The sequence below is a fragment of the Streptomyces sp. NPDC056738 genome, assembly GCF_042790435.1.
GTDB lineage: Bacteria > Actinomycetota > Actinomycetes > Streptomycetales > Streptomycetaceae > Streptomyces.
On the sequence record NZ_JBHTZF010000013.1, the window covers coordinates 279,306 to 325,500 of the forward strand.

The 46,195-nt window shown below is 72.6% G+C and carries 39 protein-coding genes (1 of these 39 running past the window's edge); 24 read left to right on the plus strand and 15 right to left on the minus strand.

Annotation, left to right across the window (positions count from 1 at the left end):
• From ACFRIC_RS31415 to ACFRIC_RS31435, 5 genes are all read left to right on the plus strand, one after another.
• Positions 1-409: the 3' portion of an acetyl/propionyl/methylcrotonyl-CoA carboxylase subunit alpha gene (locus tag ACFRIC_RS31415; protein ID WP_382792772.1), read on the plus strand. 1,472 nt of this gene lie to the left of the window's left edge; the window shows 409 of its 1,881 coding nt (coding positions 1,473-1,881); its start codon lies off the left edge, out of view; its stop codon occupies positions 407-409.
• Between the two features lie 106 nt (positions 410-515).
• Positions 516-1,676 carry an acyl-CoA dehydrogenase family protein gene (locus tag ACFRIC_RS31420; protein ID WP_382792775.1) on the plus strand — a complete coding sequence of 387 codons (1,161 nt, stop codon included), beginning with the start codon at positions 516-518 and terminating at the stop codon, positions 1,674-1,676.
• A gap of 17 nt (positions 1,677-1,693) precedes the next feature.
• Positions 1,694-3,259: a 4-coumarate--CoA ligase family protein gene (locus ACFRIC_RS31425; protein WP_382792777.1), complete on the plus strand. Its 1,566-nt coding sequence runs from the start codon at positions 1,694-1,696 to the stop codon at positions 3,257-3,259.
• On the plus strand, positions 3,256-3,990 hold the full coding sequence (locus tag ACFRIC_RS31430; protein ID WP_382792780.1) for an enoyl-CoA hydratase family protein: 735 nt from the start codon (positions 3,256-3,258) through the stop codon (positions 3,988-3,990). Before ACFRIC_RS31425 ends, ACFRIC_RS31430 begins: the two co-directional genes overlap by 4 nt.
• Complete coding sequence (locus ACFRIC_RS31435) at positions 3,978-4,595, plus strand: TetR/AcrR family transcriptional regulator (RefSeq protein WP_382792782.1); 618 nt, start codon at positions 3,978-3,980, stop codon at positions 4,593-4,595. Before ACFRIC_RS31430 ends, ACFRIC_RS31435 begins: the two co-directional genes overlap by 13 nt.
• 43 nt (positions 4,596-4,638) lie before the next feature.
• On the opposite strand, the gene pdxH is transcribed toward ACFRIC_RS31435, so the two are convergent.
• Complete coding sequence (gene pdxH, locus ACFRIC_RS31440) at positions 4,639-5,277, minus strand: pyridoxamine 5'-phosphate oxidase (protein ID WP_382792893.1); 639 nt, start codon at positions 5,275-5,277, stop codon at positions 4,639-4,641.
• Positions 5,278-5,729: 452 nt separating this feature from the next.
• Between pdxH and ACFRIC_RS31445 the strand changes: the two genes are divergently transcribed.
• A complete protein-coding gene (locus ACFRIC_RS31445) occupies positions 5,730-6,830 on the plus strand; it encodes a citrate synthase 2 (RefSeq protein ID WP_382792784.1) in 1,101 nt (366 codons plus the stop codon).
• 42 nt (positions 6,831-6,872) lie between these two features.
• Here ACFRIC_RS31445 and ACFRIC_RS31450 read toward each other — a convergent pair whose 3' ends face one another.
• Positions 6,873-7,937, minus strand: a complete 1,065-nt coding sequence (locus ACFRIC_RS31450; RefSeq protein ID WP_382792787.1) for an isopenicillin N synthase family dioxygenase — start codon at positions 7,935-7,937, stop codon at positions 6,873-6,875.
• Positions 7,938-8,684: 747 nt separating this feature from the next.
• On the opposite strand from ACFRIC_RS31450, the gene ACFRIC_RS31455 reads away from it, so the two are divergent.
• Complete coding sequence (locus ACFRIC_RS31455; RefSeq protein WP_382792790.1) at positions 8,685-10,067, plus strand: PAS domain-containing protein; 1,383 nt, start codon at positions 8,685-8,687, stop codon at positions 10,065-10,067.
• A 30-nt stretch (positions 10,068-10,097) separates the two neighbouring features.
• On the opposite strand, the gene ACFRIC_RS31460 is transcribed toward ACFRIC_RS31455, so the two are convergent.
• Positions 10,098-10,853: an SIS domain-containing protein gene (locus tag ACFRIC_RS31460; RefSeq protein ID WP_382792792.1), complete on the minus strand. Its 756-nt coding sequence runs from the start codon at positions 10,851-10,853 to the stop codon at positions 10,098-10,100.
• Between the two features lie 357 nt (positions 10,854-11,210).
• Between ACFRIC_RS31460 and ACFRIC_RS31465 the strand changes: the two genes are divergently transcribed.
• Positions 11,211-11,903: a metal-dependent transcriptional regulator gene (locus ACFRIC_RS31465; RefSeq protein WP_382792795.1), complete on the plus strand. Its 693-nt coding sequence runs from the start codon at positions 11,211-11,213 to the stop codon at positions 11,901-11,903.
• Between the two features lie 682 nt (positions 11,904-12,585).
• Positions 12,586-13,452 (plus strand): alpha/beta fold hydrolase, encoded by an 867-nt coding sequence (locus tag ACFRIC_RS31470; RefSeq protein WP_382792798.1) that lies wholly within the window; start codon positions 12,586-12,588, stop codon positions 13,450-13,452.
• A 185-nt stretch (positions 13,453-13,637) separates the two neighbouring features.
• Here ACFRIC_RS31470 and ACFRIC_RS31475 read toward each other — a convergent pair whose 3' ends face one another.
• The 3 genes from ACFRIC_RS31475 to ACFRIC_RS31485 form a co-directional block, all read right to left on the minus strand.
• Positions 13,638-15,251 carry a transporter gene (locus ACFRIC_RS31475; protein ID WP_382792800.1) on the minus strand — a complete coding sequence of 538 codons (1,614 nt, stop codon included), beginning with the start codon at positions 15,249-15,251 and terminating at the stop codon, positions 13,638-13,640.
• Positions 15,248-16,045 carry an ABC transporter ATP-binding protein gene (locus tag ACFRIC_RS31480; protein ID WP_382792803.1) on the minus strand — a complete coding sequence of 266 codons (798 nt, stop codon included), beginning with the start codon at positions 16,043-16,045 and terminating at the stop codon, positions 15,248-15,250. Before ACFRIC_RS31480 ends, ACFRIC_RS31475 begins: the two co-directional genes overlap by 4 nt.
• Positions 16,046-16,130: 85 nt before the next feature.
• Positions 16,131-16,784: a bifunctional DNA primase/polymerase gene (locus tag ACFRIC_RS31485; RefSeq protein WP_382792897.1), complete on the minus strand. Its 654-nt coding sequence runs from the start codon at positions 16,782-16,784 to the stop codon at positions 16,131-16,133.
• Positions 16,785-17,089: 305 nt separating this feature from the next.
• Here ACFRIC_RS31485 and ACFRIC_RS31490 point away from each other — a divergent pair, with 305 nt between their 5' ends.
• Together ACFRIC_RS31490 and ACFRIC_RS31495 are read left to right on the plus strand one after the other, a co-directional pair.
• Positions 17,090-18,475, plus strand: a complete 1,386-nt coding sequence (locus tag ACFRIC_RS31490) for a transcriptional regulator (protein ID WP_382792806.1) — start codon at positions 17,090-17,092, stop codon at positions 18,473-18,475.
• A 287-nt stretch (positions 18,476-18,762) separates the two neighbouring features.
• The gene (locus ACFRIC_RS31495; RefSeq protein ID WP_382792809.1) at positions 18,763-20,412 is read left to right on the plus strand and encodes a hypothetical protein; all 1,650 of its coding nucleotides are present in this window, start codon (positions 18,763-18,765) and stop codon (positions 20,410-20,412) included.
• Between the two features lie 137 nt (positions 20,413-20,549).
• On the opposite strand, the gene ACFRIC_RS31500 is transcribed toward ACFRIC_RS31495, so the two are convergent.
• Positions 20,550-21,848 (minus strand): ABC transporter substrate-binding protein, encoded by a 1,299-nt coding sequence (locus ACFRIC_RS31500; protein ID WP_382792812.1) that lies wholly within the window; start codon positions 21,846-21,848, stop codon positions 20,550-20,552.
• A 117-nt stretch (positions 21,849-21,965) separates the two neighbouring features.
• Between ACFRIC_RS31500 and ACFRIC_RS31505 the strand changes: the two genes are divergently transcribed.
• Positions 21,966-22,466, plus strand: coding sequence for a hypothetical protein (locus ACFRIC_RS31505; protein ID WP_382792815.1), 501 nt, complete (start codon positions 21,966-21,968; stop codon positions 22,464-22,466).
• A 102-nt stretch (positions 22,467-22,568) separates the two neighbouring features.
• Positions 22,569-23,453, plus strand: a complete 885-nt coding sequence (gene purU, locus ACFRIC_RS31510; protein WP_382792818.1) for a formyltetrahydrofolate deformylase — start codon at positions 22,569-22,571, stop codon at positions 23,451-23,453.
• A gap of 71 nt (positions 23,454-23,524) precedes the next feature.
• Here the strand turns inward: purU and ACFRIC_RS31515 are convergent, their stop codons facing one another.
• The gene (locus tag ACFRIC_RS31515) at positions 23,525-24,811 is read right to left on the minus strand and encodes a zf-HC2 domain-containing protein (protein ID WP_382792899.1); all 1,287 of its coding nucleotides are present in this window, start codon (positions 24,809-24,811) and stop codon (positions 23,525-23,527) included.
• A 131-nt stretch (positions 24,812-24,942) separates the two neighbouring features.
• The gene (locus tag ACFRIC_RS31520; protein ID WP_382792821.1) at positions 24,943-25,524 is read right to left on the minus strand and encodes a sigma-70 family RNA polymerase sigma factor; all 582 of its coding nucleotides are present in this window, start codon (positions 25,522-25,524) and stop codon (positions 24,943-24,945) included.
• A 400-nt stretch (positions 25,525-25,924) separates the two neighbouring features.
• On the opposite strand from ACFRIC_RS31520, the gene ACFRIC_RS31525 reads away from it, so the two are divergent.
• Together ACFRIC_RS31525 and ACFRIC_RS31530 are read left to right on the plus strand one after the other, a co-directional pair.
• Entirely contained in the window at positions 25,925-26,314 is a 390-nt protein-coding gene (locus ACFRIC_RS31525; RefSeq protein ID WP_382792824.1) for an STAS domain-containing protein, read from the plus strand.
• Positions 26,315-26,542: 228 nt separating this feature from the next.
• A complete protein-coding gene (locus ACFRIC_RS31530; protein ID WP_382792827.1) occupies positions 26,543-27,055 on the plus strand; it encodes an EF-hand domain-containing protein in 513 nt (170 codons plus the stop codon).
• A 507-nt stretch (positions 27,056-27,562) separates the two neighbouring features.
• Here ACFRIC_RS31530 and ACFRIC_RS31535 read toward each other — a convergent pair.
• Positions 27,563-29,095 carry a class I adenylate-forming enzyme family protein gene (locus ACFRIC_RS31535; protein ID WP_382792830.1) on the minus strand — a complete coding sequence of 511 codons (1,533 nt, stop codon included), beginning with the start codon at positions 29,093-29,095 and terminating at the stop codon, positions 27,563-27,565.
• Between the two features lie 165 nt (positions 29,096-29,260).
• Here ACFRIC_RS31535 and ACFRIC_RS31540 point away from each other — a divergent pair, with 165 nt between their 5' ends.
• From ACFRIC_RS31540 to ACFRIC_RS31555, 4 genes are all read left to right on the plus strand, one after another.
• A complete protein-coding gene (locus ACFRIC_RS31540; RefSeq protein WP_382792833.1) occupies positions 29,261-30,448 on the plus strand; it encodes an amidohydrolase family protein in 1,188 nt (395 codons plus the stop codon).
• Entirely contained in the window at positions 30,448-31,602 is a 1,155-nt protein-coding gene (locus ACFRIC_RS31545; protein WP_382792835.1) for an acyl-CoA dehydrogenase, read from the plus strand. The genes ACFRIC_RS31540 and ACFRIC_RS31545 overlap by 1 nt, the downstream gene beginning before the upstream one ends.
• A 2-nt stretch (positions 31,603-31,604) precedes the next feature.
• Positions 31,605-32,537: an acyl-CoA dehydrogenase family protein gene (locus tag ACFRIC_RS31550; RefSeq protein ID WP_382792838.1), complete on the plus strand. Its 933-nt coding sequence runs from the start codon at positions 31,605-31,607 to the stop codon at positions 32,535-32,537.
• Between the two features lie 494 nt (positions 32,538-33,031).
• A complete protein-coding gene (locus ACFRIC_RS31555; RefSeq protein WP_382792841.1) occupies positions 33,032-33,478 on the plus strand; it encodes an ATP-binding protein in 447 nt (148 codons plus the stop codon).
• Positions 33,479-33,939: 461 nt separating this feature from the next.
• Here the strand turns inward: ACFRIC_RS31555 and ACFRIC_RS31560 are convergent, their stop codons facing one another.
• Positions 33,940-34,875, minus strand: a complete 936-nt coding sequence (locus ACFRIC_RS31560; RefSeq protein ID WP_382792844.1) for a cyclase family protein — start codon at positions 34,873-34,875, stop codon at positions 33,940-33,942.
• Positions 34,876-34,971: 96 nt separating this feature from the next.
• Here ACFRIC_RS31560 and ACFRIC_RS31565 point away from each other — a divergent pair, with 96 nt between their 5' ends.
• From ACFRIC_RS31565 to ACFRIC_RS31575, 3 genes are all read left to right on the plus strand, one after another.
• Positions 34,972-35,883, plus strand: a complete 912-nt coding sequence (locus tag ACFRIC_RS31565; protein ID WP_382792846.1) for an SDR family NAD(P)-dependent oxidoreductase — start codon at positions 34,972-34,974, stop codon at positions 35,881-35,883.
• Positions 35,884-35,927: 44 nt separating this feature from the next.
• On the plus strand, positions 35,928-37,100 hold the full coding sequence (locus ACFRIC_RS31570) for an acyl-CoA dehydrogenase family protein (RefSeq protein WP_382792849.1): 1,173 nt from the start codon (positions 35,928-35,930) through the stop codon (positions 37,098-37,100).
• 64 nt (positions 37,101-37,164) lie between these two features.
• Positions 37,165-38,214, plus strand: a complete 1,050-nt coding sequence (locus tag ACFRIC_RS31575) for a Zn-dependent alcohol dehydrogenase (RefSeq protein ID WP_382792852.1) — start codon at positions 37,165-37,167, stop codon at positions 38,212-38,214.
• Positions 38,215-38,376: 162 nt separating this feature from the next.
• Here ACFRIC_RS31575 and ACFRIC_RS31580 read toward each other — a convergent pair whose 3' ends face one another.
• Positions 38,377-39,378 (minus strand): GlxA family transcriptional regulator, encoded by a 1,002-nt coding sequence (locus ACFRIC_RS31580; protein WP_382792855.1) that lies wholly within the window; start codon positions 39,376-39,378, stop codon positions 38,377-38,379.
• 71 nt (positions 39,379-39,449) lie between these two features.
• On the opposite strand from ACFRIC_RS31580, the gene ACFRIC_RS31585 reads away from it, so the two are divergent.
• Positions 39,450-40,793, plus strand: coding sequence for an MFS transporter (locus ACFRIC_RS31585; RefSeq protein ID WP_382792858.1), 1,344 nt, complete (start codon positions 39,450-39,452; stop codon positions 40,791-40,793).
• Positions 40,794-40,841: 48 nt separating this feature from the next.
• Here the strand turns inward: ACFRIC_RS31585 and ACFRIC_RS31590 are convergent, their stop codons facing one another.
• On the minus strand, positions 40,842-41,456 hold the full coding sequence (locus tag ACFRIC_RS31590; protein ID WP_382792861.1) for a flavin reductase family protein: 615 nt from the start codon (positions 41,454-41,456) through the stop codon (positions 40,842-40,844).
• Positions 41,457-41,587: 131 nt separating this feature from the next.
• On the opposite strand from ACFRIC_RS31590, the gene ACFRIC_RS31595 reads away from it, so the two are divergent.
• A complete protein-coding gene (locus ACFRIC_RS31595; RefSeq protein ID WP_382792863.1) occupies positions 41,588-42,547 on the plus strand; it encodes a hypothetical protein in 960 nt (319 codons plus the stop codon).
• Between the two features lie 293 nt (positions 42,548-42,840).
• On the opposite strand, the gene ACFRIC_RS31600 is transcribed toward ACFRIC_RS31595, so the two are convergent.
• Together ACFRIC_RS31600 and ACFRIC_RS31605 are read right to left on the minus strand one after the other, a co-directional pair.
• Entirely contained in the window at positions 42,841-43,692 is an 852-nt protein-coding gene (locus ACFRIC_RS31600; RefSeq protein ID WP_382792865.1) for an enoyl-CoA hydratase/isomerase family protein, read from the minus strand.
• A gap of 37 nt (positions 43,693-43,729) precedes the next feature.
• Positions 43,730-45,955 carry an acetate--CoA ligase family protein gene (locus tag ACFRIC_RS31605; RefSeq protein WP_382792868.1) on the minus strand — a complete coding sequence of 742 codons (2,226 nt, stop codon included), beginning with the start codon at positions 45,953-45,955 and terminating at the stop codon, positions 43,730-43,732.
• Positions 45,956-46,195: the final 240 nt, after the last annotated feature.

A 46,195-nucleotide genomic window follows, 5' to 3' on the forward strand; every position in this document is an offset into this window, starting at 1 on the left:
GCACGCCGACGCCGGCCGGGTCGTCCTCGAAGTGGCGGGAGTACGGCGGACGTTCGAGGTGACGCGGTACGCGGACGGCCGGGTCTTCGTGAACGCGACCGCGCTGACCGAGCTCCCCCGTTTCCCCGATCCGGCCGCGGACCGGGCTCCGGGCTCGCTGCTCGCGCCGATGCCCGGCACCGTGGTCCGGGTGGCCGAGGGGCTCGCCGAGGGCGCCGCGGTGCGGGCCGGGGAGCCGCTGCTGTGGCTGGAGGCGATGAAGATGGAGCACCGGATCTCGGCGCCGACGGCGGGCACGCTCACCGCTCTGCACGCCGTCGTCGGGCAGCAGGTGGAGGTGGGCGCGCTGCTGGCCGTCGTACGCGAGGACGCGACGCCCGGGGAGACGCCACCGGCCGACGCCGGGTGAGACGGCGCCCCGCATCTCCCGGATCTCCCGAACCTTCCGCATCTCCCGAACCTTCCGCACCCCTCGTACTCCCGCACGTTCCGTATCTCCGTACCGAGGAGCCCTCATGAGCCCTGTCACAGAGACCGACGAACACAAGGCGCTCCGTTCCGCGGTCGCCGCTCTCGGCAAGCGCTACGGCCGCGAGTACCTCACCAAGGCCGTCGCTGAAGGCGGTCACCCCGACGAGCTGTGGGCCGAGGCGGGCAAGCTCGGCTACCTCGGGGTGAACCTGCCGGAGGAGTACGGGGGCGGAGGCGGCGGCATCGCGGAACTGTCCATCGTCCTGGAGGAGCTGGGTGCGGCCGGCTGTCCGCTGCTGATGCTCGTCGTCTCGCCCGCCATCTGCGGCACGGTCATCGCCCGTTTCGGCACCGAGGAGCAGAAGCGCACCTGGCTGCCGGGCCTGTCCGACGGCTCCCGCACGATGGCGTTCGGCATCACCGAGCCCGACGCCGGCTCCAACTCGCACCGCATCACCACCACGGCCCGCCGCGACGGCACCGACTGGGTCCTGACCGGCCGCAAGGTCTTCATCTCCGGCGTCGACATCGCCGACGCGACGCTCATCGTGGGCCGCACGGAGGACGCGCGCACCGGCAGCCTCAAGCCTTGCCTGTTCATCGTCCCGCGCGACGCCGAGGGCTTCGGGCGGCGGCAGATCGACATGGAACTGGCCAGCGCGGAGAAGCAGTTCGAGCTCACCCTGGACGAGGTGCGGCTGCCGGCCGACGCCCTGGTCGGCGACGAGGACGCGGGACTGCTGCAACTGTTCGCCGGTCTCAACCCGGAGCGGGTGATGACGGCCGCGTTCGCGATCGGCATGGGCCGCTTCGCGCTCGCCAGGGCCGTGGAGTACGCGCGGGACCGCACCGTCTGGAAGGCGCCCATCGGCGCGCACCAGGCCATCGCCCACCCGCTCGCGCAGGCCCACATCGAGCTCGAACTGGCCCGGCTGATGATGCAGAAGGCCGCGTACCTGTACGACATCGGCGACGACATCGGGGCCGGGGAGGCCGCCAACATGGCCAAGTACGCGGCCGGGGAGGCCTGTGTGCGGGCCGTCGACCAGGCGGTCCACACCCTCGGCGGCAACGGCCTCACCCGGGAGTTCGGGCTCGCCTCCCTCATCACGGCGGCGCGCGTGTCTCGTATCGCGCCGGTGAGCCGGGAGATGATTCTGAACTACGTCTCCCACCAGACCCTGGGCCTGCCCAAGTCGTACTGAGCGCTCTAGGAGGAACCGTGTTCCGCAGCGAGTACGCAGATGTTCCGGCCGTCGAGGAACCCATTCACGACGCCGTCCTGGGACACGCCGCCGAGCGCGGCGAGACGCCCGCCCTCGTCGACGGCGTCGACGGCACCACGCTCACCTACGCGCAGGTCGACCAGTTCCACCGGCGGCTGGCCGCCGCGTTCGCCGAGGCGGGGCTGCGCAAGGGCGACGTGCTCGCCCTGCACAGTCCCAACACCATCGCCTTCCCCGTGGTCTTCTACGGGGCCACGCGCGCGGGGGCGTCGGTCACCACCGTGCACCCGCTCGCCACGGCGGAGGAGTTCGCCAAGCAGCTCCAGGACTCCTCGGCCCGCTGGATCGTGACCGTCTCGCCGCTGCTGGAGACGGCCCGCAGGGCCGCCGAACTCGCGGGCGGCGTACGGGAGATCTTCGTCTGCGACCAGGCCGAGGGCCACCGGTCCATGGTCGACCTGCTGGGCGGCACCGCGCCCGAACCGCGGGTGGACATCGACCCCGTCGAGGACGTGGCGGCGCTCCCGTACTCCTCGGGCACCACGGGCGTCCCCAAGGGCGTGATGCTCACCCACCGCTCCATAGCCACCAACCTCGCCCAGCTCGAACCGGCCATGCCGATGGGCCCGGGCGAACGCATCCTGGCCGTACTGCCGTTCTTCCACATCTACGGACTGACCGCCCTGATGAACGCGCCCCTGCGGCAGGGCGCCACCGTGGTCGTGCTGCCCCGCTTCGACCTCGACACCTTCCTCGGCGCCATCCAGGAGCACCGCATCACCGGCCTGTACGTGGCACCGCCGATCGTCCTGGCGCTCGCCAAGCACCCGGCCGTCGCGGAGTACGACCTGTCCTCCCTGGAGTACATCGTCTCGGCGGCCGCGCCCCTGGACGCCGCCCTCGCGGCCGCCTGTTCGGCCAGGCTCGGGCTGCCGCCGGTGGGCCAGGCCTACGGCATGACCGAACTGTCGCCCGGCACGCACGTCGTCCCGCTGGGCGCCGAGAACCCGCCCCCGGGCACGGTCGGCAAACTCGTCGCCGGCACCGAGATGCGCATCGTCTCCCTCGACGACCCGGACAAGGACGTCGCCGTCGGAGAACGCGGCGAGATCGTCGTCCGGGGGCCCCAGGTCATGAAGGGCTATCTGGGCCGGCCCGACGCGACGGCCGCGATGATCGACCCGGACGGCTGGCTGCACACCGGGGACGTCGGTCATGTCGACGAGGACGGCTGGCTGTTCGTCGTGGACCGCGTCAAGGAGCTCATCAAGTACAAGGGCTTCCAGGTGGCCCCCGCCGAGCTGGAGGCACTGCTGCTCACCCACCCCGGCATCGCCGACGCCGCCGTCATCGGGTCCTACAACGAGGACAACAACGAGGTCCCGCACGCCTTCGTGGTGCGCCAGCCCTCGGCCGCCGACCTCTCCGCGAACGAGGTCATGCTGTACGTCGCCGAGCGCGTCGCCCCGTACAAGCGGGTCCGCGTCGTCAGCTTCATCGACGCCGTCCCGAGGGCGGTCTCCGGGAAGATCCTGCGCCGCGAACTGCGAGGCCTGTCATGACCGTCGTCCGCACGGAACACGAGCGCGGCGTCACCACGCTCACCCTGGACTCGCCCGCCACCCGCAACGCGCTCTCGGCCGTCCTCGTGGGCGAGCTCGCCGACGCGCTCACCCGCTGCGGCAAGGACGGCGACGTACGCGCCGTCGTCCTGACCCACACCGGGAACACCTTCTGCGCGGGCGCCGACCTGCGCGACCCGCCGCCCCCGGAGGCCTTCGTCGGCCTGCTGCGGCAGATCGTCGAGCTGCGCAGACCCGTCGTGGCCCGGGTGGCAGGACACGTCCGGGCGGGCGGCCTCGGCCTGCTCGGGGCCTGTGACATCGCGGTGGCGGGCGAGGCGTCGACCTTCGCCTTCACCGAGGTACGGATCGGGGTCGCCCCCGCCGTCATCTCACTGCCGCTGCTGCCCCGCGCCGACCCGCGCGCCCTCGCCCGCTACTACCTCACCGGCGAACGCCTCGACGCCCCCGAGGCCGTCCGCACCGGGCTCCTCACGGCGGCCGGGGACGACGTGGACGCCGTCCTCGCGCCCGTGCTCGACGGGCTGCGCCGGTCGGCCCCCGACGCCCTCGCCGAGACGAAGGCACTGCTCACGGCTAAGGTGCTGGAGACCTTCGACCGGGACGCGGCGGACCTGACCGCGCTCTCGGCCCGGCTGTTCTCCTCCGCGCAGGCCCGCGAGGGTATGACGGCCTTCCTCGAACGACGGGATCCCGCATGGGTGGTGTGAGCGCGACGGAACACGCGGCACGTACTCCGCACGTCCCCAAACAGGACCGCAGCCGGGCCACCCGGCAGCGGCTCCTGGCCGCCGCCGTGGCCTGCCTCGCCGAACACGGCTGGGCGGGCTCCACGGTCTCCGTCGTCGCCGAGCGCGCCGGGGTGTCCCGGGGCGCCGCCCAGCACCACTTCCCCACCCGCGAGGACCTCTTCACGGCAGCCGTCGAGTACGTCGCCGAGGAACGCTCCAGCGCCCTGCGGGACCTGTTCCCCGACGGTCCCGCCGACCGGCGTGCCGTCGTCGAGGCCCTCGTGGGCCTCTACACCGGGCCGCTGTTCCGTGCCGCCCTCCACCTCTGGGTCGCGGCCTCGAACGAGGACCAGCTCCGGGCGCGGGTGACCGAGCTCGAAGGGCGCGTCGGCCGGGAGAGCCACCGCATCGCGGTGGACCTGCTGGGCGCGGACGAGTCCCGGCCCGGGGTGCGCGAGACGGTGCAGGGGCTGCTGGACATGGCGCGCGGTCTCGGCCTGGCGAACCTGCTCACCGACGACACCGCCCGCAGGGAGCGGGTCGTGGCGCAGTGGGGGACGATCGTGGAGGAGACCCTCGGCTGACCGGCCCCGGCCCCTGGTCAGGATCGGCGGCCCCGGTCCCGGGTCAGGGGCTGAGCCGCTCGACCCGCCAGCCGCCGTCGGGCCGGGCCACGTAGCGGAGCCGGTCGTGGAGACGGTTCTCGCGGCCCTGCCAGAACTCGACCGTCTGCGGGGCGATCCGGAAACCGCCCCAGTGCGGCGGCACGGGCACCTGCTCGCCCTCCGGGTAGCGGGCGTCCAGCTCCGCGTACGTGGCGTCCAGCTCGCTGCGCCCGGCGATGACCGTGGACTGGGCGCTCGCCCAGGCGCCGAGCTGGGAGCCGTGCGGGCGGGTGCGGAAGTACGCGGCGGTCTCCTCCCGGCCCGTGCGCCGGGCCGTCCCGGTGACGATGACCTGCCGGGCCAGCGGATGCCACGGGAAGAGCAGCGAGATGTACGGGTTGCGGGACAGCTCGCGGGCCTTGCGCGAGTCGTAGTTCGTGTAGAAGACGAAGCCCTGGTCGTCGTACCCCTTGAGCAGCACCGTGCGTGAGCTGGGCCGGCCCTCGGCGTCCGCCGTGGAGACGACCATCGCGTTCGGCTCGTGCACGAAACCGTGCACCGCCGCCTGGGCCGCCTGCTCGAACCAGCGGGAGAACTGCTCCATGGGGTGCGCGGCGAGATCGCTCTCGTCGAGTCCCTCGGCGCGGTAGTGCGCCCGCATGGAGGCCGGGTCGGCGGCGATCTCCTCGTGCGCGGCCTCGGCGGCCTCGGCCGCGGCCTGGATGAGGGGCTCGTTCGTGGATTCGTCCGGGACACGATCGTTCACGCGGTCATCCTGCCGCATCGGGGCCCCTCGCGGGCCGGGTGCGAGGGCGGGTGGGCTTCGTCACGCAGTGGCACTCAGTGCCGCGTTCTCTCCCTGAAGATGGCACTCGGGGATATCGTGCTGATGCCGTTCCGGTTGGAGGACCAGTCGTACGGGGCATCACCGGGGTGACCGCTTTCGGACCGCGAGCCGGCGGAGACCGACCGAAGAGCATTCGGGAGTCTTCGCGGACGACCGTGGAACCGGCCGGCGCAGCACCTCCCCGTCGACCGTCGCCCCCACAGGGGCGCAGGGTCACCACAACCCCGACAACACCATCCGTCGCACACATCACGAGGAGCCGCCTGATGTCCGACTTCGTACCCGGACTCGAAGGAGTCGTCGCGTTCGAGACGGAGATCGCCGAACCCGATAAGGAGGGCGGCGCTCTTCGCTACCGGGGCGTCGACATCGAGGACCTCGTCGGCCACGTCTCCTTCGGCAACGTCTGGGGACTCCTCGTCGACGGCGCCTTCAACCCCGGTCTGCCGCCCGCCGAGCCGTTCCCGATCCCCGTCCACTCCGGTGACATCCGTGTCGACGTGCAGTCCGCGCTCGCGATGCTCGCACCCGTCTGGGGCCTCAAACCCCTCCTCGACATCGACGCCGAGCAGGCCCGCGAGGACCTCGCCCGCGCCGCCGTCATGGCCCTGTCGTACGTCGCCCAGTCCGCCCGCGGACAGGGCCTGCCCATGGTCCCGCAGAACGAGATCGACAAGGCCCACTCCATCGTCGAGCGGTTCATGATCCGCTGGCGCGGAGAGCCGGACCCCAAGCACGTCGCCGCCGTCGACGCCTACTGGACCTCGGCCGCCGAGCACGGCATGAACGCCTCCACCTTCACCGCCCGCGTGATCGCCTCGACCGGCGCGGACGTCGCCGCGGCGCTCTCCGGCGCGGTGGGAGCCATGTCGGGCCCGCTGCACGGCGGCGCCCCCTCCCGCGTCCTCGGCATGATCGAGGAGATCGAGCGCACCGGGGACGCCGACGCCTACGTCCGGCAGGCCCTCGACAACGGCGAGCGCCTCATGGGCTTCGGCCACCGCGTCTACCGCGCCGAGGACCCCCGCGCGCGGGTGCTGCGCCGCACCGCGCGCGAGCTGGGCGCCCCCCGCTTCGAGGTCGCCGAGGCCCTGGAGAAGGCCGCGCTCGCCGAGCTCCACGCCCGCCGCCCGGACCGTGTCCTCGCGACGAACGTCGAGTTCTGGGCGGCCATCGTCCTGGACTTCGCCGAGGTCCCGGCGCACATGTTCACGTCCATGTTCACCTGCGCCCGTACCGCGGGCTGGTCGGCCCACATCCTGGAGCAGAAGCGCACCGGCCGCCTGGTGCGCCCCTCCGCCCGCTACGTGGGACCCGGCACCCGCGGTGTCCAGGAGATCGAGGGGTTCGAGGACATCGCGCACTGACCCGGCGCGGGGCGCACCGGCCCCGCACCGGGACGACCGCCGTCACGCGGGAGCGAGCAGCTCCGCGTGGTGGCGGGCGGCGACGAGCGGGTGCGCCCGCAGCTTGCCCTTGAGCTCGTTGAAGCCGTACTCGGCGAAGAGCGGATTCGACGGGTCGTCGGTGACGCCGGGCGCGCCGGAGGCGTGCGGGAACGGCAGCGGCTCGATCCGGGCGTCCAGGCGCGGGTTGTAGAAGAACGGCACCGAGAACCGCTCGGTGGCCCCGGCCGGGCTCACCACCCGGTGGTTGGTGGCTACGAGATAGCCGTTCGTCGCGACCTCCAGGAGCTCGCCCAGGTTGACCACGAAGGCGCCCGGCAGCGGCGGCACGTCGTGGAAACGGCCGTCGTCGCGCTGCACCTGGAGCCCGCCGATCCGGTCCTGGAGCAGCAGCGTCAGGAATCCGTAGTCCTTGTGCGCGCCCACGCCCTGATCGGCGCCGTCGCCGGCGCTCCCGGGGTAGCGCACCAGCTTCAGGTGCGGGTGGGCCCGCTCGCCGAAGATCGGGTCGTAGAAGCCGGCGGGGGCCCCGATGGAGGTCAGCAGCTCGCGCAGCAGCCGGGCCGCGACCGCGCTCAGCCGCTCCATCCAGGCCAGCGCGGCCGTCCGCAGCTCCGGCAGCGCGGCCGGCCACTGGTTCGGACCCTGGAGCCACCAGTACGCGGGTTCGCCGGGCAGCGGCGCCCGCGCGGGCCGTTCGGCGCCTATGTCGAGCTGGTCCCGCCAGTCCCGGCTGCCGCCGGTGCGCTCGTCGCCCGTGCGCGTGTACCCGCGGAAATGCGGTGAGAAGACGTTGTCGAGGGCCAGCCGGTCGGCCTCGGGGAGCGCGAAGAACCGGTGCATGGCCCGCAGCAGCGCGCCGGTCTCGGCCTCGGTCACGCCGTGCCCGACGAGCTGGAAGAAGCCGACGTCGTGGGCGGCGCTGTGGAGCTGCGCGTGCAGCAGCGCCCGTGCCTGGGGGCCGCGGTCGGCCGCCGAGAGGTCGATGATCGGAAGCTGCTGGTACGGGGCGTGGGAGCGCCCGTTCGGGGCAGCGGTGGAAAACGTGGAAGACGTGTTCGTCGTCATGAGGTGCGTCCGCGGGGTCTACGGGTGCCCGGGGCGGCCGCCGGGGGTGGGGCGGGGGCCACGGGTGCCGGGGAGGGAAGAAGCCGTGCGAAGGGGGCCGGTCAGGCGGAGCGCCGACAGCCCATGCTCGTGACGCGCACGAAATCCACGTGGCGGCGTCGGACGAGCATCGGAAGCATGGCCACAGCGTACTGCTCTCCCCGCGAACCACCTGTGACCCGGGTCACTCGACGATCGATGATCGCTCGGAGGTCCGGACCGCGGAGGTCCGCGATCACTCGGAGGTCCGCGATCGCCCGGAGGCGGGCGCGCGGGCCGGGAGACGCGGACGACCCGTGAGCTCGGGTCCCTCCGCCTCGCGGCGACGGGGCCGGCCGGACGTACCGGCGAGCTCACGGGTCGGGTGACTGCGTTGGATTGGGCCGGCTGCATGCGTGTCGCATGCCGGTCCGGCGCCGAACCGAGTCCGACAGCGGGCCGCTAGCCCGCAGTCACCTCGTATGTCCGGGTTTCCGTCATGAGCCGAACCACCTCCTCTCCTACGTGTGGAGAACTCTAGGAACCCGTCCCGGAAGGCTCAAGCGATTTATTCGCGGTCCTCGCACGGTTCGCGGCACAGAGGGATTTCCCTCTTCTTCGGGCATCTTCGAGGAACGAGGTGTGGGCTGGGTCACGTTCGAGTTGAATGGTGACGAGTGAGCGAACTGTCGCGCCGTACACAACGGACGCAGCCTGCAGGGGGTCCAGGTGAGTGCTTCCCGGCGTAGTGGGACCACCGACGAGCTGGGGCCGGACGAGCCCGAGCGGGACGGCTCCGACCTGCTGGCCGCGCTGCTGGACGGCATGGACGCCGCCCTGTGCGCCTTCGACGCCGACGGGGTCCTCACCCACTGGAACCGCGAGGCCGAGCGCATCCTCGGGTGGACGGCGGCCGAAGCGGTGGGGCGGCGCGGATTCGCCGGCTGGGCCGTGCGGACCGCCGACGCCGAGGAGGTCGAGGGCCGGCTGATGTCCGCCATGGAGGCGCCCGGCCGCCAGGTGCACGAGTTCGCGCTCCTGACCAAGGACGGCGGCAGGGTCCTGGTCCGCACCCAGTCCGCCGCCGTCCGCGGCCCGGAGGGCAAGCCCGCCGGGCTGTACTGCGCCTTCAGCGAGGTGCACACCCAGATCGACCTCGAACGGTCGATCGCCCTGAGCGAGGCGCTCTTCGAGGACGCCGGCTGGGGCGTGGTGCTGGTCGACGCCGACCTGCGGCCCGCCGTGGTCAACGCGTACGCCGCCCACGCCCTCGGCGCCGGCCGCACCTCCGCCCTCGGCCGGCCCCTGGGCGACCTCCTCTCCCAGGGCGTCGAGGAGCTGGAGAGCGCCCTCACCCACGTCCTGTCCGAAGGCGCGCCACCGGCCCCCGCGGAGATGTGGGTGGGCCTGCGCACGCCGGAGGGCGAGAAGCGGCGGTGCTGGCGCAGCGGCTTCGTGCGGCTCGCCTCGCCGCTCGCGGAGGAGCCCGTACCGCTCGGTGTCGGCTGGCTCTTCCAGGACGTGACCGAGGCCAAGCAGACCGAGCAGGAGGCGGCGCTGCTGCGCTTCCGCGCCAACCAGTTGCACCGGGCCGCGCGGGCTGCGGCCGAGTGCGAGAACCCGGGCGAGGCCGCCGCCGTCCACCTCGACTTCGCCCTCGCGGGCTTCGCCGACCACGCGCTGGTCGACCGCGTCGCCCCGGGCGGTCCGGCGAACGGGGAAGGGCCCGTCCGGCTCGTACGGACCGTCGCCACGCCCGCCGGATCGCCCGGACCGAGCCACATCACCGGCAAGGCCGGACTGCCCCTGCGCTACGGGGAGGGGCACCCCGCGCTCCAGTGCGTGGACCGCGCCGGTTCGGTCCGGGCCGACGCGGCCGCCGCCGACCCCGAGCAGGCGCGCGAATGGGCGCTGGCCCGGCAGTGGCCGCGCGACTCCGTGCACGCCCTGTGCGCAGTGCTGCGCAGCCGCGGCCGGACGCTCGGGGTCGTGACGTTCCTGCGGAGCGCGGGCCGCAGCCGGTTCGAGCGCTCGGACGCGATGTACGCGGAGGACGTGGCCGTACGGATCGCGATGGCCCTGGACCTGGAAGAGCTGACGGACAGGCCCTAGGGCGGGTTCGCGCCTGGGCGGGTCCGCACCCTAGCGGCGGTAGAAGATCCGGTCCCCGTACTCCGTCATGACGCGGCCGTTCCACTCGTGGCCGCCGTCGACGTTGCCCGAGCGGAGCAGGGGCGGTTCGATGCCGCGGTCCGCGAGGGCGCCGGCCGCGGTCGCCATCACCGCCTGGAGGAGGGCCGAGGTGACGACGGTCGAGGCGGGTGCGAAGGGTGCCTCGATGGAGTCCAGGGTGAGTTCCGCGTCGCCGACCGGGATCCGCGAGTCGAGGACGACGTCGCAGTGGTCCTTGAGGTAGGTCCCCGACACGTGCCGTGACGTCGTCTCGGTGGCGTAGGCGACGGAGGTGACGCCGATGACCTTCACGCCCAGGGCGCGGGCGTTCATCGCCATCTCCACGGGGAGCGCGTTGCGGCCGGAGAGCGAGATGATCACCAACAGGTCGCCGGAGCGCAGCGGGCTGGAGTCCAGGACCGCGCTCGCCAGGCCGTCGACCCGCTCCAGGGCGGAGCCCAGGGTCGCGGGCATGACGTCGACGCCCACCACCCCCGGTACGGCGAGCAGGTTCATCAGGGCCAGGCCGCCCGCGCGGTAGACGATGTCCTGCGCGGCGAGCGAGGAGTGACCGGCGCCGAAGGCGAAGAGCCGGCCGCCGTCCACGACGGTGTCCGCGATCAGGTTCCCGGCCGCCCCGATCTCCCCGGCGTCCTCGTCCCGCACCTGCCGCAGCAGGCCGATCGCGGCGTCGAAGAACTGCCCGGCCAGCTTGCTGTCGCTCATCGGCGAAGCCCCTTTGAAGTCTCGTCGGCTTGGAGATCTCGTCGGCGCCGGGTCGGCGCAGGGCGGGCGGACGGCCGAACCGGTCGCCCGGCGTGGCCGCACATCCTCGTGTCGCGGATCACGTTGCGGTCTGGACCACTGCCCTGTCAATACGGCTTCCGGGGCGCCCGAGGGCACGGCGACGCGGGCCCCGGCGGCCGGACGGGACCTGATTCACGGGGATTCCGAGGCGATCGTCGCCAAGCGGTTCGGACGGCGAGGCACGGTTGTCAGTGCTATGCGTCAGAATTGAGTCCAGGGCCAGCGCACACGCCGGTGGACCATCGAGTCTCCGGCAGAGCTAATCGAGGGGCACGAATGTCCGGACTGATCGACACCACGGAGATGTATCTCCGCACCATCCTCGAGCTGGAGGAGGAAGGCGTTGTCCCCATGCGCGCCCGGATCGCGGAGCGGCTCGACCAGAGCGGCCCGACGGTGAGCCAGACGGTGGCGCGCATGGAGCGCGACGGTCTGGTGGCGGTGGCGAGCGACCGGCATCTGGAGCTCACGGACGAGGGGCGGCGGCTGGCCACCCGCGTCATGCGCAAGCACCGTCTCGCCGAGTGCCTGCTCGTCGACGTGATCGGCCTGGAGTGGGAGCAGGTGCACGCGGAGGCCTGTCGCTGGGAGCACGTGATGAGCGAGGCGGTGGAGCGGCGCGTGCTCGAACTGCTGCGCCACCCGACCGAGTCGCCGTACGGCAACCCGATCCCGGGCCTGGAGGAGCTGGGCGAGAAGGACGGGGCCGACCCGTTCCTGGACGAGGGCATGGTGGCGCTGTCCGAGCTCGACCCGGGTGTGGACGGCAAGACCGTGGTCGTCCGGCGGATCGGGGAGCCGATCCAGACGGACGCCCAGCTCATGTACACGCTGCGGCGGGCGGGCGTGCAGCCCGGTTCCGTGGTCAGCGTGACCGAGTCGGCCGGCGGGGTCCTCGTCGGCAGCGGCGGTGAGGCCGCGGAGCTGGAGGCGGACATCGCCTCGCATGTGTTCGTCGCCAAGCGCTGACGCATCTTCCGGTACCCGCGAGGGGCAGCTCCCGGGCGCCGACCGAGAGGCCGGCAGTCGCTGACCTTGAGGTCGGCGTCCGGGAGCACGCCGGACACCGTGGGGCACCCCCGTCCCCACCACCCCGGACGCGTCAACTGCTGTGGCGGGAGGGGCAGTTGTGATGTCTCCGCGACCATCTCGAAACCAAGATTCAGTGTGCCGAATCGCAGCGCCGAGACCGTTTGCGTGCAAGGCTGTCGCGTGAGGCATATGACTTGAGGGCTCTTGACCGTGTCCGGGAGCGATCGTGCACGGTCGGGGAGGGGGCGTGAGGATGTGCCGCAGATGCGGAGAGGGCCCCGGCGCCTTCCGGCGCCGGGGCCTGTCCTCCCCTGTGCTGACCCGGAGCCCCGAGCTCCCAGGGTCATTCCCTTCGGACCGTTTTCCCCGAGCGGTCCGCCTCCCGCAGAAGATCTCCCCCGGGCGACGGCGGTCAATCCTGGTGGGCGGTCACTCGAACGAGGGGTGTTGCGGCCGGAGAGGCCATTTTCGAATCCCCATTCGATAACGTGACGATGTGGCGGCGTGCGTGAGGGCATCGCCCGCACACCGGGAACAGCGGCAGAAAGCGGTACGAGTGGACCGGCCGGGAAGAGCGGGAGTGAGCGGGTCCGAGCGAGCCAGGGGGGTGCCTTTACCGATGGTGCGGCGCATCGACGTGACAGGGGCCGGCGGTGTGCGCCTGGCCGCATGGGAGTACGCCGACCCTCCCAAGAGCGACCAGCCGAAGGCGTCCGAGGCGCCCGGCGTGCTGTTACTGCACGGCCTCATGGGCCGCGCCTCGCACTGGGCGTCCACCGCCCGCTGGCTCTCCGAGCGGCACCGCGCCATCGCCCTCGACCAGCGCGGTCACGGCCAGAGCGACAAGGCCCCGGAGGCCGAGTACACCCGTGAGGCCTACGTCGAGGACGCCGAAGCCGCCCTCGACCAGCTCGGCCTCGGACCGGCCGTCGTCGTCGGCCACGCGATGGGCGCACTGACCGGCTGGCAGCTCGCCGCCAAGCGCCCCGATCTCGTCCGGGCCCTGATCATCTGCGACATGCGGGCCTCGGCGCTCGGCTCCGCCTCCCAGCGTGAATGGGAGGACTGGTTCAAGGCCTGGCCCGTCCCCTTCGCCACCCTCGCCGACGTACGGAAATGGTTCGGCGAGGACGATCCCTGGGTGGAGCGCCCGAATCCCTCCCGCGGCGAGTTCTACGCCGAGGTGATGCACGAGTCCCCCGACGGCTGGCGCCCCGTCTTCGAACCCGAACAGATGCTCAAGTCCCGCCAGACCTGGGTGTACGACGCCCACTGGGAGGAGCTCGCCCAGGTCCGGTGCCCCGCCCTGGTCGTCCGCGGCCTTGACGGGGAACTCGGCCGGGCCGAGTCCCAGGAGATGGTCCGGGTCCTGCCGCGCGGTCAGTACGCCGAGGTCGCGGACGCCGGCCACCTCGTGCACTACGACCAGCCCGAGGCGTGGCGCGCCGCGATCGAGCCGTTTCTGGACGGAGTGCTCACCGGCTAGGGCCTGTCTGCCGACGCAGTCCGGCCGTGTCACAAGGTGATCACGAAGCTTCACCGGATCTTCATATTCCGCTGCTGTGTGGTGCCCAATAGCGCTGCGGCGCGGTGTGCCGTCCCGGCCGCTCAGCTCACCTTTCAGGGGGACGCGCACCGCAACGCCGCACGACCACCGGCGGCGGCCCGCGGTCAGCCCTTGCTGACCGCCGTCAGGATCTCCGGCAGGCGCCCAGCCGTCCGCGGCGCGGCGAGCCGGAGTCCGAGCAGGGTGATCAGCGCCCCGTAGACGGCGCCCACGGGCAACAGCAGCCAGGTCCAGCGGTCGCCGTCGGCGCTCACGTTCAGCCAGATCGTCAGGGCGATGACGGGAGAGGCGAGCAGGGCGGCCGAGATCAGGCCGCCGAAGATGGCGATCCAGGCCAGACCGGCCTGACCGGGCGCCACGTTCTTGTAGCCCTCCTGGGGGATGGAGTACGGGAAGCGTGCCGAGGACCACGCGCCGGTCGCCAGCATCGCGCCGAGCAGCGCGAAGGACAGCCCGAGCACCTCGGGCAGCTTCCCCCACGCGCCGAGCAGCCCCGTCGTCACGGTCGTCACGAGCGTCGCGTACGGCAGGGTGATCAACAGCAGGGCCAGCGCCCGCCCGCGCAGCTCGACGTACGCGTCACGGGTGGAGGAGATCGTCAGCGCCACCATCCAGAACGCCGACGTGTCCTGCCCGAACTGGTTGTACATCTGGATCCCGAGCATCCCGGCCGCGAAGCACGCGAAGTAGACCGAGCCGGTGCCCTGGAGCGCGTTGAACACCGGCACGATCAGCCCGATGGCCAGCGAGGTCACCCAGGCCGCCTTGGTCTTCGGGTCGCGCCACACGTACCGCAGGCTGCGCTCCATGACCGTCCCGGTGCGTCCGGCCGGCAGCAGCCGCCCGAGCCCCGAGGAGCCGCGCTCCTTGGCGGCGGGCTCCGCGGCCTGGAGCGTGGACCCGTCGGGCGAGGTCATCAGCCGCGTCAGATGACGGGACCAGAGCGCCAGCAGCCCCGCCAGGGCGGCCGCGCACAGGGCGAGCTGGACGATCCCGGCCCCGTACGACCCGTCGCTCACCGAGTCCACGGCGCCGATCGCCGACGCGGGCGGGATCCAGCGCAGCACGTCCGTCACCGGGTCCAGCGCCGACAGCCCGCCCGCCGAACCCAGGCGCTGGGCGCCGAAGTTGACGAGCTGGGCGCCGATCGCGACGACCAGCCCGCTCAGCACCGCAAGATCGCGGCCCTTGCGGCTGGACAGCAGCCGGATGTTGGCGGCCGCGACGGCCCGGGCGAGGGCCACGCAGACCAGCAGGGCGAGCACCAGCGCGACCACCGCCGTCGCGTACGCGGCCGCCCCGTGCGCGACCGCGATCACCGAACCGAGCAGCAGGCAGAACGTGAAGAGCGGCCCGACACCGACCAGGGAGGCGGCCAGCAGCGCCCGGACGAGCGGCCGCGGCCGCAGCGGCAGCATCACCAGCCGCGTCGGATCGAGCGTCTCGTCGCCGCTGGGGAAGAACAGCGGCATCACCGTCCAGCCGAGCGCCAGGATCGCCACGAGGAGGACGCCGACGGCGGTGGCGTGCTCGTTGCCGCGCAGCGCGATCAGGCCGAGCAGTTGGAGCGCGGCGAAGAGCAGCACCAGCACCGTGGACGCGATGAACGCGGCCCGCCGCCCGGCGGACTGCCGCAGGCCGTTGCGCAGGAGCGACAGCTTCAGTCGTACGACGACGGGAGTGATCGACGCGGCGGAGACGCCGGTGGCCGCGCTCATCGGGGAGCACCGCCGCCCAGCCAGTCCAGGTCGGTCGTGACGCCGCGCCCGTGCGCGCCGACCAGTTCCAGGAAGGCCTGCTGGAGCGAGGGCGCGGCGCCGCGCACCTCGGCGAGCGGACCGTGCGCGCGGATGCGCCCGGCGGCCATCACGGCGACCCAGTCGCACAGCGACTCGACCAGCTCCATCACGTGGGAGGAGAAGACGACGGTGGCGCCGGATGCGGTGTACCGCTCCAGGACGCCCCGGATGGTCTGCGCGGAGACCGGGTCCACGCCCTCGAACGGCTCGTCCAGGAAGAGGACTTCGGGGTTGTGCAGGAGCGCGCAGGCCAGGCCGATCTTCTTGCGCATGCCGGTCGAGTAGTCGACGACGAGCTTGTGCTGGGCGCCCGCGAGGTCGAGGACGTCCAGGAGCTGGGTGGCGCGCTTGTCGACCTCGGCGCCGGGCAGCCCCCTCAGCCGGCCGGTGTAGCCCAGCAGTTCGCGTCCGGAGAGCCGCTCGAACAGCCGGAGCCCCTCGGGCAGCACCCCGATCCGGGCCTTCACCTCCGCCGGGTCGCGCCAGACGTCGTGACCCACGACCTCGACCGTGCCCTGATCGGGTCTGAGCAGACCGGTCACCATCGACAGGGTGGTGGTCTTGCCGGCGCCGTTCGGCCCGACGAGCCCGATGAACTGCCCCGCGGGAAGCTCCAGATCGATCCCGGCCACGGCGATCTGCTCACCGAACCGCTTCCAGAGCCCCCGCACACGCACGGCGGGCACGCCGCCGTCCTTCGCTCCCTCGCTCATACAGGCACCCTAAGGGCCCCCGGCCGCCCGCCACCGGTCCCCGCCGAGTCCCGGTCGATCTACGGACGCCGGCCGGCTCCGCCCGTCACCGGTCCCGTCCGCAGGCGTAGGCCAGCGGGGAGATCAGTTCCTCCGCGTCCGGCAGCCAGCGGTTCGCGGGCGTCGGCCGGCAGGCCCACTGCACGGCACCCCGCGATCCGACCCGGGTCGGCGGCGCGGCCACGTAGGAGCCCTCGCCGCGCACGGTCAGATCGAGCGAGACCGGCGGCCAGCCCAGCGCCCGCACCAGGTCGGGAACCTTCGCCGCGGCTCCGGGGAGCACGAAGAAGTGCATGCGGCGGTCCGGGGTGCACGTCACCGGCCCGAGCGTGAGCTCCATCCGCCGCATCCGGGCGAGCGCCAGGAACCCGGCCGTCTCGGGCACGTCGATCGCGTCGAACGCGCGCCCCGTGGGCAGCAGGATCGACGCCTCCGGCCGCACCGACCAGAGCCGCCGCGCCACGGTCGCGCTGCCCGTGGCCTGGGCCGCCCAGTCCTCGCGCGCCGGATGCGCGCCGGGCGCGGCACAGGCGGGTTCACCGCAGGAGCAGAGCTGCACCCCGCCGGACGTCACCAGCCAGGTGCCGGGGAACACGTCCCAGTGGCGTTCCTCGGCGTAGCGCACGGCGGTTTCCGGCAGCGATTCGCCCCGCTGCTGGGGAATGTGTGCGGACTCGGTTCCTGTGATGATCTCTTCCACGTCGATCTCAACTTCCGCGTCCACCCAGGGTTACGGGGGACACGCGCGCGGGGGAGGAGCATCGATTCCCCGGCTGGGGCGCATGGATGCACGTGTGGGGGCGCGCGGGGGCGGCGGCAGCCGGTAGCGGGTAATCAGGGATGGGGTCGGGCGACCGTCCTTACCCCGGCAATCCTCACATGTCTCGCATCTTCGGTATGTCTGCGGGGCATCGATCTTCCTGGCCGGTCTCCTTCGGTGCGCCGGCCGGTGAGGACACATCAACTCGGTGCGTGGGCAGGCACCGCAGCCACAGGGGGTACGCCATGGCCGCAAGGCCTCTCATCGCCAGGCAGCCGAACGAACGGCTCCAGGCGCTCATCCAGGAAGCGGGCTGCTCGAACGCCGGGCTGGCCCGCCGAGTGAACATGTGCGGAGCGGAGCACGGACTCGACCTGCGCTACGACAAGACGTCGGTCGCGCGCTGGCTGCGCGGGCAGCAGCCCCGGGGGAGGGCTCCGGCGATCATCGCCGAGGCGCTGGGGCGCAAGCTCGGCCGGACGGTCACGATCGACGAGATCGGCATGGCCAACGGCAAGAACCTGGCGTCCGGCGTCGGTCTCCAGTTCTCGCCGACGATACTGGGCGCGATCGAGCAGGTCTGCGAGCTGTGGCGCAGCGACGTGGGGCGACGGGACTTCCTGTCCGGGTCGTCCGTCGCCGCCTCCGCGCTCGTCGAGCCGAGCCGCGACTGGCTGATCTCGTCGCCGGACTCGCAGGTGGCCCGGTCGGCGGGCCCGCGCGTCGGCCTCTCGGACGTGGCGGCGGTCCGCGCGATGACCCAGGCCCTGACCGACCTGGACCACCAGTACGGCAGCGGGCATGTGCGCCCGGTGGTCGTGCACTACCTGAACAGCGTGGTCTCCGGGCTGCTCGCCGGTTCCTACCGCGAGGCGGTCGGACGTGAACTGTTCGCGGCCGTCTCCCAGTTGACCGAACTCGCCGGCTACATGGCCATCGACACCGGACAGCCCGGGCTCGCCCAGCGCTACTACATCCAGGCGCTGCGGCTCGCGCAGGCGGCCGGTGACCGCGCCTACGGCGGTTACGTCCTCGCCGCGTCCATGAGCCACCTGGCCGCCCAGCTCGGCAACCCGCGCGAGATCGCGCAGTTGGCGCGCGCGGCCCAGGAAGGGTCGCGCGGCCGGGTGACACCGCGGGCGGAGTCGATGTTCCACGCCGCCGAGGCGCGCGGGCACGCGCTGTTGGGCGACGCGCGCGCCGCGCAGGTGGCGTCCGGGAAGGCCGTCACGGCCCTGGAGAACGCCGACGCGGCCTCCGGGGACGATCCGGCGTGGATCGCGCACTTCGACGAGGCCTATCTGGCCGACGAGTTGGCCCACTGCCACCGGGACCTCGGTCAGGCCGAGGCCGCCGCACGGTGCGCCGAGGAGTCCCTGGCCGGTCTTCCCGAGTCGCGCGCCCGCCGCCGGGCCATCGGCTACGTCCTGCTCGCCACGGCACAGGTCCAGAAGCGCGAGGTGGAGCAGGCCTGCCACACCGGTCTGCGCGCCGTCGAACTCCTCGGCACGCTCCGCTCCAACCGCGGCGCCGAGTATCTGGAGGACCTCCAGCAGCGCCTGGCGCCGTTCCAGGACGAGGCCGTGGTGCGGGAGTTCGGGGCGCGCATGGAGCTGCAGGCGGCCGCGTGAGCGTACGCGCGGACCCGGCACGGAAGTGACCGGCGGCGCGGGTGTGATCATTTCGCTTCGCGGTCTTCGGGGCCCGCCTGCGTGAACATATGGCCCTTAGAGGCGTGAACGCCGGGAAAACGAGAGCGCCGTGGGGGAAGGGAGTGAGATACAGCGCATTCGGGGGCGGTTTCGTTACCCGCGTCACAGGGCGCCGCGGTCACCGCCGGTGCTGCGTGGCACCGGGTTGTGGGGACCCGGTAGCGTGAGCCGATGATTCCGAAGGTCCCCCATTCGTAGGAGTCCCGGTGACGCAGAGTGGACAGGGCGAGGAGCCCTCGGCGCGGCCCGCGCACGAAGGCATCGTGCTGCCCTCCGACGGTAGCGAGCCCCTGCTGCCGGGCACGACGGGTGACCGTGTGACCCCGGCCAGTGGCCCGGCCTGGGGTGGGCAGTGGGGTCCCGATCAGTCGGCCGCCCCCGCCCCGCAGTCCGCTGACGGCTGGGGCGCGCCCGCGAACGCCGATCCGTCCTGGGGCGCCCCCACGCCCTCCGGGGCCCAGGGCTGGCCGGCCGCGGACCAGCACGGCGCACAGCAGGCGCAGGGCTTCGGCGCGCCCGGATCCGGCTCCGCACCGCTGCCGCCCGAGAGCGCGTCGTCCTCGGCATACGGCGCCCAGAACGGCTATGCGCCGGGGGCGCACGGCCCGGGCGCCGCCGCCGGATACGACGGCTACGGCGCGTACGGGACCCAGGAGCAGCAGGGCGGCCACGGGACCCCGCTCCCGTCCGGCGGCGAGGACGGCGCCACCCAGTACATTCCGTACATACCGGCCGCCCCCGGTGCCGACGAGGGGGCGACGCAGTTCATACCGCCGGTCGCCGCCGCGCCGGACGAGGGCGCCACCCAGTTCATTCCGCCGGTCGGACCGGGCGCTCTGCCGCCGGAGGTCGCGGCCGGTACCCCGCACTACCCGGGACAGGCCGCGCCGGGCGGTTCGGACGCCGACGCCACGCAGTACATCCCGCCCGTCCCCGCGCAGCCCTCGGGCTCCTACGGGATGCCCTCCGGAGCGCACGAGGAGCGGCAGCCCCCGGCGGAGTTCGACAATCTCTTCCGCAGCGAGCCGGAGGTCGCCGGGTCGACGCAGATGCTGCCCCGTATCGACGCGGGCGGCCCGCAGGACCCGTACGGCCCGCAGGACCCCTACGGCCAGGGTGACCGGTACGGCGCCCAGCCGGTGCCCGGCGCCGGCGGCGGACGTGCCGCCGGGCGGCGCGGCGGCCCGTCGGGCGGTGACGCGGGCGGCGGTGGCCGCGGCCGTTCGCGCGTCCCAGTGATCGCCGCGGTCGGCATCGGCATCATCGTGCTCGGTGTCGGCGCGGGCGCCCTGCTCAGCGGCGGTGGCGGTGGCGACGACGCCAAGGACGACACCGGCAAGACGGTGGCCGCGACCGCGCCCGCGACGGCGGGTTCGTCGGCGCCCGCCGGTGCCGATCCGGTGAAGGCGCAGGCCGTCGAACTGGACAAGCTGCTCGCGGACAGCGCCAGCAGCCGCGACTCGGTGATCAACGCCGTGGCGAACGTGAAGGCGTGCGGCAACCTCGACCAGGCGGCCAGTGATCTGCGGGACGCGGCCAAGCAGCGCGGCGAGCTGGTCACCCGGCTCGCCGGCCTCTCGGTCGACAAGCTGCCGAACCACGACGAGCTGAGCGCCGCCCTCAACAGCGGCTGGAAGGCCTCCGCCGCGGCCGACAACCACTACGCGGCCTGGGCCGACCAGGTCAAGAACGACAAGAAGGGCTGCCGCAAGGGCCATGCCCGCACCACCGGGCAGACCCAGGCGGGCGACCGGGCCAGCGGCACGGCCTCCGCCCAGAAGGGGAAGGCCGCGACGCTGTGGAACGCCATCGCGTCGAAGTACGGCCTGACCCAGCGGGCCCGCACCCAGCTCTGACCGGGCGCACGCTTCCGGCAGCACGCGCCCCTTCCGACCGCGCACGCCGGTACCGGACACGTACGAAAGCCCGGCCCCCGCACCGAACGGTGCGGGGGCCGGGCTTTCGTCGTGAGCGGTGTCCCGCCGGGGGCCGGCTAGTCCTCCCCGGACAGGGTCTTCGTCATGTTGACGAACCCCTTGCGCTGCGAGGTGAGCAGACCGCCGTTGACCACCTGGAACGTGACGTTGGCGTTGACCAGGCGCGGGAAGTCGGCGGCGGCGGTGTCCGCGTCGAAGCGCCAGCTCAGGACCGGGGTGAGCCCGCCGGTGTCCACCTTCAGGCCGTTGTCGAGTTCGCGCCGCAGAGTGAGGGGCGAGACCTCTCCCGCACCGAGGGACTCGATGGCCTTCCTCAGCACGGTGTAGGCGATCCAGGTGGTCTGCACCCCGGCGTCGGCGGGGTCGATCCGGTTGTCGCCGAAGGCCTGTTCCTTGATCACCGCGCGCATCGGGTTCCAGCGCGAGTCGTCGGCGGTCGGGTACCAGCCGGTGACGTACGAACCCTCGTAGGGGCCCGACTTGCCTCCGGTGGCGTCGATGAGCGACTGGTCGACGTTGCCGATGACCGTCCCGGTGTGCACCTTCGGGTAGTCCTTGGCGTCGCGCCGGAAGGAGTCCATGAAGGTGTTCGTGCGGTCGCCGAGCGCGGGGACCACACAGCCCGGCTTGCTCGGGTCGGACGTCGCGTGGTCGAGCGCCTGCTGGGTCGGCCGGGAGTACTCGGTGGCGTCCTCGGCCGCCCGCTGGTCCGCGGCCTGCGAGTGGCCCAGCGCCTTCAGGCCGGAGTCGAGCAGCACCGGCAGCTCGTCACCGGCGATCGTGTCGGGGCGTATGAGCGAGACGGCGCCGCAGTTCTTGGCGAGCTGCTCGCCGAGGCCGGCCAGCAGGACGCCCTGACCGCCGTTGACGGGGTAGGAGACGGGGCTGGTGAACTCGTCGTCGGTGACGCCGAAGCCTCCGATGTAGGGGATGCCGGCGCTCTCCAGCGGGGCGAGGAACGCCCGGCTGTGCTGGCTGTAGGAGCCCACGACCGCGACGACGTCCTCGTCGACGGCCCGCTCGGCGCAGTGCGCGGCGGCGACCGAGTCGTTGTGGTCGTTGCAGGTGAGGACCTCGAGCCGGCGGCCGTTGATACCTCCGTGCGCGTTGACCCAGCGCGCGTACGCCTTCGCCAGGGCCGGCATTCCGGGCTTGTTCGTCGCGTTGGTCTTCTCGGGGGCCCAGGTCATCACCTTGACGGGGCCATCCCCGGAGCCCCCCGTGGCACCAGGGATGACCCCGCATCCGACGGCGACCGACGCGCACGCCACCAAGGCGCTCGCGTACAGCAGCTTGGCCTTGCGGGGCCGGGGCGGGGTGGGGGAGGTGGTGCGAGTACGTCGCCTACCGGTCATGGGCATGCACGATTCCGCCACATCAAAAATATTTATGTGACCCGTGGTCGACACCAGGTGACGCAGAGGTGAATTACAGGGGTCGATGAACTGTTTTTCACAGGGAACGTACGATCGATGACCGTGCAAGACTCGGAGAACTCTTCCCGCCGCGGCCGTCGCTCATCCACCATGGGCGGCATGCCACTGAACGACATGCCCTGGTGGCGCTGGCGCAGCAATGTGCGCTCCGCGCTGCACATGCTTTCCGACCCCGCGTTCCAGAGAGACGTCTGGCTCGCCGGCGTCGACGGATATGGCGACGTCACCGACGCCGTGTACCGCCTGGTCGAGGACACCTGGCTGGACAACTGGTCGGCCGAGAAATACGTCGGCACGATCTTCCGCGACTCCCAGGAGGCGGCCCTCGTGGACAGTGCCGTCCTGCGGGTCCTGCGGATCATGCACCAGGTCGGACCCGACGCCCCGGTCTCCGCCTACCTCGACCACCAGGGCTGGCCGGACGCCCTCCAGGCCGCGCGTGCCGCGCACATGCGGCTGGCGTCGAGCGACGGAGAGGACCCGGACGCGCCTCCGCGCACCCTTGAGGTCCTGCGCATCCTGACGCGGTCGGCGTAGCTCCACGCGGCGTCGCGACGCGGTCGGCGCGGGGGCCCGGGCGGCGTCCGCGTGGCGGGACGGCACTCCTGCGCGGGCGCCCGGTATGAAAGCCTGTCCCGCATGAATGAGCCGTCCGTCCGCGAGACCGTGCCCTCCGCCGAGCAGTACGTCCTGACGCTGTCCTGCCCCGACAAGCAGGGCATCGTGCACGCCGTGTCGAGCTACTTGTTCATGACCGGCTGCAACATCGAGGACAGCCAGCAGTTCGGCGACCACGACACCGGTCTGTTCTTCATGCGCGTCCACTTCTCCGCCGAATCCCCGGTGACCGTGGAGAAATTGCGGGCGAGTTTCACAGCGATCGGCGACGCGTTCCACATGGAGTGGCAGATCCACCGCGCCGAGGACCGGATGCGGGTCGTCCTCATGGTCAGCAAGTTCGGCCACTGCCTGAACGACCTCCTCTTCCGCGCGCGGATCGGCGCGCTGCCCGTCGACATCGCCGCCGTGGTCTCCAACCACACCGACTTCGCGGAGCTCGTGGGGTCGTACGACGTTCCCTTCCACCACATCGCGGTGACGAAGGACACGAAGGCCGAGGCCGAGGCGCAGTTGCTGGAGCTGGTGCGCGAGAAGGGCGTCGAGCTGGTCGTCCTCGCCCGCTACATGCAGGTCCTCTCGGACGATCTGTGCAAGCAGCTCAGCGGCCGCATCATCAACATCCACCACTCCTTCCTGCCGAGCTTCAAGGGCGCCAAGCCCTACCACCAGGCACACGCCCGCGGGGTCAAGCTCATCGGCGCCACGGCGCACTACGTCACCGCCGACCTCGACGAGGGCCCGATCATCGAGCAGGAGGTCGAGCGGGTCGGCCACGACGTCACCCCCGACCAGCTCGTCGCCATCGGCCGTGACGTGGAGTGCCAGGCCCTGGCCCGCGCCGTGAAGTGGCACGCGGAGCGCCGCATCCTGCTCAACGGGCGCCGCACGGTCGTCTTCGCCTGACCGCCTGACCGCCTGACCGCCTGACCGCCTGACCGCCTGACCGCCCCATGTCCGGGGCGCGGGGCGCGGGACTACATCCGGCTCAGCGAGGCCGCCGCGGACAGGACGTCCCTGATGACGTCGCGGTCGCCGTCCTGTCCGGCGGCCGCCTCCTCCGGGGAGACGTGGCCCGCGGCCAGGCGGCAGAACTCGACCCCGTCCAGCGCGACATGGGCCACCTCGTGGTCGGCGGAGCCGACGGCGCCGGGCGAGTCGAGCGGGATGAGCCACTCACCGCCCCCGGAGCCCTCGATCTCCAGGCGCAGACTGCGTCCGGGAGCGCCGGCCGCGACGAGGTGCCGGACCGACCGGGCCGACAGCCCGGCCCGGCGCCGCTCGGCGAGGGAGACGGGCAGCATCCGCGCGGCCAGGTCGATCATCCGGTGCAGATGCCGGGGAGCGGGCGGCTCGTACGGGTAGTCCACCGCGTCGGCGATGTCCCCCGCGTGCACCCAGCACTCGAAGGCCCGGTCCAGCATCGCGTCGCTGAGCGGCAGCTCGAAACCGCCGTACGCCACGGTGAGCCGCCCGGAGGCCTCCCCGCCCGCGACCCCGCCCGCGGCCGGGGCGCCCTCCTCCACGAACGACACGCTCCGGACGATGTCGTGGCTCTGCTCCCGCCAGGGGGCGCGCACGGACCGGGTGGGCGGGACGCGCGAGGAACGCCAGTACGTCTCGGTGCGCTCCTGCGGTGTCGGCCGCTCCGCTCCCGCCGTGCCGACCGGGTCGTCCAGACCCAGCGCGACGGCGACCAGTCCGTCGACGCTCAGCAGATGGGCGATGACCCCGGCGACGGTCGTACGACGGCTCACGGGCCCGTCGCCCTCGAACCAGCGCAGCCGCACGGGCGCGTGCCATTCGGAACCGCCGATGTCCTGGAGCAGGGCGTCGAGACGCGCGGTCTCCGCGTCGTACGGGGCGGCCCACTCGGGTACCGGGATGCGCGGCGGGCGCCGGTCCAGGCAACTCGTCAGGACGCGGGTGCGCAGCGTGGGGTCCAGGTCGAGGCTCTCCGCCGGGTGCAGCAGGCCGACCGCCTCGCGCAGCCGCAGCGCCTCCTCCGCGCACGAGCCGCAGTTCCCGAGGTGCTCCTCGACGGCGTTCGTCTCGTCCGCCGAGCAGGCGGCCAGCGCCCAGGCGCCCAGCAGCGACTTCAGGACCCGGTGTTCGAGGACCGGCGGTGCCGGTGTGCCGGCCGGTTCTGGCAGCGGCAGTCCGGTGTCCTCCACGGAGGCGCGGGGCGGCGGTATGCGCGGCGGTCCGCCCGGCCGCGGCCCGGCGCCACCGCCGTCGGCGTCGTCGTGCGCGTCCTCGTGCATGCCGCTGTGCCCGTCCTCGTCGTTCGCGTCGTTCTCGTTCGTCTTCCCGTGCCTGTCCCCGTGACCGTCCTCGTACCCGCCCGCGCGGCCCTCCTCGTCGTCGGGCGGCACGAACCGGCCGGGTTCCTCGCTCACCGCGCACCCCCGGGTTCCGGCGGGGTGCCGGCCGGCCCGGCGTCGTGGGCGGTGGACAGCAACTGGAGGCCGAGGCGCAGCCTGCGGCGGGCCTCGTCCTCGGTGACGCCGAGGTCGGCGGCCGCCTGGCGGTAGTCGCGGCGCTGGAAGTACGCCAGTTCCAGGGCGGTCCGCAGCGGGGTGGGCATGGACGTGACGATGTAGTCCGCGCGCGCGGCGACGGACGCGCTGCGCACCTTGCGCTCCAGTTCCTCGGCGCTGCCGTCGCCGTCGCGGGCGAGGGCGGCGGCCTCGGTGGCGCGCAGACGCTGCACGGCCAGGCGGTGGGTCAGGGTGGCGACCCAGGAGCGCAGCGGGCCCTGCTTCGGGTCGTAGGCGTCGGGGTTCTCCCAGACGTGGGTGAAGACCTCGCGGGTGATCCCGTCGGCGGCCCGCTCGTCCCCGAGCACGCGATGGGCGAGGCCGTGCACGAGCGAGGCGAACCGGTCGTAGAGCTCGCCGAGCGCGGCGGCCTCCCCGCGCGAGAGCCGCTGCTGCATCTTGCGGTCCCAGCGGGGCGGTGCGTCCTGCGTCGCCATACGGCCCCCTCACCCCTGGTCGTGCCCGGTGCGCGTTCCCGCGTCCGGCCCGTGTACCGGCCGTGTCCCCTGTCCCTGTCCAACCATGCGGTGCTGCCGTCCAGCCTGGGCGCGTCCGCTGTCTTGAATGTAGTCGGCACGTCCGTCGTCGCACGCCCCTTTGCGCCAATGTGCGCCCCTGGGCGGGCCGTGGATGGTAGGAGCGCGCCCTTTCCGGCCCCGCACCTGACCGCAACTGGTCGTATGCGACCGAAAGAGAACCCTCGTGAAGCATTTTCGACCGTAGACAGACGTTTCTTCCTGGCGGGATCCGTGTTTCATGGAACTACGGCGGGGCAGCCGCGCTGGAAGGAAGCGTACGGAGTGCTTCCGTTTCTGCTGGGCGAGGCGAGCGAAAGGCGTGGCGGTGACGCTCGAAGTGACGCACGTGACCGACGTGACCGACGGCGAGTGGGCCGTGCTGCGGGTGTCGGGCGAACTCGATCTCGTGACGTCGCCGGGGCTGCGGCAGAGCGTCCACGACGTGGTGGCCGCGGGCCGGCACAGCATCGTCCTGGATCTGTCCGAGGTCGTGTTCTGCGACTCCAGCGGGGTCGGCGTCCTGATCGCCGCCCGCCGTCTCATGCGCTCCTGCCGCGGGCGGCTGCGTCTGATCCTGCCCGCGCGGGGCGCGGTCGACGGCTCGCATGTGAACCGCGTCCTCGGGGCCCTCGGCGTGCGCCGGCTCTTCGACGTGTACCCGGACGTCGACGCGGCCACGGACGAGGAGTCCCGCCCGCTGTCGGCCTGAGGGCCCGGTCGCGATCGCCCGGCACAGCCCGGAGACGGCCGCTTCCCGCCCTCTTCGCACCCTCCTCCCGTCCCTTTTCGGCCCCTTTCCCTTGTCTCGGAATTCTTGCGGTCTTGGTACAACCGTCGCTTTCCGGCCCCCCGGACGGTTCCGTCGTCGTACGCTCCGTCCCAGATGAACCGCAGTCCGGCCGCGGCCGGCTGAGTAGTGAGGCGGTCCGAACACACCATGGTCAGTTCCGAGTACGAGCGCAGGATCGCCGCCCGGTTCGCCGGCTTCGACCAGGACGGCAACGGCTACATCGACCGGGAGGACTTCAACGCCGCGGCCAAGGCCCTGCTCGCCGAGTTCGGCACGACTGCCCGGTCGGACAAGGGGCAGGCCCTCTACATCGGGGCCGAGGCGTTCTGGCAGGGGATGGCCGGGATAGCGGACCGTGACGGAGACCAGCGGATCACGCGCGAGGAGTTCGTGAGCGGCGCCGTGAAGCGGCTGCGCGACAACCCCGACCGGTTCGCCGAGATCGCCCGTCCCTTCCTGCACGCGGCCCTCGCCGTGGCGGACGCCGACGGGGACGGCGCGGCCACGGTCGGCGAGGTCACGCGCGTCCTCGGGGCGCTGGGAGTGGGCGAGACCCTCGCCACCGGCGTGGCCGCCGCCCTGGACACGGACGCCGACGGACGGATCGGCGAACCGGAGATCGTGACCGGCTTCGCCCGCTACTTCACGGTGCCGGAGTAGCCGACCCGGCCGGCTCAGCCGGGACTGCCGGTCCAGCCGGGACTGCCGGTCCAGCCGGGACTGCCGGTCCAGCCGGGACTGCCGGTCCAGCCGGGCACGCCGGTCCGGCCGGGTCAGTCGGGCGTGCCGGGGCGGTCGGGTGTGCCGGGTCAGCCGGGCAGTCGGGCGTGCCGGGGCAGCCGGGGCAGTCGGGCGTGCCGGGTCAGCCGGGGCAGTCGGGATAGTCGGGGAAGCCGGACCCGCCGGACCCGCCGGACCCGCCGGGTCGGCCAGGTCAGCCGGACCTGCCGGGTAAGCCAGGTCGGCCGGACCTGCCGGACCCGCCGGGTCAGCCGGACCTGCCGGGTCAGCCGGACCTGCCGGGTCAGCCGGACCTGCCGGGTCAGCCGGACCTGCCGGGTCAGCCGGACCTGCCGGGCTGCCGGGCTGCCGGACCCGCCGGGTCAGCCGGGTCGGCCAGGCCAGCCGGACCTGCCGGGCGTGCCGGACCGGGCCCGCGTTGGGGGATCACCCCGAGAAGCGGTCCCTGAGCCGGTACTTGAGTACCTTCCGCAGCGTCTCGTTGCGCGGAAGGGCGTCCACCACCTCCAGTTGCTCCGGCAGCTTGTGCACGGACAGCCCTTCCGCGCGCAGATACGACGTCACCGCGACCAGCGTCAGCTCCGGCGCACCCGGCGGCTGCTCCACCACCGCGCACACGCGCTCCCCGCGCTCGGCGTCGGGCAGTCCGATCACGGCGGCGTCGCCGACCGCCGGGTGCCGGTGCAGCAGATCCTCGATCTCCTTCGCGGAGATGTTCTCGCCCTTGCGGATGATGATGTCCTTGACCCGGCCGGTCAGGACGAGATGACCGCTCCCGGTCAGATGCCCCACGTCCCCGGTGATCAGGAACCCGTCCCCGTCGAACGCCTCCGCGGTCTGCGCCGGGTCCAGATACCCCTGGCACACGGCCTCCCCGCGCAGCCGCACGTCGCCGTCGACCCCGCACGGCCGGGCGGCGCCCGCCGCGTCCACGATCCGTATCTCCATGCCCTCGGGGGGCCTGCCCTCCGTGGTGGCCAGGTTCTCGGCCGTGTCGTCCGGCGCGCCCATCGTGATCATCGGGACCTCGGTCATCCCGTACCCGTGGGTGAGCTGCACGCCCATCTCCCGGACGACCGAGTGGTAGACCTCGGGCGGCTTCGGGGCCCCGCCGCCCGCGAGCAGCCGCAGCGTGGGGATCACCGGCTCCCCGGGCCGCTTGCGCTGTTCGGCCAGGAACATCGAGTAGAACGCGGTCGACCCGCCCGCCACCGTCACGCCGTGCCTGCGGTACTCCGCGAGCGCGTCCGGCAGCGCGAAGTGCTCGAACATCACCGCCGGGAACCCGTACAGCAGCAGCATCACCGTGTAGTCGGGCCCGGCGATGTGCGCGTACGGGAAGGCCATCGAGCCGACGTCGTCCTCGGACAGCCGCAGCGCGTGGGCGAGGCAGGAGCCGCCCGCGATCAGTGAACGGTCCGTGTGCAGCACGCCCTTGGGGTCGGACGTGGTGCCCGAGGTCCAGTAGATCCAGCGGACGGAGGTTCCGTCGGCGGGCGGGGGCGGAAGGACGGCGGGATCGCCGTCGGGCAGCGTGTCGTAGGCCTCGAAGACGTTCTTCGCGTCGAGCCGGTGGGCCATCGCGGTGTGGTCGAAGCCGCGCCACTCGCCCGGCACGGCGACGTACTCGGCCTTCGACTCCCGCAGCGCGAAGCCGACCTCGCGGTCGCGGTAGAAGGGGATGACCGGCGACTGCACGGCGCCGATACGGGCCAGCGCGAAGGACAGCAGGGCGGTCTCGATCCGGGTCGGCAACTGCCAGGCGACCACCGTGCCCGGCCGCACGCCCTTGTCGTGGAGTCCCGCCGCCACCCGCTCGGCGCGGTCGCGCAGCTCGCCGAAGCTCAGGGAGCGGTCGCCCTGGAGCAGGACGGGCCGGTCGGGGGTGAGGCCGGCCCGGCGGTCGACCAGTTCCCACAGCGTGCGCGCGGAGCTCAGGGCGTGTGCGGTGTCGTTCACTTCGACCCCCTGTGGTCGTTCTCTTCGACCCGGCAACTGACGGTCAGTCAGATCGTGGGCAGAGCGTAGGGCCCGGCGCCTTGTCGGTCCATAGGCGCGGGGCTAGCCTGCTTGTGGAGTTGAATCTGACGGGTCATCAGAAACGTACGCCAGGCGGAGGGGACCATGACCGAACTGCCCCGCATCATCAGCGTCGACGACCATGTGATCGAGCCCGCGCACCTCTTCGAGACCTGGCTGCCGCGCAAGTACCACGACCGGGGACCGAAGCCGCTCACCGCCGGCATCGGCGAACTCGCCTACGTCGGGGGCAAGTACCGGATCACCATGGACCCGGACGGCCCGCCGACCGACTGGTGGATCTACGAGGACCTCTCGTTCCCGTACAAGCGCAACATCGCCGCCGTCGGCTTCGACCGCGACGAGATGACGCTGGAGGGCATCACCCGCGCGGAGATGCGGCGCGGCTGCTGGGACCCCGCCGAGCGGCTCAAGGACATGGACCTCAACCATGTCGAGGCCAGCCTCTGCTTCCCCACCTTCCCGCGGTTCTGCGGCCAGACCTTCGCCGAGGCCCACGACAAGGAGGTCGCCCTGGCCTGCGTGCGGGCGTACAACGACTGGATGGTCGAGGAATGGTGCGGCGACAGCGCCGGCCGGCTGATCCCGCTGTGCCTGATCCCGCTGTGGGACATCGACCTCGCCGTCGCCGAGATCCGCCGCAACGCGGCCCGGGGCGTGAAGGCCGTCACCTTCTCCGAGATCCCCACCCATCTGGGACTGCCCTCCATCCACTCCGGCTACTGGGACCCGTTCTTCGCGGTCTGCCAGGAGACCGGGACGGTCGTGAACATGCACATCGGCTCGTCCTCCCAGATGCCGGCCGCGTCCCCCGACGCACCCCCCGCCGTCCAGGCCTCGCTGTCCTTCAACAACGCGATGGCCTCCATGATGGACTTCCTGTTCAGCGGCGTCCTGGTGAAGTTCCCGCGCCTCAAACTCGCCTACTCCGAAGGCCAGATGGGCTGGATCCCGTACGCCCTGGAGCGCGCCGACGACGTCTGGTCGGAGCACCGCGCCTGGGGCGGGGTCAAGGACCTGATCCCGGAGCCCCCGTCGACGTACTACTACCGCCAGATCTTCTGCTGCTTCTTCCGCGACAAGCACGGAGTGGCGTCCCTGGACGTGGTGGGCCGCGACAACGCCACCTTCGAGACCGACTACCCGCACGTCGACTCGACCTTCCCGCACACCAAGGAGGTCGCCCTCGACCACGTGAAGGGCCTCGACGACGAGACCGTCCACAAGCTCATGCGGGGCAACGCCATCCGCATGCTGGACCTGGACCTGTAGTGGACCTGACGTACACCCCCGAGGAGGAGGAGTTCCGCGCCCGCCTGCGGACCTGGCTCGCCTCGGTCCTGCCGACGCTGCCGCCGAAACCGTCCCCCCGCGACTGGCCCGCGCGACGGGCCTACGACCTCGGCTGGCAGCGGATGCTGTACGACGCCGGGTACGCGGGCCTGCACTGGCCCGTCGACGCGGGCGGCCGCGGGGCCACGCCGACCCAGCACCTCATCTACCTGGAGGAGACCGAGAAGGCGGGCGCCCCCTACGTGGGGGCCAACTTCGTCGGGCTGCTGCACGCCGGGCCGACCATCGCCTCCGAGGGGAGCGCGGAGCAGCGGGCGCGCTGGCTGCCGCCCGTGCTGCGCGGCGACGAGGTCTGGTGCCAGGGCTTCAGCGAACCCGACGCGGGCTCCGACCTCGCCTCGCTGCGCACGCGCGCGTGGCGCGATGGCGACGACTACGTGGTCAGCGGGTCCAAGATCTGGACCTCCCACGCCGAGGTGGCCGACTGGTGCGAACTGCTCGTGCGCACCGACCCCGCCGAGCGCAGGCACCGGGGCATCACCTGGCTCGCCATGCCGATGGACGCGCCCGGCATCACCGTCCGCCCGCTGCGGACGCTCGCGGGTTCCACCGAGTTCGCGGAGGTCTTCCTCGACGAGGTGCGCGTCCCGGTCGCCAACCGGGTCGGCGCCGAGAACGACGGCTGGCGCGTGACCATGGTGACGCTCTCCTACGAGCGCGGCACCGCCTTCGTCGGCGAAGTGGTCGCCTGCCGCCGCGTCCTGGCCGAGATCGCCCGTGAGGCGCGCAAGAACGGCCGCTGGGATGACGCCGTCGTGCGCCGCCGCCTGGGCAGGCTCAACGCCGAGTTCCGCGCGCTGTGGCGGCTCACCCAGTGGAACGTCAGCGAGGCGCAGGGCACCGGGGGAGTGCCCGGCGTCGGCGGTTCGGTCTTCAAGCTCGGCTATTCGCACGCCCGCCAGGAACTGTTCGACGCCGCCGCGGAGGTCCTCGGCCCCGAGGCCCTGGACCTGGGACGGGAGTGGACGCTGGACCGGCTCTCGTCCCTGTCGTACACGATCGCGGCCGGCACCTCGCAGATCCAGCGGAACATCGTGGCCGAGCGGATCCTCGGCCTTCCCAGGGGGAGGTGACCGTGGACTTCCGGCTGACGGCTGATCAACGGGCTCTGCGGCAGGGCGTGCGTGACCTGCTCGAAGGCCGGTTCGGGCGGGAGGCGCTGCGCGCGGCCGTGGAGCGGGCGGACGAGAAGGGCGCCCGGGTGCTCGACCGGGAGCTGTGGCGCGAGCTGGGCGCCGCCGGGTTCTTCGCGCTGCGCCTTCCCGAGGCCGCGGGCGGCGTCGGGCAGGGCCTCCCGGAGGCCGTGCTGGCCTTCGAGGAGGCGGGGCGGGTCCTGCTGCCGGGACCGCTGATCGCCACCCATCTCGCCGCGGGCGCCGTGCCCGGAGCGGCCGCCGGGGAGGTGGTCGTGACCCGCGCCGACGGGGGGCTCGTGGAATGGCTGGACGAGGCCGACGTCGTGCGGGGCGACGCCGCCGGGGCCGAGCCGCTGGACCCGGTGGACCCGCTGACGCCCCTGCACCGGCTGCCCGGGACCGGCGCCCGGCCTCCCGGGCGCGGCGCACCCGGGACCGCCCCGACGCCGGACCGGCTGCTCGTGTCGCTCCTGACCGCCGCCGAACAGCTCGGCAGCGCCGCCCGGACCTGCGAGACCGCCGTGCAACACGCCCGGACGCGCGAGCAGTTCGGGCAGCCGATCGGCGCCTTCCAGGCGGTGCAGCATCTGTGCGCGGGCATGCTCGCGCGGGTCGAGACGGCCCGCGTGGCCGTCTACGCCGCCGCGGTCACCGCCGACCCGGCCGATGTCGCGGCCGCCCGTCTGCTCGCCGACGAGGCCGCCGTGCGCGGTGCCCGCGACTGCCTCCAGGTGCACGGCGGCATGGGCTTCACCTGGGAGTCCGACGTCCATCTGCACCTGAAGAGGGCCTGGACGCGGACACATCGTGCCGGCGGCACTACGCAAAGTGAGGAGGAGCTGGCGGACGATCTGGTGTCCGCCGAGGCGTAGAGGGCCGCTGTCCTGGGGTGTCGCGGGAGGAACGCGGGCGGATGTCGCGGATCGTGGCAAACCGGGATCACGGAGCGTTGAGACCTGGTTGTGTCCTAGGCGTGACTTGTCACGGCCTGGAGTCGGCGCCGGGCTCCGGTACCTTGTGTGGGATGCGAGTGGTTCTGAGGCTGAGCCATCCCGGTGTTGCCCCCGAGGCCGCGCCGGACCCGGCGATGCGCGCCGCTCGTGAGGCAGGGCGGACCCCCGCACCTGCCTGTTCGACTCCCCGTGGCGAGCGTCGCACAGTATGCCGCACGCGTACTCCTTCGCGCTGGAATATGCCCGAAGCGCTTGTTGGGGTGACTGTACGTCAACCATGCTGTCTCGCAAGGGAATCACGTTCCGTGATCCTTGTTCTGGCCATGCAGAAAATGGCTACGATCGTGGCCCTTGTGAGGCGCGAGGCGATGTGTCCGCCGGTTCGGATGGTGTGAGCGGTGCAGGTGCTTCAAGTGCAGCTGGAGATCCGGCCCGACCCCGCAGAGGTGGGGCGAGCCCGGCGGTGGGCCCGTTCGAGGCTCGCGGGGTCCGGGATAGACGCCGATGAACCACTCGCCGAGACGCTGATCCTGCTGGTCTCCGAGCTCGTCACCAACGCCGTGGTGCACACCGGGTGTCCGGCCGTGCTGCGCCTGTGTCTGCCGGGTGGTGCCGGAGCCGCCACGGTGCGTCTCGAGGTGGCCGACTCCAGCGCCCGCCCGCCGATGCCCCGTCACGCGGACGGCGACGAGACCAACGGCCGCGGCCTGGAACTCGTCGACGGCCTCGCGGACCGCTGGGGCTGGAATCCCGAGGGTGCCGGCAAACGCATCTGGTGCGAACTGGACCGGTGCGCCGCGGACGCCGCGCAGGACTCCCCGTACGGCGCCTACGGCGGCTTCGCGTACGAGGCGGTCTAGGCCGCCCCGTCTCCCGGGCGGGCGTCTCGCGTTTCGTGCGTGCGTCTCGCGTTTCGTGCATGTATGCACGAAACCGCTGTACACGGCCGCGGTCGTGGCCGAATGCGCCGGGTCGTGCTTCCGTACGCGCTGTCTCAAATAGGGTGGAACACCGCAAATCCCCGATCGACTGTTGACGTGGCGTGTCCGTTTGATCACGCTTGTGTTCAGCGATTCGCCGCGAGGGGACGACGAGGGTTCCGGTGACGGGGGCCCTCGGCGAGTGTGGGTCGTGATTCGGCGTCGGCTCCCCCACGGCCAGGGGAGGCAGGGCGGGTACGCCGGAGGCGGATGGCGGCGCGCGGTGCCGTGCCCGGGGTGAGGTGGGGACCTTCGGCCGGGCGCAGTCGAGAGTGGGGGAAGCGCGCCGCCAGTCGGCCCTCGTACGGCAGGCCCCGGACTGCTCTCGCGCCGGCCGGACGTCAGAGGATCGCGACGGGTGCCACCGGTGTGCCGGTGCCGCCGACGAACGGTTCCGGCATCGCCGACAGCAGGAACGCGTACCGGCCTTCTTGTCCACAGGCTGTGGACAACTCTTCGAGATTCCAGTTCTGGCCCTGCAGCATCCCCATCTCGACGAGGTCGAGCGCGTGCACGGGCAGCCACAGGTCCTCGATCTCGGGCGGGAAGATCTCGAAGGTCAGGGTGTCGTTGGCGACCGCCGCGACATCGCGCGCGTGGAACCATTCGGGGGTGCGCACCGACAGACCGGGCGACGGATACCCGTACCCGTGCTTGTCGCCCGCCAGGTACACCTGGATCTGACCGGTCCGTACGAGCACGATGTCGCCCGCCCGTACCCGCGTCCCCGCCAACTCCTCCGCCGCCTCAAGGTCTTCGGGGGTCACGGCGTGCCCGCCGGCCAGCCGGTGCTCACCGCGCGCCCGCGCCACGTCGAGCAGGACGCCCCGCGAGACGATGTGCCGCGGCTTGTCGATCCCGCTGAACTCGGCGCCGCCGTGCGGGGTGACGGTGGAGGCGGGGCGTCCGTTGTAGAGCCGGCCGGAGTGCGAGACGTGCGGCAGCGCGTCCCAGTGGGTGCCCGCCTGAAGGCCCATGGTCACCGCGTCGTCGCTGCATGCCACCGTGCCGGGGCCGAAGATCTCCTGGTTGATCTGCACCATCGCGTGCAGCGGATTGACCCGCCCCGGGATCATCCCGGTCTGCACGCCGTCCTGCTGGAGCGGCAGGGCGAGCGGCACCCGGAGCCCCGTCCGTACCGTCGCGGCGGCCTCCCGCACCACCTCGTCCGTGATGAGGTTCAGCGTCCCGATCTCGTCGTCGGCGCCCCAGCGCCCCCAGTTGTTGACGCGCTTGGCGATCTCGTGGAACTCCGGACGGAGCGCCGGCTGCGACATGAGTCCTCCCCGGGGGCTTGTCTCCAGGTATCTGACGGGTCGTAGAATCCGAGTTGAATCTAACGGACCGTCAGAAACTGCGGGAAGGGGCCGGGCATGGGGAACTTCCTTGCGGGCAAGGCCGTCGCCGTCACGGGCGCGGGCCGGGGGATAGGCCGGGCGGTCGCCCTCGCCGCGGCCGCCGAGGGCGCGCGTGTCGTCGTGAACGACTACGGCGTGTCCGTCGAGGGCGGCGAGCCCACGAGTTCGGTCGCCGAGGCCGTCGTCAAGGAGATCGAGGCGGCCGGCGGGGAGGCCGTCGCGGTCGCCGACGACATCTCGACGATGGCGGGCGGGCAGCGCGTCGTCGACACCGCGCTCGCCTCGTACGGACGGATCGACGGAGTGGTGTGCGTCGCCGGCATCCTGCGCGAACGGATGCTCTTCAACATGTCCGAACAGGAGTGGGACCCGGTCGTCGCCACCCATCTCAAGGGCACGTTCACGCTCTTCCGCGCCGCCTCGGCGGTGATGCGCAAACAGGGCTCGGGCACCCTGATCGGCTTCACCAGCGGCAACCACCAGGGGTCCGTGGCGCAGGCCAACTACAGCGCCGCCAAGGGCGGGATCATCTCGCTGGTGCGCAGCGCCGCCCTCGGTCTGCACAAGTACGGGGTCACCGCCAACGCCGTCGCGCCCGTCGCCCGTACGCGCATGTCGGCGAACGTACCGATGGAGCTCAAGGAGATCGGCGAACCGGAGGACGTGGCCGCGCTCGTGGTCTACCTCCTGTCGGAGCGGGCCCGCGCGGAACGCATCACCGGGCAGGTCTACACGATCGCCGGACCCAAGATCGCCGTATGGGCCCAGCCCCGCGAACTGCGCGCCGGATACGCCGAGGGCGCCTGGACCCCGGAGAAGATCGCCGACTTCCTGCCCGGGACCGTCGGCGTCGATCCGATGCCGCTGCTGGAGCAACTGGAGGCGATGGCAAGGGCGGCCGCGGACAAGGCGCGCCCCAACGCGTGACCGTTCCCGGCCCGGGTGTCCCGGTCCGGAGGGGAGGAGAGCGCGTGGATTTCGCATTCGGTCCCGAGGACGAGACCTTCCGGCGCGAGGCGCGGGCCTGGCTGGAGGAGCATCTGGACGGCTCTCCCGGGCGCCGCGACTGGGAGCGGGAACTGGGGAAGGCCGGCTGGATCGGACTCGGCTGGGCGGAGGACGGGTACGGCAACCGGCGCGCGGACCTGACCCGGCAGGTCGTGTGGGCCGAGGAGTACGCCCGCTCCGGGGCGCCCGCCCGCTCCGGGCACATCGGCGAGAACCTGCTGGCACCGACGCTCATCGCGCACGGCACCCCGGAACAGAAGCGCCGCTTCCTGCCGCCGGTCGCCGAGGGCCGGGAACTGTGGTGCCAGGGGTACAGCGAGCCCGGCGCCGGCTCGGACCTGGCCGGCGTCCGCACGACCGCCGTACGGGACACGGGGGCCGGGCCCTCCGGGGTGTACCGCATCACCGGACAGAAGATCTGGACCTCGCTCGCCCACGAGGCCGACTGGTGCTTCGTGCTCGCCCGCACCGAACCGGGGTCCACCCGCCACCACGGCCTGTCCTTCCTCCTCGTCCCCATGGACCAGCCCGGCCGGATCGAGGTCCGTCCGATCCGCCAGCTCACCGGCACGAGCGACTTCAACGAGGTGTTCTTCGACGGGGCGGTGGCGCGGGCCGGGCACGTGGTCGGCGGCGAGGGCGAGGGCTGGAAGGTCGCCATGAGCCTGCTCGGCTTCGAGCGCGGGGTCTCCACCCTCGCCCAGCAGATCGGCTTCGCCGAGGAGTTGGGGCGCGTACTGCGCACGGCCCTCGCCACGGGAGCGGCCGGGGATCCCGTCGTGCGCGACCGGCTCGTACGGCTGTGGGCCGAGCTGCGCACGATGCGGTGGAACGCTCTGCGCACGCTGGGCGGTCCGGGGAGTCCCGGCGGACCGGGCGCGCCCAGCGCGGCCAAGCTGCTGTGGGGCGGCTGGCACCGGCGGCTCGGTGAGGTGGCCGTCCAGGTGCGGGGGGCCGCGGGGGCGGTGGGTCCGCGGGACTGGTCCGCCGCGCGGCCCTACGAACTGGACGCCTCCCAGAACCTGTTCCTGTTCAGCCGGGCCGACACGATCTACGGCGGCTCGGACGAGATCCAGCGCACGATCATCGCCGAGCGCGCGCTCGGCCTGCCGAAGGAGCCCCGGGGCCGGCCCTGACCGGCCCCGGAACCAACAGCCCAGGAACAGCCCGGGGCGGCCCGGGGAGAGGGGAGCCGGCGCGATGCGAGGCGTGATCTTCGACGGGAGAAGGACCCGGGTCGTGGACGACCTGGAGGTACGGGACCCGGGACCCGGGGAGGTGCGGGTGGCGATCTCCGCTGCGGGGCTCTGCCACAGCGATCTGTCCGTGGTGGACGGCACCATCCCCTTCCCCGTTCCCGTGGTGCTCGGCCATGAGGGCGCGGGCGTGGTGGAATCCGTGGGCGTGGGCGTCACCCATGTCGAGCCCGGCGACCATGTGGCGCTGTCCACTCTCGCCAACTGCGGGACCTGCGCCGAGTGCGACCGGGGGCGGCCCACGATGTGCCGCAAGGCGATCGGCATGCCGCAGCGGCCGTTCGCGCGCTCGGGCGAGCCGCTCCACCAGTTCGCCGCCAACTCCGCCTTCGCGGAACGCACGGTGGTGAAGGCGGTGCAAGCGGTCCGGATCCCGAAGGACATCCCGCTCACCTCGGCCGCGCTGATCGGCTGCGGGGTCCTGACCGGGGTCGGAGCGGTCCTGAACCGGGCCCGGGTCGACCGCGGCGACACCGTCCTGGTCATCGGCACCGGCGGCATCGGACTCAACGTCCTCCAGGGCGCCCGGCTCGCGGGCGCGCTGCGGATCGTCGCCGTCGACTCCAATCCGGCCAAGGAGTCCGTGGCCCGGCAGTTCGGCGCGACGCACTTCCTGACCTCGGTGGACGGCGTGAAGGACATCCTGCCCACCGGCGCCCAGCACGCCTTCGAATGCGTCGGCCGCGTCGAACTCGTCCGCCAGGCGATCGACCTGCTCGACCGGCACGGCCAGGCCGTCCTGCTCGGCGTCCCCCCGGCGACGGCCGAGGCGTCCTTCCTGGTCTCCTCGATGTACCTCGACAAGTCCATCCTCGGCTGCCGCTACGGCTCGTCCCGGCCCCAGCGGGACATCGCCCTGTACGCCGAGCTCTACCGCGAAGGCCGCCTGCTCCTGGACGAGTTGGTGACCGCGACGTATCCCGTCGAGGACTTCGAGCGGGCGGCGGAGGACGCGCACGCGGGGAAGGTGGCGCGGGCTGTGCTGACGTTCTAGGACACCCTCGCGCGGGAGGTGGGGAGGGGTTCGGGGCCGGACGTCCCGGACCCCCTGGCGCGGGGAGGGGGCCAGAGGTCCGGGGCCGACGTCCGGGAACCCCTGGCGCGGGGAGGTGACGACGAGGCGGGGGCCGCAGGTCCGGGGCCGCCCGCCCGGTGGTCAGTGGTCGGCGGGGGTGCCGGATCTGAAGGTGCGGCGGTAGGTGGTCGGGGTGACGCCGAGGGTCGCCTGGAGGTGCTGGCGCATCGACTGGGCCGTGCCGAAGCCGGCGTCGCGGGCCACGTGGTCGATGGACAGGTCGCTGGACTCCAGGAGATGGCGGGCGTGCTCCACGCGCTGCTGTGTGAGCCACTGGCCGGGGCTGACCCCGACCTCCTCACGGAAGCGCCGGGTGAAGGTGCGCACCGACATGGACTCCTGCTCGGCCATGTCGCGCAACTGGATCGGCTCGTGGAGGCGGCCCAGCGCCCAGGCGCGGGCGGCGGTCGTGCCGGCCGAGCGCGCCTCCGGGACCGGGCGCCGGATGTACTGCGCCTGTCCGCCGTCGCGGTGCGGCGGTACGACGGTCCGGCGGGCCACCTCGTTGGCGACCGCGGCGCCGTGGTCGCGGCGCACGAGATGCAGGCACAGGTCGATCCCGGCCGCGACCCCGGCCGAGGTGAGGACGTCTCCGTCGTCGACGAACAGCACGTCCGCGTCGACACTGATCCTCGGGAAGAGCCGCTGGAAGTGCTCGGCGTGCATCCAGTGCGTGGTGGCGGGGCGGCCGTCGAGATAGCCGGCGGCCGCGAGGACGTAGCTGCCGGTGCAGATGGAGACCAGACGCGTGCCGGGGCGGATGTGCGCGAGGGCGGCCGCCAGCTCCGGCGTCAGGATGCCCTCCTGCTGCACGGGACCGAGCTCGTACGAGGCCGGGACCACGACCGTGTCGGCGCCGGCCAGCGCCTCGGGCCCGTTGCCGACGAGGACCGAGAAGTCCGCGTCCGTCTCGACCGGGCCCGGCGGCCGGACCGAGCACGTGACGACCTCGTAGAGCGGGCGCCCCTCCGCGTCCCGCGCCTTGCCGAAGATGCGCTGCGGGATGCCCAGCTCGAAGGGCAGCAGACCGTCGAGGGCGAGGACGACCACGCGGTGCGGAGGCGGCGTATCCGGGAGAGCCATGGCCCGATCCTAACGAATGCTGTCTCTCGGGCCAGTGGTTCGTCCTTGTCCGTTCCCCGAAGCTCTAGGGCGTGACCCAGACAACCGAAGCCGCGCAGGCCCCGGAGGACTCCCGGCCCGTCCGCCCCGCCCCCTCCCACCGCATCCACCGTGCCTGGTTCGTCGCCGCCGTCACCTTCGTGACGATCATCGGCGCGGCCGCCTTCCGGTCGCTTCCCGGACTGCTGATCGACCCGCTGCACGAGGAGTTCGACTGGTCGCGCGGCACGATCGGCGCCGCGGTCTCGATCAACCTCGCGCTCTACGGGCTCACGGCGCCGTTCGCGGCCGCGCTCATGGACCGCTTCGGCATCCGCCGCGTGGTGGCGGTCGCCCTGACCGTGATCGCGGTCGGCTCCGGGCTTACGGTCTGGATGACGGCGGCCTGGCAACTGCTGCTGTGCTGGGGCCTGCTGGTCGGTCTGGGGTCCGGCTCGATGGCCCTCGCCTTCGCGGCCACCGTCACCAACCGCTGGTTCACCGAGCGCAAGGGCCTGGTCACCGGCATCCTGACGGCGGCCTCGGCCTCCGGCCAGCTCATCTTCCTGCCGCTGCTGTCCTGGATCGTCACCGAGCACGACTGGCGTCCGGCCGCGGTGACCGTCTCCCTCGCCGCCCTCGCGGTCGTCCCCTTCGTCTGGCTGCTGCTGCGCGACCACCCGGCCGACGTGGGCCAGATGCCGTACGGGGCGAAGGAGTTCGTGCCCAAGCCCGAACCGGTCCGCGGTGCCGCCCGGCGCGCGGTGACCGTCCTGTTCTCCGCCGTCCGCACCGGCCCCTTCTGGCTGCTGGCCGGGACCTTCGCCATCTGCGGCGCCTCGACCAACGGGCTCGTCCAGACCCACTTCGTGCCCGCCGCCCACGACCACGGCATGCCCATCACCGCCGCCGCCTCGCTCCTCGCGGTCATCGGCGTCTTCGACGTGATCGGCACCGTCGCCTCGGGCTGGTTCACCGACCGCTTCGAGCCGCGCCGCCTGCTGGCGGTGTACTACGCCCTGCGCGGCATCTCGCTGCTGTTCCTCCCGATGCTGCTCGCCCCGTCCGTGCACCCGCCGATGATCTTCTTCATCGTCTTCTACGGCCTCGACTGGGTCGCCACCGTCCCGCCGACCCTGGCCCTGTGCCGTGAGCAGTACGGCGAGGACAGCGCCATCGTCTTCGGCTGGGTCCTCGCCTCCCACCAGGTCGGCGCCGCGCTCGTCGCCTTCCTCGGCGGTGTCGCCCGCGACCGCTTCGGCTCGTACGACGTCGTCTGGTACGCCTCGGGCGCGTTGTGCGCGGCGGCCGCGTTGATGGCCCTGGTCATCCGCCGGCGTCGTCCGGGGGCATCGGCGGCATCGGCGGCGCCGGTGGTGGGACCGGCCACCGCGTGACGGGCCTCGGGTGACGGGCCCCGCGTGACAGGCCTCGGGCCAGAGGCCTCAGGTGAGGAAGCGGCCCTTGTGGAAGAGCAGGGGCGGCACGTCGTCGTCGCTCGCGCCCAGGGCGTCCACCCGGCCCACCACGATGAGGTGGTCCCCGCCCGTGTGCACCGCGTGGATCGTGCAGTCGATCCAGGCCGCGGCGCCCGCGAGGCGGGGGGATCCCGACACCGGAGCGGCGTCGTGGGCGACTCCGGCGAACTTGTCGGCGCCGCTCACCGCGAAGCCGCGGCACAGGTCGCCCTGGTGCGCGCCGAGCACGTTGACGCAGAAGACGCCGGCCCGGGCTATGCGCGGCCATGTCGTGGACGTACGGCCGACCATGAAGCAGATCAGCGGAGGGTCGAGGGAGAGCGAGGCGAACGACTGGCAGGCGAAGCCGGCCGGGCCCGCCGGATCCCCGGCGTTGGCCGCGGGCGCCGTCACTACCGTCACGCCGGTCGCGAAGTGGCCCAGTACGTGACGGAACCGGGCCGGATCCACCGGCGCCCGCTCGTCCTCGCGGACCGCGCGCAGATCCGGGCGCGGCAACGCCTCGACGGGCCCCGCGACGGTGGGGGCCCCGGCCGACCTGAGGTAGCGGACGGCGGCGGCCGCCATCCCTGCGTGTCCCATCACATCCACCATTGAAGCTGACGGAGTGTCAGATAGGAAGGGGTGCGCGAGAGCGGGGCTCACGGCGGGCAGGGCGGGAGGCGGGGCCCCCTCGCGGGGTGGGGTGTTTCGCCCGCGTATCTTTTCGCCTCATGAGGTCGGCGAACTCCGGGAGGCCCACGCTGTCCCGGTCGGCATGGACCGGCGCGGAGGTGAACCTCGCCGCGGCGGTCTGCGCGGCGCAGTTCGCGGTCGCCGCCGCCGTCTGGTGGGTCGGCACGTTCGACGACGACGACCACGGGGCGGGCCTCGGCGGCGGTCTCGCCGCCGTCGGGCTGCTGTGCGTGATGGTCTTCGGGCCGCCCCTGCTCGCGGCTCTGGGCCTGCTGCACACGGTGACCTTCACGATGCCGGCGGCCACGCTCGCCCGTCTCGCGCGCCGTCGCGCACCCGGCCCCGAGGGTGCCTGGCACCTGGGCTTCGTCCTGCTTCTCGGCGCCTTCTGGTCCGCGCTCGCGGTCCTCCTCGGTCTTCATCCCACCAGCACCGAGGCCCTGCTGCTCACCGTGTCCGGTGTTCCGCCCGTCCTGGCGGCCGCCGGGGCGCGGCGGCGCGAACGGGCCGGCGGACGAACGCCGGACCGCGTCTGGTTCCGCTCGGCGCTCGCCGCCCTCGGGGCCTGCGTCCTCGTCGTCGCTGCCGGCACGGTGGGACTGGCCACGGGGCTCATCCAGGAGTACGAGCCCCCGAAGCTCGGCGCCGACCGGCTCACCGGCGTCTGGCGCGGCGATCACGGGGCGGTGCTGCGGCTGCGGGCCGGGGGCAGGGCCGAGCTCTCGTCCGTGCCCGCCCAGCCCGAGTTCGGGGACGTGACCACCAAGGAGTTCACGCGCTGCGACGGCGCGGGTACGTGGTTCCTCGACACCGCCGGCCGCTACGACCCGTACGCCGACGGGCCCGACTCCGAGCGGCGCGACGGCGTCGTCGTCCGCGTCGGCGACTGCGGCCACGACACCTACTGGACCATCGGCGGCACCGAGACCCACCCGGAGCTGTTCGTCCTGTTCGGCGACCCTGACGCGGGGGATCTACGCATATTGCGGCGGGGCTGACCCGAACCCCCGTGCCGTACACCGATGCCCGCAGCCACCACGAACCACCCGCACCCGGCCACGCACGGAAGGGGACCGTGCCGGTACGGCGATGCCCGTAGCCACCACGATGCACCCGCACCCGGCGACGCACGCGAGGGGCCGTGCCGGTACATCAATGGCCGTCGCCACCGACGCCCACATCTCCGCCCAACGGCGACGGGCTGATGCACCGGCACGGCCCCGACCCACCCACCGGCCGAACCCGGGGCCGAACCCGGGCCTCCGGCCCCGTTCCCGCCGGGTTCGGTTCGTCAGCGGCCCCTGAAGCGGGGACTACGGCGTTCGACGAAGCTCGCCACGCCCTCGTTGGCGTCCGCCGTCGTCATGTTGATCTCCTGCGCCGCGGCCTCCGCCGCGAAGGCGGTGGCGCGGTCGGAGTCGAGGGACGCGTTGACGAGCTGCTTGGTGAGCGCCAGCGCCCGAGTGGGCCCGGCGGCCAGCCGCTCGGCCCAGGCCCGTGCCGCCTTCTCCAACTCCTCAGCCGGTACGACCCTGTTGACGAGCCCGATCCGCTCGGCGTCCGCCGCGCTCAGCGCGTCCCCGAAGAACATCAGCTCCTTGGCCCGCTGCGGGCCGACGAGGCGGGGCAGCAGATAGGCCCCGCCGCCGTCCGGTACGAGGCCGCGCCGCGCGAACACCTCGATGAACCGGGCCGGTTCGGCCGCGAGGACGAGGTCGCACGCGAAGGCGAGGTGCGCGCCGATCCCGGCCGCCGTGCCGTTCACCGCCGCGATCACCGGCTTCTCGCAGTCGAGGACGGCGGCGATCAGGCGTTGCGCGCCCTGCCGGATCATGCGGGCGACGTCGCCGGGCACCCGCTCCCCGGCGTGCGGACCGCCGCGTAGATCCGCTCCGGCGCAGAAGCCGCGGCCGGTGGCGGTGAGGACCACGGCCCGCACCTCGGGGTCGGCCGACGCCGCCGCGAGCAGCTCGATCACGCGCTCCCGCTGGTCCCAGGTGAGCGCGTTCATCGCCTCGGGCCGGTCGAGGGTGATCCACGAGACGGCGTTGTCGGTGGTGTGGCGTATCGATGAGTCGAGGGGCTTCTCGGATGGCGCGGGGGGTTCGGACGGTTGGTGGGGTGCACGGGGGGAGTCGGTCATGAGGGTGCTCCGTTGCGTGCGGGTCGGAAGTTCTGGGTCAGCGGCACAGCACCAGTGCGTCCAGGGCGACGGCGCCCTGACCCCGGGGCAGCACCATCAGGGGATTGATGTCCAGCTCCGCGATCTCGTCGCCCAGTTCGAGCGCCATCCGCTGGACCCGGATCACGACCTCGACCAGCGCGTCCACGTCCACCGGCGGGCCCCCGCGGACCCCGTCGAGCAGGGCCCGTCCGCGCAGCTCGGACAGCATGGCCCGCGCCTGGTCGTCGCCGAAGGGCGGCACCCGCACGGCGAAGTCCTGCAGGACCTCGACGAGAACCCCGCCGAGCCCGACGGTGACGGTCGGCCCGAAGAGCTGGTCGTGCGTGACACCGACGACCATCTCCACACCCCGCTCGACCATCTGGCACACGAGCACCCCGTCGAGCGAGATGCCCTCGTAGCGGGCGATGTCGGTCAGCTCGCGATAGGCGTCGCGGACCTGGCTGGCGGAGGTCAGCCCGATCTTGACCAGGCCGAGTTCGGTCTTGTGGGCGATCTGCGCGCCGGAGGCCTTCATGACCACCGGGTAGCCGACCTGGCTCGCCGCCCGGACGGCCGCCGCCGCGCTGGTCACCAACTGTTCGCGTGGCACGCGGATCCCGTACGCCCGCAGCAACTGTTTGGCGCCGTGCTCGCTGAGTTGCTGGCCCGGGCGCATCAGGGCCTGTGCCTTGCGGAAGGACGGCGACGGGGTGCGCGGCGCCTCGTCGAAGGGCGAGCGGTAGGCCGCGGTGAACCGCGCGTGGTCGAGGTGGGCGCGGACGGCGGTGATGCAGTTCGCGAACGTACGGAACGTGGCGACCCGGGACGAGCCGAGCAGCGTCTCGCGGTACGCGGCCTCCGTGCCGACCGGCGATCCCCACACCACGCACACCAGCTTGTCCGTCTGCTCAGCGGCGTCCACCAGGTCCTGCGCCAGCTTGTCGCTCATCGGCGGGAAGGGCCCGGTGATCGGGCAGATCAGGACGCCGACGGCCGGATCGGCGAGGATCGCGTCGATGATCTTCCGGCCGCGCCAGTCGCCGACCGGGTGCCCGCCGTTGTCGACCGGGTTCGCGACGTTCAGGTAGTCCGGTATCCAGGTGTGCAGTTCGGCCTGTTTGGCCTCCGAGAGGACCGGCAGGTCCAGGCCCGCCTCGCTGGCCAGGTCCGCGAAGTGCGCGCCCGTGCCGCCCGAGATCGAATAGACCACGACCCCGTCGGCCCGGGGTGCGCGAGCCCGCGCCAACAGGGCCGCGGTGTCCTGGAGTTCGTCGAGTCCGTCCACGCGGATCACGCCGAACTGCCGCATCGCCGCGTCCACCACCGCGTCGGCGCCGGTCAGCTTGCCGGTGTGCGAGGCGGCGGTGCGGGCGCCGGTCTCGGTGCGGCCGACCTTCACCGCGACGACGGGCACCTTGCGGCGGGCGGCGCGGTCGGCGGCGAGCAGGAACGAGCGGCCGTCCTTGAGTCCCTCGACGTAGCAGGCGATGGCGCCTACCTCGGGGCGCTCGGAGAAGTAGGAGATGAAGTCCGCGGTCTCCAGGTCGGCCTCGTTGCCCGTGGGTGCCCAGTGGGACAGGCGGACTCCCAGTTGCTGCATCGCGAACACCGGCCGGCCCTGGTGGCCGGACTGGGTGATGAGGGCGACCGCGGGGCCGTCGAGGTCGTCGCGGAAGTGCTCGAACGCGTTGAGGTTGGTGTTGGGGCCGAGCAGGCGCAGGCCGGAGCCGTGCACGGCGGCGGCGAGGCGGGTCTGCGCGGCGGCGCCCTCGGTTCCCGTCTCGGCGAAGCCGGACGCGAACGCGACGGCGAACTTCACCTTGGCCTCGGTGAGTTCCCCGATCACGGGGAGGGGGTCGGCGACGAGGAGCACCGCCAGGTCCACCTGTTCCGGGACGTCCGCCACGGAGGGGAGGCACGGGAGGCCGAAGACCGTGCGGCGGGTGGGGTGGACCGGGTGGAGCCGGGCGCCGACCCGTTTGGCCCAGGCGATGAGCTGGCGGGTGATCCCGGTGTTCGGCCGTCCCTCGGTGTCCGAGGCGCCGATGACGGCCACGCACTCGGGACGGAAGAAGCGGTCCAGGTCGGGGACGGTGGCGTACAGCGGGCGACCGCTGACGTCCAGGTCGTCGACCTCGGCCGGGCGTCCGTGCACGACCGGGGAGGGCTGCTCGCCGCAGGCGATGACCCTGGCCCGGCGGGAGTCGGTGGTGAGGGTGCCGTGGGTTGATCCAAGCATCGGTCCGCCCGCTCCTGTGTGACAGCCAATTGTTAACTGACGCACTGTCAGATTACGCAACTGACGCCGTGTCAGGAACCGTTGTGCAGGGGTGGGCTTCTGTTGAGTACCCGGCGGGGGGCTCGGCCTACCGCGGTCGCGGTTCCCGTCCGGTGGGTGGGTCGGGGCCGTGCCGGTGCATCAGCCCGTCGCCGTCGGGTGAGGAGTGACCGTCGGTGGCGACGGCCATTGATGTACCGG

Coding starts and splice junctions, on each gene's coding strand:
- ACFRIC_RS31420 (WP_382792775.1), top strand. CDS start 516: ATGAGCCCTGTCACAGAGACCGACGAACACAAGGCGCTCCGTTCCGCG.
- ACFRIC_RS31430 (WP_382792780.1), top strand. CDS start 3,256: ATGACCGTCGTCCGCACGGAACACGAGCGCGGCGTCACCACGCTCACC.
- ACFRIC_RS31435 (WP_382792782.1), top strand. CDS start 3,978: ATGGGTGGTGTGAGCGCGACGGAACACGCGGCACGTACTCCGCACGTC.
- pdxH (WP_382792893.1), bottom strand. CDS start 5,277: ATGCGGGCGCACTACCGCGCCGAGGGACTCGACGAGAGCGATCTCGCC.
- ACFRIC_RS31445 (WP_382792784.1), top strand. CDS start 5,730: ATGTCCGACTTCGTACCCGGACTCGAAGGAGTCGTCGCGTTCGAGACG.
- ACFRIC_RS31450 (WP_382792787.1), bottom strand. CDS start 7,937: ATGACGACGAACACGTCTTCCACGTTTTCCACCGCTGCCCCGAACGGG.
- ACFRIC_RS31460 (WP_382792792.1), bottom strand. CDS start 10,853: ATGAGCGACAGCAAGCTGGCCGGGCAGTTCTTCGACGCCGCGATCGGC.
- ACFRIC_RS31465 (WP_382792795.1), top strand. CDS start 11,211: ATGTCCGGACTGATCGACACCACGGAGATGTATCTCCGCACCATCCTC.
- ACFRIC_RS31470 (WP_382792798.1), top strand. CDS start 12,586: ATGGTGCGGCGCATCGACGTGACAGGGGCCGGCGGTGTGCGCCTGGCC.
- ACFRIC_RS31475 (WP_382792800.1), bottom strand. CDS start 15,251: ATGAGCGCGGCCACCGGCGTCTCCGCCGCGTCGATCACTCCCGTCGTC.
- ACFRIC_RS31480 (WP_382792803.1), bottom strand. CDS start 16,045: ATGAGCGAGGGAGCGAAGGACGGCGGCGTGCCCGCCGTGCGTGTGCGG.
- ACFRIC_RS31490 (WP_382792806.1), top strand. CDS start 17,090: ATGGCCGCAAGGCCTCTCATCGCCAGGCAGCCGAACGAACGGCTCCAG.
- ACFRIC_RS31500 (WP_382792812.1), bottom strand. CDS start 21,848: ATGACCGGTAGGCGACGTACTCGCACCACCTCCCCCACCCCGCCCCGG.
- ACFRIC_RS31505 (WP_382792815.1), top strand. CDS start 21,966: ATGACCGTGCAAGACTCGGAGAACTCTTCCCGCCGCGGCCGTCGCTCA.
- purU (WP_382792818.1), top strand. CDS start 22,569: ATGAATGAGCCGTCCGTCCGCGAGACCGTGCCCTCCGCCGAGCAGTAC.
- ACFRIC_RS31515 (WP_382792899.1), bottom strand. CDS start 24,811: ATGCACGAGGACGCGCACGACGACGCCGACGGCGGTGGCGCCGGGCCG.
- ACFRIC_RS31520 (WP_382792821.1), bottom strand. CDS start 25,524: ATGGCGACGCAGGACGCACCGCCCCGCTGGGACCGCAAGATGCAGCAG.
- ACFRIC_RS31530 (WP_382792827.1), top strand. CDS start 26,543: ATGGTCAGTTCCGAGTACGAGCGCAGGATCGCCGCCCGGTTCGCCGGC.
- ACFRIC_RS31540 (WP_382792833.1), top strand. CDS start 29,261: ATGACCGAACTGCCCCGCATCATCAGCGTCGACGACCATGTGATCGAG.
- ACFRIC_RS31560 (WP_382792844.1), bottom strand. CDS start 34,875: ATGTCGCAGCCGGCGCTCCGTCCGGAGTTCCACGAGATCGCCAAGCGC.
- ACFRIC_RS31565 (WP_382792846.1), top strand. CDS start 34,972: ATGGGGAACTTCCTTGCGGGCAAGGCCGTCGCCGTCACGGGCGCGGGC.
- ACFRIC_RS31575 (WP_382792852.1), top strand. CDS start 37,165: ATGCGAGGCGTGATCTTCGACGGGAGAAGGACCCGGGTCGTGGACGAC.
- ACFRIC_RS31580 (WP_382792855.1), bottom strand. CDS start 39,378: ATGGCTCTCCCGGATACGCCGCCTCCGCACCGCGTGGTCGTCCTCGCC.
- ACFRIC_RS31590 (WP_382792861.1), bottom strand. CDS start 41,456: ATGGGACACGCAGGGATGGCGGCCGCCGCCGTCCGCTACCTCAGGTCG.
- ACFRIC_RS31595 (WP_382792863.1), top strand. CDS start 41,588: ATGAGGTCGGCGAACTCCGGGAGGCCCACGCTGTCCCGGTCGGCATGG.
- ACFRIC_RS31600 (WP_382792865.1), bottom strand. CDS start 43,692: ATGACCGACTCCCCCCGTGCACCCCACCAACCGTCCGAACCCCCCGCG.
- ACFRIC_RS31605 (WP_382792868.1), bottom strand. CDS start 45,955: ATGCTTGGATCAACCCACGGCACCCTCACCACCGACTCCCGCCGGGCC.